Here is a 57,671-nt window from a genome sequence, read left to right on the forward strand (position 1 = left end):
ACGGGCGACCGCGCTGAAAAGAACTCGAAAACTTTCTGACGGCTGTTGAACCATCGGGGCCCGTGATCCGAACTAACCTCCGTGAGGTATTCGGTAACAGCGCTCACCTTCGTGACGGCCGCCGGGGTGCTCGGCGTGACGGCCGGCCCGGCGTATGCCGACGTCACCGTCAGCCCGGCCAGCGTGCCACAGGGCAGTGGGCAGAACCTGACCTACCACTACGTCAACGACGGTACCCAGCCGGTGTCGCAGGTGACGCTGCTGATCCCGGCGGACAGCCCGATCGCCGAGGTCTATCCGCTCTCGGTCGACGACTGGGCGCCGAAGATCGACTACCAGCAGCTCACCGAGCCGCTGAAGACGATCCACGGCGGCACCCCGGTCACCGAGGCGCCGAAGTCCATCACGTGGATCGCGATGGCCGGCAAGGAGATCAAGCCGGGCGGCGCGGCCGACCTCAGCGTCGCGCTGGGCCCCCTGCCCACGCTCAGCTCGATCACGTTCTCACTGACCGGCAGGTACGCCGACGGCAAGGACGCGCCCGCGATGACCACGAGCCTGGCGCTCACCCCGGACCCGGACGGCTCGATCGCCGCGGCCGGTCACGCGGCCCACGGCGACGCCGGCCCAGCCGCCGGCGAGGACGCGGTCTTCCAGCAGGCGGTCGCCGAAGCCGAGGACGACGCCCGCGGCGGTTCGGCCTTCGCCGTGGCCGGCTGGGTGGTCGCGCTCCTGGCGCTGCTCGGCGCCGGCGTGATGATCCTCCGCAACCGCCACCGCGCCGAGGAGCCCGACGAGTCCCCCGCGCCGGAGGACGAGAGCAGCTCGTCGGGCGGCACGCCCGACGCGGAGGCCGACTCCGGCAAGGAGCCGGTGGCGGCCGGTCGCTGGAGCCTCAAGGGCTGAGACAAGACTCCCCCGCAGGGCAGGGTCCTTGCAGCGGGAAACCTCACGCGGGTGGGCGTGAGGCAGTCGGGTGAGGCGCGTGGGGCGCTGATCACGACAGGCGGGTGGGGCCCCGGGCAAGGCCCGTGATCCGCACGACAGGCGGGTGGGGAGTCGACTCCCCACCCGCCTGCTTGCTCTGCGCTGCTGCTGGCCGCCGGACAGTTCCGAGCACATCCCCAGCCGCGACGCACTCTCCCCGGCCCGGGCTGGCGCTCACGGTCCTCATGAGTGACGGATAACGACCGTGAGGGCCAGCCGGGAGGGCGGCGGCGCGGTGGCGGCCCGGTGCCGGAGCGGCGTCGCGGTCCGGACGGACGGGACGCCGCCGCGTCCGTACCTCAAGGGTGGGTCAATCGTCTTTCAGGGCTGTCGCCACGTCGGCGAACATCGGCAAGTAGTCGCTGAGACCGAGCGTGTCGAAGAGGCGCCGGAGAAAACTGGACGGCGCCGCCAGGCGGACCCAACCGCCCCGCTCCATGGCGCGGCCGTGCGCGGTGACCAGCACCCCGACGCCCATGGAGTCGCAGAAGTCGAGGCCGGCCACGTCGACGACGACGCGCGGGGAGGGGCGTTCGACGAGACGGCCGAGGTTGGCCTTGAGCGCGGGCGCGGTGTCGATGTCGAGGGAACCGCGCAGGACGAGGACGGCCGTGTTGGGTGGATGGTGCGCGACCGATACCTGCATTGTGCTGTGAACCTTCGGGTCGGGGGGCGGACTCGTACAGGCAACCCTATGCGAGCCCGCCAACACCCGCAGTTTCTCAGATCGAGTTACGCCACTTACGACCGTTGCGTCCGATCAGCCGGTCCGCGTCGGCCGGGCCCCAGGAGGCGGCCTCGTACGTCGGGATCGGCGAGCGGTCGTTCGCCCAGTGCTCGATGATCGGGTCGACGACCCGCCACGACTGCTCCACCTCGTCGCTGCGGATGAAGAGCGACGCGTCACCGACCAGCGCGTCCAGCAGCAGGCGCTCGTAGGCCTCCGGGGACTCCTCGACGAAGGTCTGGTCGTAGGAGAAGTCCATGCTCGCCGTCCGCACCCGGAACGAGTGGCCGGGCACCTTCGCCCCGAAGCGCAGCGAGATGCCCTCGTTCGGCTGGATGCGCAGGACCAGGGCGTCGGCGTCGAGCTCGGTGAGCTGGCTGGTCGGGATCGGCAGGTGCGGCGGACGCTGGAACTGCAGCGCGACCTCGGTGACCCGGGCCGGGAGCCGCTTGCCGGTGCGCACGTAGAACGGCACGCCGGCCCAGCGCCAGTTGTCGACGTTGAGGCGCAGCGCCGCATACGTCTCCGTGCGGGACAGCGGGTCGACGCCGACCTCCTCGCGGTAGCCGGCCATCAGCTCCTCGCGGGTGCCGCCCCGCGTGTACTGCCCGCGCACCGCGGCGTCGGCGATGTCCCGGTCGGTGGGCAGCCGGATCGCCTGGAGCAGCTTCACCTTCTCGCTGCGCAGGCCCTCGCCGCCGAACGACGCGGGCGGCTCCATCAGCGCGAGCGCGAGCACCTGGAGCACGTGGTTCTGCACGATGTCGCGCATCGCGCCGGCCGACTCGTAGAAGCCGCCGCGGGTGCCGACGCCGAGCGTCTCGGCGACCGTGATCTGCACGTGGTCGACCCAGGAGCGGTCCCAGATCGGCTGGAAGATCGAGTTGGCGAAGCGCAGGGCCAGAACGTTCTGAACCGTGTCCTTGCCGAGGTAGTGGTCGATCCGGAAGACACTGGTCTCGTCGAACGCGGCGTGCACGACGCCGTCGAGCTCGCGCGCGGTGGCCACATCCCGCCCGTACGGCTTCTCGATCACCAGACGCGCGAACGAGCCCTCGGGCGCGTGGTTGAGCCCGGCGCCGTCGAGCCCGCAGATCACCGGCTCGAACGCGTTCGCCGGGGTCGACAGGTAGAACAGCCGGTTACCGGACGTGCCGCGCTGGGCGTCCAGCTCGTCGAGCGTCTCGGCCAGCCGCTTGTAGGTCTCCGGGTCGTCGTAGCCGCCCGAGACGTAGCGGATGCCGCCGGCGAGCTGTCGCTTCTCGCTCAGGCTGCGGCCGCCGAGGGCGCTCTCCGCGAACTGCTCGTCGGACATCGGTGTCCGGGCGACGCCGACCAGGGCGAACTGGTCGGGCAGCCGGTTGTGCCGGGCGAGGCTCTCGACCGCCGGCAGCAGCTTGCGACGGGTGAGGTCACCAGAGGCGCCGAAGATCACCAGAGTGGCCGGCGGCGCGCTGCGCTCCTGGATGAGCTGAGGTTGGTCCATCTTCTCCGTGTCCTCCGACCGGGTCGTTACCGTCCGTTTGAACCTTACGCAGCGGCCCCCCTTGATGGTTCATCGCGACGTGTGCCGCCGAGCACAATGCGACCGCTTCTCTCGATGCGACAAAGACCTAACCGATAAAAGTGGCAAAATGGGCGCAAAGGTCTGGCAACCGAGGGGGACCCCGTGAAGTACCGGCTCGTGACCCGCAGCGACTTCGACGGCCTGGTCTGCGCCGTGCTGCTGCGGCACCTCGACATGATCGACGACATCATGTTCGTGCACCCCAAGGACGTTCAGGACGGCGTCGTCGACATCACCGATCGGGACATCCTGACGAACCTGCCCTACGACGCCCGCGCGTACCAGGTCTACGACCACCACCACTCGGAGACGCTGCGTAACGAGGGCGACCGGAGCAACCACATCATCGACGCCGACGCGCCGTCCGCCGCGCGCGTGATCTATGACCACTTCGGCGGCCGCGAGCGCTTCCCGAAGGTCTCCGACGACCTGATGCGCGCCGTCGACCAGGCCGACTCGGCCGACTACTCGCTGACCGACATCCTCAGCCCGACCGGCTGGACGCTGCTCAACTTCCTGATGGACAGCCGCACCGGCCTGGGCCGCTTCCGCAACTTCCGGATCTCCAACTACCAGCTGATGATGCAGCTCATCGACGCCTGCATCGAGCACCAGGACGTCCACGAGATCCTCGCGCTGCCCGACGTCGCCGAGCGCGCCATGCTCTTCCACGACTGCTCGGCCCGCTTCGTCGAGCAGCTGCACCGCGTCAGCCACCTCGACGGCGACGTCATCGTCGTCGACCTGCGCGACGAGGAGACCATCGAGGCCGGCAATCGCTTCATGGTCTACGCGCTGTTCCCCGAGGCCCGCGTCTCGGTGCACATCATCTGGGGCCGCCAGAAGCTCAACACCGTCTTCGCCTGCGGCAAATCGATCCTCGACCGCACGTCACCGGTCGACATCGGCGAGATCATGCTCCGCTACGGCGGCGGCGGCCACATCGCCGCCGGCACCTGCCAGGTCCCGCACGACGAGTCCGACCGCGTCGAGCGCGAGATCATCGACGCCCTGCGCACCGAACGGGTCGTCCCGGTCTGAAGATCGGTTCAACGAGGCGAAGCTCAACGTCAAGATCACCATGTCCTACGTCCGCCGTGGCCGAGGTCCGCTGCTCCCGCGGGGACCCTTGCGGGCTTCGCAGGGCCGTGGCCGGCCCAGAACGCGAAACCCTCCAGGGCGGCCTCCGTGGCGGGGCACGGTCAGAGCACAACAAACCCGCGCAACGGCCCCGTCCGCGCGACCGCCCGGCGCGTGAACCCCCGCGAGGTTCGCGCCGGGCCGGGCTCGCGGCGCGGCTCACCCTTCCGGCTGGTTCTCATGGGCGTTATTCGTGCCTCATAACGCCCATGAGAACCAGCCGGAACCGCAACCCGCGCAGCGACACCGCCCCGGGACAGGTCGCGAACCCCATCCCCACGCGACCGGTCGCGGACCTGATCGGCCGGGACCGGTCGCGAACTGCGGAAGGGCGAGGCGGGGCGGCTGCTGATGCGGGGACGGCGTCGCGGACGGGTCAGCGGGTGGGAGCGGAGACGGCGTCGAGGGCGGCGACCGCGGCGCCACGGGCGCCGGCCATGTCCAGGTCCGCGACCAGGGCGAACGTGGCCGCCTTGGCCTGCTCGTCGCGCAGCTGCGTGTGCTCCCGGACGGTGTTGAGGAACCACTGGCGGAAGTGCGGGGCCGCCTCGACGACGCCACCACCCAGGAAGTACGCCGCCGGGTCGGTGAAGTTGGCCGCGATCGTGAACAGCTTGCCGATCGCCCGCGCCTGCTGCCCGAAGACCGCCATCGCGAGCGGGTCCTCCTTCTCCCCGTACCCCCGGAGCAGTTTTGCCGCCCTGCCGATCGGCTCGGCGGCGAGCGGGTGATCCGGGAAACGCTTCAGCCAGTACGGCAGGAGGTTGTTCTTGATCCCGGTCAGCGACGCGATCGCCTCGACGTCGCCGTCGAAGCCGCAGTTGCAGGCCGGCACGGGCTGATCGTCCTCCAGGACGCCGTGCAGCGGGATCTGCACGTGACCGAGCTCGCCCGCCATCCCGGCGGTGCCCTTGACGACCCGCCCGTTCTCGACGACGCCCCCGCCGAGGCCGGTGCCGACGATCGCGGCCACCGATGACGTCTCCAGCGCGGCGGCGCCGAAGTGCCGGTGGTGGGCGTAGAGCGCGGCGGCGTTGGCGTCGTTGTTGTAGATCACCGGCAGGCCCAGCCGTGCCTCGAGGGCGCCCCGGATGTCGAAGCCGTGCCAGGAGACCTGGTTGAAGTTGGTCGCGCCCTTGGACGAGATCACGCCGTTGGCGCTGGCCGGGCCGGGGGTGTCCAGGCCGACCGCGCGGACCAGGGACTTCGGCGTGCTGGTCAGCTCGAGGATGCCGGTGAACGCCTCGGCCAGGGACTCGACGGCCGACTCGGGCCCGTCGAGGACCCGGGACGGGTTCTCCACCAGGTTGTTCACCAGGAACTGCCCGGTCGCGTCGAGAACGGTGGCGTTGTTGCATGTCCCCCCGTTGTCGAGACCGACGACAACCCAGGACGACGGGGTCCGTACCGCTTCAGCCTGATCCACGAACGGAAGCCTACGTCCGGCATGTGTGTCCGGTCACGGGTGCGCCCGGATTGCGGACGCGTTAGTCACGGTTGCGGTCCCGACGACGTTTGACAGAGTCGTCGAAGGGAATCGCATGACGCTCACCCGACGTACTCTCCTCGCCGGAACCGCCGCCGTGACCGCCGGGTTGATCATGGAAGCGCCGGCGCAGGCCGCACCGGCCGCCGCGCAGGCCGCACCGGCTGCCGCGGGCGACCCCGCGCACCTGCTGCGCCGCGCCACCTTCGGGGCGACCCCGCGGTCCCTGGCCGAGTTCCGCAAGCTGGGCGCGCAGGCCTGGCTGGACCGCCAGCTCGACCCGGCCCGGATCGACGACGCCGCCTGTGACGAGCTGCTCGAGCGTCTCCCGCTGGCCGGCGCCTCCCCAGCCGCGGTCCGCGCCGCGCTGCCCAAGGACTCCTACGAGGCGTTCCGCCAGCTCGGCCTGGCCGCCGTCGCCCGGGCCGCCTGGAGCGAGCGTCAGCTCTTCGAGACGGTCGCCGCGTTCTGGGCCAACCACCTGCACGTCGCGGCGCCGTCGGGCGGCATCTGGGACACCCGGAGCGACTACGACGCCCAGGTGATCCGCAAGCACACGTTCGGCCGCTTCGCCGACATGCTCCGCGCCGCCGCGCGGCACCCCGCCATGCTCACGTACCTGGACCAGCGCTCGTCGACGAAGGCGCACCCGAACGAGAACTACGCCCGCGAGCTGATGGAGCTGCACACGGTCGGCCTGGTCTACGACGAGTCCGACGTGCAGGACGCGGCGCGGCTGCTGACCGGCATGACGGTGAGCAAGGCCGGCGGGTACGTCTACGACGCGTCGAAGCACGCCACCGGCCGGGTCGACATCCTCGGTTTCCGGCACGCCAACGATCACGCCGACGGTGAGTCCGCCGCCCTCGCGTTCCTGGACCACCTGGCGAAGCACCCGGACACGGCCCGGACGATCGCCCGCAAGCTCTGTGTCCGGTTCGTCGCCGACGAGCCCCCGGCCGCCCTGGTCACCCGTCTCGCGAAGGTCTACCTGGACAGCGGCACCGCGATCACCCCGGTCCTGCGGGCGCTGTTCACCTCGGCCGAGTTCGCCGCCTCCGCCGGGCAGAAGACGCGCACGCCGTTCGAGGATCTGGTCGCCGCCGTACGCGCTCTGGGCCTGGGCCCCGACAAGGACGGCGTGCAGGGCCTGGACGCGCTCTACGACACGCTCGTGCAGGCCGGGAACGCCCCGTTCCGGTGGGCGCCGCCGAACGGCTTCCCGGACGCCGCCGCGATCTGGGCGTCACCGTCGGGGTTCCTGATGCGCTGCAACCTGCACCTGAACCTGGCCGCGGGCTGGTATCCGAAGCAGCTGACCCGCCCCGCCGACCTGCTGCGATCGCTGGTGCCGGTGCTGCCGGCGACGTACGGCGGCCTGGTCGACGCCCTCGCGGTCCGGCTGATCGGGACCAAGCTGCCGGCCGCGCACACCGAGGCCGTGCTCAGCGTCGCGAAGAAGGTGCCGAACTCTCCCCTCGAGACCGGCGACAAGCATCTCGCCGGCCACGCCCCGTACCTGATCGCGCTCGTCCTCGACGCGCCGTCCTTCCAGCTGAGGTGACCATGAGAACTTCCCGTCGCACACTGCTCGGCGGAGCGCTGGCAGGGCTCGCCGGGACCACGCTGAGCACGCGGACGGCCTTCGCCGCGGAGAGCTGGTCCGGCGACACCCTGGTCGTGATCTCGCTGCGCGGCGGCTTCGACGGCCTCTCCGCGATCGTCCCGATCGGCGATCCCGGCTACTACGCGGCACGGCCGGCCATCGCCGTACCGAAGGAGAAAGTCATCGGCGGTGACGGGAGCTTCGGCCTGCACCCGGCGCTGAGCCCGCTCCTTCCGCTCTGGAAGAGCGGGAAGCTGGCCGCCGTGCACGCGGTCGGGCAGCCGAACCCGACCCGGTCGCACTTCGCCGCGATGGAGGCCCTGGAGAACGCTGCGCCCGGCACCTCGCTGCGCAGCGGCTGGCTGGACCGCATGCTCGGCCTGACCGGCGCCACCGCCCCGCTGGCCGGGGTGTCGCTGGGACACGCGATGCCCTCGCGGATCCTGATGGGCCCGGCCGCCGACGTGGCGATGACCGGCATCGACGGCTTCACGCTGGCCGGCGACGGGAAGCGGCCGATGGCGGCCGCGCTGCGTGCCATGTATGGGGACGACCCGGCGGCGAGGTCCGCCGATCGCGCGCTCGCCGCTGTCGCGAAGATCAAGGATGCGCCGTACGACGGGACGGCCGCCTACCCCGCCACCGAGCTCGGCAAGGCCCTGCGTGACGTCGCGCGCTTGATCAAGGCGAAGGCCGGCCTGGTCACGGCCGCCGTCGACTGCGGCGATTGGGACATGCACGAGGGCCTCGGCACCGCGGTCAAGGGCCAGCGGATGTACGACGAGCTGGCCGATCTGGCCGCCGCGCTGGGCGCGTTCATGACGGATCTGGGGGACGCGACCGCGAACGTGACGGTGCTGACGATCAGCGAGTTCGGCCGCCGGGTCCAGGAGAACTCGTCGCGCGGCGCCGACCACGGGCACGGCAACGCGATGCTGCTGCTCGGTGGCGGGATCCGCGGCGGCCGGGTGTACGCGAACTGGCCCGGCCTGTCCCCCGGCGCCCTGGTGGCCGGGGATCTCGCCGCGACCAGCGACTACCGCGCGGTGATCGGCGAGCTGCTGCAGAAGCGCTGCGGCGTCGGCGCGCTCGGCTCGGTCTTCCCGGGCGTCAAGCCGACCTCGTTCGGGCTGGCCACGGCCCGGTGAGGAAGACGCCTGGTAAAGCAATACGGGACCGCCACGTGAGGTGGCGGCCCCGTATTCCGAGGGGTTGATCGCTTACTTCGCGCCGGCGGTGCGGCGCTTGCTCCACACGTCGAAGGCGACGGCGGCGAGCAGCACGATGCCCTTCGCCAGCATGACCTTCTCGGTCTGCCAGCCGAGCAGGCCGGCGCCGTTGTTGATGACACCCATGATGAGGCCACCGGTGATCGCGCCGACCACCTTGCCGACACCGCCCTGGACCGCGGCGCCACCGATGAAGGCGGCCGCGATGGCGTCCAGCTCGAAGCTGTTACCGGCGGTGGGGCCGGCCAGGTTCAGGCGGCCGGCGAAGATGATGCCGGCGACCGCGGACAGCACGCCCATGTTGACGAACAGCCAGAACACGACCGACTTGACCTTGACGCCGGAGAGCGTCGCGGCCTGCAGGTTGCCACCGACCGCGTAGATCTGGCGGCCGAAGACCGCCCGGTTGGTGACGAACGTGTAGCCGACGACCAGGATCGCCAGCAGCACGAGCACCCACGGCAGGTTGCGGAACCGGGCGAGCTGCACGACCAGGAACATGACGAGCACGGCCGGGCCGGCGACCTTCAGGATGAACAGCCACATCGGGTCGACGGCCTGGTGGTAGCGGACGCGACCGGCGCGGGCACGCCACTGCACGAAGACCATGGCGACCACGACGAGGACACCGACGATGATGCTGAACAGGTCGGCGCCGCCGAGCCCGCCGAGCCCGATGTTGCCCAGGAAACCGGGGGTGAAGCCGTTGGCCAGGGTGCGGATCTCGTCCGGGAACGGGCCGATGCCCTTGTTACCGAGGATCATGTAGGTGATCGCCCGGAACAGCAGCATGCCCGCCAGGGTGACGATGAAGGCCGGGATGCCGAAGTAGGCGACCCAGTAACCCTGCCAGGCACCGATGACCGCGCCGAAGATCAGCGTGATGACCACGGCGAGCGGCCAGGCCAGGTGCCAGTCGACCATCATGACGGCGGCGAACGCGCCGGTCGCGGCGACGACCGAGCCGACCGAGAGGTCGATGTGGCCGGCGATGATGATCAGCACCATGCCGATCGCGAGCACCAGGATGTACGAGTACTGCACGATGATGTTGCTGAGGTTCTGCGGCGCCAGCAGGTCGCCACCGGTCGCCACGGTGAAACCCAGCACGAGCAGGGCCAGCGCGATGTAGATGCCACTCGACCTGATGTCGAAGTTGACCTTGCGCGTCGCCTTGTTCTGGGCACCGGCCGGTCCCTTGTCGACTGACAGATCGGCATTGGTGGGTGCGACGGTCACGGCGCCACCTCCTGTTCTTCCTTCGTCATGAGAGTCATGAGGCTCTCCTGAGTAGCCCCGGCGCGCGGCACCTCACCGGTGATCCGGCCCGCCGAGAGGGTGTAGATACGGTCGCAGATCCCGAGCAGCTCGGGGAGCTCGGACGAGATGACCAGGACGGCCTTGCCCTCGTCGGCGAGCCGGTTGATGATCGTGTAGATCTCGTACTTCGCACCGACGTCGATGCCCCGCGTGGGCTCGTCGAGGATGAGAATGTCCGGGTCAGTGAAGATCCACTTCGAGAGCACGACCTTCTGCTGGTTGCCGCCGGAGAGCTTGCCCACGATCGCCCCGACGTCCGGCGCCTTGATGTTCATGCTGTCGCGGAACTCGTTGGCAACCTTGAACTCCTCGTTGCCGTCGACCCAGCCGCCCTTGGCGAGCTTGGTCAGGCCGGCCGCGGACACGTTGCGCTTGATGTCCTCGATGAGGTTCAGGCCGTACCGCTTGCGGTCCTCGGTGGCGTAGGCGATGCCGTGGTCGATCGCCTCCCGCACGGACCGTACGTGGATCTCCTTGCCGTCCTTGATCAGGCGGCCGGAGATGTTCACCCCGTACGAGCGGCCGAAGACGCTCATCGCGAGCTCGGTGCGGCCCGCGCCCATCAGGCCGGCCAGCCCGACGATCTCGCCGCGGCGCAGCGTCAGGTTCGCCTTGCGGACCAGGGCCCGGTCGGGCTGGGTCGGGCTGTAGACCGTCCAGTCCTCGATCCGCAGGACCTCGTCGCCGATGGTCGGCTCGTGCTCCGGGTACCGGTGCTCGAGGTCGCGGCCCACCATGCCCGAGATGATCTTGTCCTCGGTGAGGTTCTCGATGTCGTTGGTCCAGATGGTCCGGCCGTCGCGCAGGATGGTGACGCGATCCGAGATTCCCATCACCTCGTTGAGCTTGTGCGAGATGATGACGCAGGTGATGCCCTCGTCACGCAGGCCTCGGAGCAGGTTGAGCAGGTGCGCCGAGTCGTCGTCGTTGAGCGCGGCCGTCGGCTCGTCGAGGATGAGCAGCTTCACGTCCTTGGAGAGCGCCTTCGCGATCTCCACCAGCTGCTGCTTGCCGACGCCGAGCTCGACCACCGGCGTGACAGCCTTCTCGTCCAAACCGACGCGGCGCAGCAGCTCGTCGGCCGCCGCGTTCGTCTCGTTCCAGTTGATCCAGCCGCGCTTGCTCCGCTCGTTGCCGAGGAAGATGTTCTCCGCGATCGAGAGGTTCGAGGCGAGCGCCAGCTCCTGGTGGATGATGACGATGCCCCGGTGCTCGCTGTCGCGGATGCCGGAGAAGTTGCAGGGCTGACCCTCGAACTCGATGGCGCCCTCGTAGGTGCCGTGCGGGTAGACGCCCGACAGCACCTTCATCAGGGTCGACTTGCCGGCCCCGTTCTCTCCGCAGATGGCGTGGATCTCACCCCTGCGTACCTCGATGTCGACGTCCTGCAACGCCTTGACGCCCGGGAACGTCTTGGTGATGCCGCTCATGCGCAGGATCGTGTCGGTCATGAAGACCCTCCTATGGGCCGATGAGCCCGCGCCCCGCCCGCGGTGGCGGGCGGGGCGCGGAGTCAAATCACTTCAGCTGGTCAGCGGTGTAGTAACCACCGTCGACGATGACCTTCTGGTAGTTGTCCTTGTCGACGATGACCGACTGGAGCAGCTGGGCCGGGACGACCTTCTTGCCGTTGTCGTAGTCGGTGGTGTTGTTCGTCTGCGGAGTCTGGCCCTTCAGGATGGCGTCGGCCATCTCGCCGGTGACCTTGGCCAGCTGACGGGTGTCCTTGTAGATGGTGGAGTACTGCTCACCCTTGATGATCGACTTGACCGACGCGAGCTCGGCGTCCTGGCCGGTGACGGTCGGGTACTTGCCGTCGGTGCCGTAACCGGCCGACTTCAGCGCGGAGAGGATGCCGATCGAGATGCCGTCGTACGGGGAGAGAACGCCGTTGACCTTGGCGCCGGCCTTGTAGGTCGAGGTGAGGATGTTCTCCATGCGCTTCTGGGCCGTCTCCGGGTCCCAGCGCAGCGTCGCGACCGTCTTGAAGTCCTTCTGGCCCGACTTGACGACCAGCGTGCCGTCCTTGATGTACGGGTCGAGGATGCTCATCGCGCCGTTGAAGAAGAACGTCGCGTTGTTGTCGTCCGGCGAGCCGGCGAACAGCTCGACGTTGAACGGGCCCTTCCCGTCGCCCTTGCTGCCGTCGGCCTTGAGCACGCCGAGACCGGTCAGCAGCGAGGTGGCCTGCTGCACACCGACCTTGAAGTTGTCGAAGGTGGTGTAGTAGTCGACGTTCGCGTTGCCACGGATCAGCCGGTCGTACGCGATGACCGGGATGTTCGCGGCCTTGGCGTTGTCCAGCTGGCTGGAGAGCGCGGTGCCGTCGATCGACGCGATGATCAGGAGCTTGGCGCCCTTGGTGATCTGGCTGTCGAGCTGCTGGGTCTGCGTCGGGATGTCGTTCTCCGCGTACTGCAGGTCGACCTTGTAGCCCAGGCCCTCGAGCTGCGACTTGAGGTTGTCGCCGTCGTGGATCCAGCGCTCCGACGACTTGGTCGGCATGGTGATGCCGACCAGCGCGCCGGAGTTGTTCCCGCTGGACGCCTCCTTGTCCGTGGTCTTCTCCGCGGAGCCACAGGCGGCCATGGTCGTGACCAGCGTGGCGGCGCTGACTGCCGCCATGAGCCGGGTGTATTTCACGGTGGTTCTCCTCTTTGAGAGCGGTGTTACAGGGGGCGGGCCAGGCGGTGGTACGCCTGGTTCCACCGCACTCGATCGGCGAAGTCGTCGGTCGTGGTGCGGTCATCGATGAGCAGGAGCTCGGTCTGGGCCATCGTCGCGAAGTCCCGGAGGACCTCCGCGCCGACAGCCTGCGTGAGGACGGTGTGGTGGGGTCCTCCCGCGGTGAGCCAGCACTCGGCCGATGTCGACAGCGACGGCGCAGGCTTCCACACCGCACGGGCAACTGGCAAGTTCGGCAGCGGCTCGTCCGGCGGTACTACTTCGATCACGTTCGCCACCAGGCGGAACCGGTCACCGAGGTCGGCGAGACCGACGACGACACCGGAGCCGGGAGTGGCGTCGAAAACCAGGCGCACGGGGTCTTCGCGCCCGCCGATGCCCAGCGGATGGATCTCCACCCGGGGCCGCGAGGAGGCGATGGTCGGGCAGACCTCGAGCATGTGCGCCCCGAGGATCTTCGGCTCGCCCGGCCCGAAGTGGTAGGTGTAGTCCTCCATGAACGAGGTGCCGCGGCCGGTGCCGGCACCCATCGCCTTCACGGTGGCCAGCAGCGCGGAGGTCTTCCAGTCGCCCTCGCCACCGAAGCCGTACCCGTCGGCCATCAGGCGCTGCACGGCCAGGCCGGGCAGCTGGCGCAGACCGCCGAGGTCCTCGAAGTTCGTGGTGAAGGCCCCGAAGTCGCCCTCGGTGAGGAACTGCCGCAGACCGGCCTCGATCCGCGCGCCGTAGCGCAGCGAGTCGTGCCGCTCGCCGCCCGTCGCCAGCTCGGGGGCCAGCTCGTAGAGCTCGGCGTACTCCCCGACAAGGTCGTCGATCGTCTTCTCGTCGACCGCGTCGACGACGGCGACCAGGTCGTTCACCCCGTACGTGTTGACGGAGACACCGAAGCGCAGCTCCGCCTCGACCTTGTCGCCCTCGGTCACCGCGACGTCGCGCATGTTGTCACCGAAGCGGGCCAGCCGCAGGGTGCGCAGGCGCTGCAGACCGGTCGCGGCCTTCGCCCAGCCGTCGATCCGGGCGACCACCGACGGGTCGGAGACGTGCCCGGCGACCGTCTTGCGCGGCACGCCGAGCCGCGCCTGGATGAACCCGAACTCCCGGTCGCCGTGCGCGGCCTGGTTGAGGTTCATGAAGTCCATGTCGATGGACTCCCACGGCAGCGACGTGTTGTGCTGCGTGTGCAGGTGCAGCAGCGGCTTGCGCAGCGCGTCCAGCCCGGAGATCCACATCTTGGCCGGCGAGAACGTGTGCATCCACGCGATCACACCGATGACGTCGGGGTTCGCGTTCGCGTCCAGCATCACCTGCTTGATCGCGCCCGAGTCGGTCAGCACCGGGCGGGCGACCAGCTCGGCGCCGAGGCCGGCGGCCAGGGTGCGCTGGATCTCAGCGGACTGGTCGGCGACCTGCTGGAGCGTCTCCGGCCCGTACAGGTGCTGGCTGCCGGTCAGAAACCAGATCTGCGGTTTCATGGTGTTTCCTTTGGTGTCGATGGTGGTGCTGTCAGCGGACCCGGTCAGGCGTCACTGGTTGTAATCGTGCAGCACCGAACGCTCGGCGAAGAGCCGGACGTATATCTTGGCCGCCCACGGCTTGCTGTGCGGCCCGGCGAAGTCTCCCCAGAGGCCCCACCCTTGCGTCGCGCCGGACCTCAACAGCAACCGGGCGACGCCTCAGGAGCGTGCGACCGGCGCCGATGGCAGAGGCCATGATCGGCTCGACGGACATGGGTCTTAACCTCCACGGGGGGAGCTGGATCGTGGCAGGCGCCACACCCAGCGGGGAGAAACCCAGTGTTATCGCTAACAATTGGGCTGTCAACGGCTCTTGGCAACAACAAAGTAACGGCCGCTTAACCGGGCCCTGGGAGGGTCTCAGGCGGGCGGTGCCACGCTCTCACGCACCACCAATTGTGCCGGAACGATCACCGTTTCCGCCGCCCCGGTCTCGTCCTTGAGCTGACCCAGCAGGAGCGTCAGCGCGGCCCGGGCCACGTCGCCGAAGGACTGCCGCACCGTGGTCAGCGGCGGGATGAAGTACGACGCCTCGGGAACGTCGTCGAAACCGACCACGCTGACGTCGTGCGGCACCCGGCGGCCGCGCTCGTGCAGCGCCCGCAGCACGCCCAGGGCCAGGTGGTCGTTGGCCGCGAAGATCGCGGTCACCTCGGGCATCCGGGCCAGCATCTGGCCGGCGCGATACCCCTCGGCGGCCGACCAGTCGGCGCTCAGCAGCGGCGGCACCTCCCGCCCGGCCTCCTGCAGGGTCTGCCGCCAGCCCTGGATGCGCCCGGCCGAGTCGAACCACTCGGTCGGCCCGGAGACGTGCCAGACGGTCTCGTGCCCGGCCTCCAGCAGGTGCCGGACCGCGGCCCGGGCACCCGCCACCTGGTCCACCGTGACCAGCGACCGGCCGGCCGCCGGGTCGCCGTCGATGAAGACCACCGGCACGTCGGCCGGGATCTCGGCGAGCGCCTCGGTGGCCGAGGCGACCTGGGCGATCACGACCAGGCCGGCGACCCGCTGGTCCAGGTGGCGCTCGACGACCGCGGAGATCGAGTCGCGGTCCAGCTCGCGGACGCTGCCGACGCTGACCGCGAAACCGGCGTCGGCGGCGGCCTGCTCGAACTCGGTCAGCATCGACGCCGGGCCGTAGAGCATGCTGTTGCGGGCGACCACCCCGATGAGCTGGGAACGGCCGGTGACCAGGGCGCGGGCCGCCCGGTTCGGCCGGTAGTTCAGCTCGGCGATGGCGGCGCGGACGCGGAGGCGGGTCTGCTCCTTGACGTTCGGATGGTCGTTGAGGACGCGGGAGACGGTCTGGTGGGAAACCCCGGCCAGTCGTGCCACGTCCGTCATCGCGGGGGAACGGGATCCCTTGGTCTCCACTTGCGCACCTCGCCAGGTCCGGATCTGATGGAGCGTAGCGGCAGGCCGCGCGTCTCCCGTGTGGGAATGTTATCGATAACAATGCCCGCGCCGCGAGCCCCGCGGCGAGGGCTGCCGCAAGCCCCGTACTCTCGGCAGCGATGGACGCGACACCCACGGTCAGCAGCCACGTCGAGCTCGGCTCCGCGGACGACGAGGGCTTCACCTCCCTGCGCCGGCCCGCACGGCCGCGCGCCGAACGATACGAGATCGGCCGCTCGTTGCGCGAGCGGTCCCCCCGTTCGGAGATGGCGCACTGGCGTCCGGGCCCCGGCCGGATCGATCCGGTGCGGCAGGTCGTGGCGTCGCACGAGGGCCGCCTGCCGTGGCTGATCCCGGTCCGGATCGGCCGGATGATCGCCAGCCCGTACACGTTCCTGCGCGGCACCGCAGGTCTCATGGCCGACGACTTCGCCGCCCTCCCGCACACCGGCATCACCCCGGTCATCTGCGGCGACGCCCATCTCGGCAACTTCGGCTTCTACGCCTCCCCGGAACGGGAGCTGGTCTTCGACCTCAACGACTTCGACGAGGCGCACCCCGGCCCGTGGGAGTGGGACCTGCGCCGCCTGGTGGCCAGTGTCTACGTGGCCGGCCGGGTCAACGGCTTCCGGGAGAGCGCCTGCGCCGACGCGGTCCAGCACTGCGTCGCGGAGTACCGGGAGCAGATCGCGCACCTGTCCGACCGCCCGCTGCTGGCCCGCTCGTTCGAGCAGCTCAACGTCGACGCGATGCGCGGCGCCGCGAGCAAGGCCAGCTTCCGCGACGAGATCGAGCGGGCCGCCCGGCGGGCCCGGCGGCGCACCAGCGACCGGGCGCTGCCCCGGTTCACCGAGCGGCGCGACGGCACCCGCCGGCTCGTCGAGGAGCCACCGGTGATCACCCGTCCCTCGGCGGACGACCGGGAGCTGCTGGACGGGGCGCTCGACGGTTACCTCAACACGCTCAAGCCGCACTGGGCGCGCATCCTCGGCGGGTACCGGATCCTCGACGTCGCGCACAAGGTGGTCGGCGTCGGGTCGGTGGGTCTGCGGGCGTACGTCGCGCTGTGCGAGGGCTCGGATCCCGAGGACGTGGTGTTCCTGCAGCTCAAGCAGGCCCGCCGCTCGGTCATCGCGAAACACCAGCACGGTGCGCTGGCCTGGCACCGGCACCAGGGGCAGCGGGTCGTGGAGTACCAGCAGGCCCTGCAGACGGTCAGCGACCCGCTGCTGGGCTGGGCCACGGCGGGCGAGCACCAGTACTACGTGCGGCAGTTCCGCGACATGAAGGGCGCGATCGTCGTCGAGGACATCAACGCCGGCGCGCTCGCGGACTACGCCGGCATCTGCGGGTACCTGCTCGCCAAGTCGCATGCCCGCACGAGTGGGGCGTCGATCATCGCGGGGTACTGCGGGGGCAGCGACAAGCTGGACGACTCCCTCGCCCGGTTCGCGCGGCTCTACGCCGACCAGGTCGAGAAGGACCACGCGGCCCTGGTCGACGCGGTCCGCCGTGGTGAGCTTGCCGCCGAAGCCGCCTGAAATCATTTTCGCGTACGGATCACGCAACCGGGCGTGTCCGATAGGAACTGGAGATTGCGTGAGCGGCATCATTTCGCTGGAGTCAGCGGCGTTGCGGGAGTTCTGGACGGAGCGGCATCTCTGCACCCTGACCACGCTGCGTGCCGACGGCTCCCCGCACGTGGTGGCGGTCGGCGCCACCCTCGACCCGATCGCCGGGATCGCGCGGGTGATCGCCTCGGGCGGGTCGGCGAAGGTCCGGCACGTCCGCAACGGTCAGCAGCGGGTCGCCGTCTGCCAGGTGGACGGGCCGCGGTGGAGCACCGTCGAGGGCCTCGCCGTGATCCGGGACGACCCGGAGTCGGTCGCCGAGGCGGAGCGCATCTACGCCGGCCGTTACCGGACGCCGCGCCCCAACCCGGCCCGGGTCGTCATCGAGGTGGCCATCTCCCGCGTGCTCGGCTCGGCCTCGCTGGCGTCCTCCCCCGCCGCCGTCTGAGGCTCGCGTTCCCGGAAGCGCCGCCGCACGTACCGCACCGCCAGGTAGATCAGGTAGAGGGTGACCAGCGGCGCGCCCGGGAACTTCAGCGAGCGGACCAGGCCGGAGCCGTCCGGCAGCACCGAGAACGACGCCACGACGGTGAGCACCATGACCACCTTGGTGCGCCGGCCGGTCGCCGCCAGCAGGATCAGCGGCCACAGCATGTACCAGGGCAGGAACACCGGGGCCAGGGCGACGGTGGCGACGACCGCCGCGGCCGCGCCGACCAGCGCCACCCGGGCCGGGTCGGTGCGCTCCCGCAGCGCCCGCACCCAGATGGCCACCAGCGCGACGGCGAGCACCCCGTAGGCGATCGCGCGGACCACCGGCACCGCGTCGAAGTCCGGGTCGAACAGCTGCCCGGCGTACGTGATGGTCATCCCGACCGCTGTCGGCATCGAGCTGAACTGGACCAGCTCGCCACTGTCCCGCACGCCGGCGATCCAGCCGTAGTCCAGCCCGCCGGCCACGGTGATCCCGGCGAGCGTGGCAGCGGCCGTGCCGAGCACCCCGGCCGTGCCGATGACCAGGCCGCGCAGGTCGGCCCGCCCCCTGCGCGAGTACGCCGCGGCGACGATCAGCACGGCGAACGGGATCGTGACCAGCGCGGTCGCCTTCACCGCCACCGCCCCGCCGAGCAGCACGCCACCGACGGCGATCGCGGCCGGGTGCCTCGGGTGGCGGACGATCACGGCCAGACCGGCGACGAGCAGGCCCAGCATCGCGGCGTCGTTGTGCGGGCCGCCGATCAGATGCGCGCCGATCAGCGGGCCGGCCAGCGCCAGCCACAGCGCCCGCGCCGGCGGCACCCCGCAGCGCCGGGCCAGCACCGGCAGGCCGGCCGCCATCCCGAGCACCCCGGCGAGCGCGACCAGGCGGAACAGCACCAGCGGCAGGACCAGCGAGCCGAGCTGCGGGGGCAGCGCGTCGACCAGACCCGGCGCGAGCGGCAGGGCCTGCCCGGCGGCGACGATCGCGGCGGCGAGCAGGATGAACAGCGGCCCGTACGGCGTGATCGTGTCCCGCCAGATCGGCGGCACCGCCCCGATCCACGTGCAGGGCAGCGACTCCGCCGTCGACGAGTAGGGGCTCAGGCCGTTGGCGTACAACTCGCCCTGGCAGCTGTAGGAGTAGAAGTCCCGGCTGCCGACCGGCGGCAGGAACAGGAACGGCGCCGTCCAGAGCGCGATCGTGACGAGCACCCACCGCGGGCTGTGATCGCGGTCGCGGCCGGTCCACCACGCGTACCCCATCAGGGCCGTGCCGGTCAGCCACAGCGAGGTGACCACGAGGTTGTGGTTGCCCTTGGCCGGCAACGCCCCACCGAGCAGGCCCGCGACGAACAGCAGGAGCGCACCACCGAAACCGGCCCAGCGCAGGGCCCGGGAACTCAACACCGGCAGATGGTCCCGGCAGCGGGTGAGCAGAAGGCCGAGGCGGGGGAAACGGGAGGCGTCCACCAGGCGATGGGCCGATCCCGTTCGGTCGATGTTCATCCTGGCCTCATGCCCCCGTCAGCGCGCCGCCGGCCGGGTTCACAGCCGGCGATTGCAGGCTGTCATGACAACGCAAACCGCGGTGTGCCGCAAGTCGCGACGGACACCGCGGACGACCATCTGCCCCGGTTCAGGCAGCTTCGGCCCGCTCTCGCCTGATTTCCGGTACGGCGGTGAGCGGCCCGCCCAGCACCTGCGCATAGTGGTCGAGCAACTCGTCGCCGACCGCCGCCCAGCTGCGCCCGCCGATCGCGGCACGTCCGGCCGCCCCCATCCGGCGGCGCAGCATCGGGTCGGCGGCGAGCCGGGCCACCGCGTCGGTGAACCCGGCCTCCTCGTGCGGCGGCACCAGGAATCCGGTCCGGCCGTCCCGCACCAGGTCCCGCGGGCCGCCCTGGGCCGGCGCGACCACCGGGACGCCGCTGGCCATCGCCTCCTGCAGCGTCTGCCCGAACGTCTCGAACGGGCCGGTGTGCGCGAAGACGTCAAGGCTCGCGTAGATCCGGGCGAGCTGACTGCCGTGCCGCACCCCGAGGAACGTCGCGTGCGGGAGCGCCTTGCGCAGCTGCGCCTCGGCCGGCCCGTTCCCGACGATCACCAGGCGCACGTTCGGCAGCCGCGACACCCCGGCCAGGAGCTCCACCTCCTTCTCCACGGCCAGCCGGCCGACGAACCCGGCCAGCACCTCGCCGTCGCGGCAGAGCGCCCGGCGGACCCCGGCGCTGCGCCGGCCCGGCTGGAAGCGGACGTCGTCGACCCCGCGGCGCCACAGGTGCACCCGCTCGACGCCGTGCCGCCGCAGCGCCTCCATCGACCCCGTGGAGGGCGCCAGGGTGCGGGCAGCTCCGTTGTGCAGGCGCCGGATCCACTGCCAGGACAGTTGCTCGGCAACGCCGAGGTTGCGGACCCTGGCGTAGGCCGCCACGTCCGTCTGGAAGACCGCCACCGCGGGCAGCCCCAGCGACGCCGCCGCGCTCCGGCCCCACGCGCCCAGGAAGAACGGGCTGGCCAGGTGGACGACGTCGGCCCGGTGCGCCCGGATCGCCGCGCGCACCGCGGGAACCGGCAGGCCCAGGCGGATCTGCGGATACCCGGGCATGGGGATCGACGGGATCCGCACGACCGGGTACGGCAGCGTGAGGGGCATCGGCCCCGGTGCGGGCACCGGCGCGATGACGATCGGCTCGTGGCCGGTGCGGACGAGGTGCTCCGCGGTCCGTACCACCGAATGGGCTACGCCGTTGACGTCCGGCATGAACGACTCTGTGACCAGCGCGATGCGCATGCCCCCAGGGGACCGGGCGGGCCTGGACCGGCGGGCAACGCTCCCGTGACGCGCGGTTTAAAGGTGGCTGACATCACTGATGTTCGTCTCTGCGTTGCCTGCCCGTGGCCCTACGCGGTCCGGCCGGCGCTCACGGTCCGGCGTCCGCTCCCGGACTGTTCGGGACCACCGCGGTGTGATGATCTGGGACGGTGACCCCCTGGGAGTACCTGCGTGCCGTCGCGGAGGCGCTGGAGGCCGCCGGCGTGGCCGTGGCGGACTGGCGGGCCGACGACGACGAGGGCTGGATCCCGTTCGACCGCGCCCGCCCGTCCGCCGTGACGTGGGACTACGACCAGGCCGGGCTCGGCTGGTCCGCGCAGACCGGGTGGTACCTGCTGCTGATCACCTCACCGGGACGCCGGGTGTCCCGTCCGCTGCCGGCGACGGCGACGGCGGAACCGTCAGTGGTGGTGGCCGCGGTCCTCGATTGCCGGTAGGCGGAAGTCGCACAGAACGGCGTTGACGGGGTGCCGATCCGGGCGCAAGGTCGGAGAAAGGACACCGCCTCGGAGTCGCCTTGACCCTCTTGGACGCCAGTCGCATCGCACTGATCATCGCGACGCCACCGCTGGTCATCGTCGTTGCCCAGCGCACGCCGCGATGGTGGCGCGCGCTCGCCGCCCGGGTCGAGCAGCGACGGCCGGCGCGACCCCGGCCGTACGGGCTGCCGATCGAGCGGCTCGCCGCCGACCTGCGCCGGCTGCTGCGCCTGCACGGGGAGCTGACCGCGTCCGCGCGGCCGGCGCTCTGCGCCCACCGGGTGTGGGCGGTCGAGGCGGCGATCGGGGCACGGGCGATCGAGGCGGCCGTCGCGCTCGGGGTGCCGCCTCCGCGGCCGGACGGTGCCGGGCTGCTCACCCGGGCCCAGCTGTCGGCGCTGCTCACCGACCTCGCGGCGGCCGGGCTGGTGCTGCCGGCCCGGGCCTGCCCGTTCACCTCGGACGGCCGCATCTGACCCGGCAGGCTCGGCACCGCCCGCCCGCAGGACCACGCCCGCCCGTAGGACCACGCCCGCCGGTAGGACCACTCCCGCCGGTAGGACCACGCACGCTGGTGAAGCCACGCCCGCCTGTAGAACCACGTCCGCCCGTAGGGACCACGAGAACGGCGGCGGGATTGCTCCCGCCGCCGCCTCCTGTCCCGGCCTGGTGGGCCCTGATCCGCCGAGCGCCCGGAGAGTTGGGGGGCAAATCCCGGGCGGGTCGTCCATGGGCACCGGTGCAGCGGCCGCCGGATAACTGGGGGGGCGACGACCGCTCGGCCGGGGGGCTCGTGGGCTGTGCTGCCCGCCGCGGACCCGTGGGCCGTGGCAGGGCGGCCGGTCCGCAGTGGATCTGGCCGCTCACCAACCGTGCCAGGCCGGACCCCCATGATCCGCGGAACGCAAGGGTGTCCTTCGCCACGTTCCGTCACCTGTTCAGGGTCACCCGCAAGTCCTTGGCTTTCCTGAAATGGACCTTAAGTAATGCTTAAATCGAACGTCCCGCCGTAACCGGAAAGCAATCATCCGGGTTGATGGGAACGAGTTCCGGCGCGCCTTCCGGGCCCCCGCCGAAATCCCGGCATAGTGACTGCTCACAACATTGAACCGGGAGCCGTCGGCGGACGTATCTCTCTTCGACCGAGCACACCCGGCGGGCTGCGGCGCCGGGCCGGTCACCGCTCGCGGCACCTGCGCGAGTCCGGTAAGGGGGACCCGCAGGGCGGTGGCGCACCACGCAAATCCGTGATTAACCTTCCACATCCACCACGTGGCGGCGGGTGATCCGGGTGCGCGAGGGGCGGGCACCGGGGGGCGCGGAGGTGGTCCAGGGTGAGGACGGTGGCACAGATGCGGCGATGGGGCGGTGGGAAGTTCCCCAGCCGTAACGGAGCCGCGTCATGAGCTTCGAGGACGACGAGTACTGGGACGAGGAGTACAACGAATACTCCTTCATGCCGAAGTACGCCGTGGCTCAGGAGCGCCATTTCGAGAAACGGACGGCGCCCGATCCGGTCATTCCCACGCGACGCCCTGCGGAGGGTGACAAACCGGCTGCGCGGCGTTCCGGCCGTAACGGGGAGAAACCGGCCGTCGCGTTCGACGACAAGCGTCCGAGCTGGCTCGACGACCCGAACTTCGTCCCGATCGACACGTCGGTCGACAACCTGTCCGGGAACTACTTCGACGACGTCGACTTCAACCGTCCCGAACTCGGGATGGACTTCGACAAACCGGACTTCCCGATCGTCGACCCGGCCGCCCTGCAGAACCCGGAACGCCAGCGGCGCCGGCCACAGCCCGACGGACGCCCGGCCGGCCGGTACGGCGCGCGCCGCCACGACGACCTCACCGACGACCGCGGGCGCGCCCGGGACGATCGCCGCGACGACTCCCGCGGGCGGCACCCCGCGGAGCGGCGCGACGAACGCTGGGCCGACGACCGGCGCGACCCGCGACGCGAGACCGACCGGCGCGACGGCGCCGGCCCGCGCCGGCAGCCCGCCGAGGCCGGCCCGGAGCGGCGACTCCCCGACACCGGGCTCGAGCGACGACTTCCCGACGGCGGGCCCGACCGGCGGCTTCCCGACAGCAGCCCGGACCGGCGGCCTCTCGACGGCGGCCCGGACCGACGGCTTCCCGACAGCGGCCCGGACCGGCGCTGGAGCGAGGACGAGCGTGGCCGGCCCGGCGAGCGGCGTGGCGGTTCGGCGGATCGTCCGGCCGCTCGGCGGGACTACGTCGACGAGCGCGACTCGCAGCCGTGGCAGGAGGACGACTTCGGGCCGATCCGGCCGCCGGGCGGACGCCGGCCGCGACGCGAGGACGAGGAGCCGCGCCGCGGTCCGACTGGGCGCCCGGAACGTCCGGCCGCGGCCGGGCGGGCGACGGTCCCGGGCGACGACCGGTACGACGGTCGCGGACGGCCGCAGGACGTGGAGGCCGCTCACGGCAACGGTCACCTGCGCGACGACGATCTCCTGCGCGGCAGCGATCTCGTGCGCGGCAGCGAGCGGGTCCGTGACGACGAGCTGATCCGGGCCGACGAGTTGGTCCGTGGCACCGGCCGGGCGCGCGACGAGGACCTGGTCCGCGGCACCGGGCGAGCGCTGAACGACGAACTCGTCCGCGGCACCGGCCTCCCTCGCGACGAGGACCTGGTCCGTGGCGGCCGCGGGCACGGCGACGCCGATCGCGAGAGCGTCGACCGGGACGGCTACGGGCGGGACGACCTCGCCGCTGGCCGGGCCCGGGTCCGGGACGACGAGTCCGCCCGCCGGCAGGGTTGGGACGACGAGCCCGTCGACCTGCAGGCCCGCGAATGGGACAAAGCACCCGCAAACGCGGACTGGACCGGCGGCGAACGCACACCCGAGGGCTGGGCGGCCGACGAGCAGTCCGCGCATCGGGACGACCGTTCCAGGAGCCGGGACGATCACGACGAGCACCCGGTCGTGCTGGACGGCGAGTACTACGAGACGCCGGACGAGCCGGCCACGCCCGGATCACCCGGCGACGACAAGCCGCGTGTGCTGCGGCGTGCCGACCCGCCCGTACAGCCGAAGGTCGTGAGCCGGGCCACGCCGCCGCCCACGCCTCGCGTCATCAAGAACGCGCCGCCGGTGACCCCGCGGGTGGTTGCCGCTCCGCCACCGGCCGCTCCGGCCCGGGTGGTCGGCCCGGCCGGGCCTCAGATCCCGGCGGCCGCCGCTGCCACTTCCGCTCCGCCGCCCGGTTCCGCGCCGGGGACGGCTGAGGTCTCCCTCGATCCGCGTACGGCCATGGCGCCGCACGGCGAGTCGGCTCCTCCGCCAGCTCCGAGCGCTCCCTCGACGGCCGCGAACCGTCCGGTGTCGGGCACCCCGCAGTCCCCGGGCGCTCCGCAACTCCCCATCGGCCACCAGGCCACCGGCGTTCCGCAGTCTCCGTCGGGCCAGCACTCTCCGGTCGGCCCGCAGTCCCCGGTGGGCCAGCACTCCCAGGTCGGCCCGCAATCTCCGGTCGGCCAGCACTCCCAGGTCGGCCCGCAGGCCCCGGCCGGCCAGCAGTCCGCTGGTTTTGCGCAGGCAGCCGGCCCTCAGCAGACGCCGAACGCTCCGCAGGCGCACGAACCAGGCCCGTCACAGGCCGCCGGCATTCCGCAGGAGCCGGGCCCGTGGCAGTCCGGTCCGCCGCAGGCCGTCCCGCAGCAGCGCACCGGCCGCAGTCCGCGAACCGCGCACGTCTTCCTCGCCGACGGCGACGGCCCGTGGGCGATCGTCCCGGACGACGTGCCGCCGATGCCTCCGCACCCCACGGGCCGCACGGCGAGCCCGGCCCGCGGCCCCGTTCCGGTCGACGCTCGAGCCCCGATGCCGCTGGACGCCCGCGGCCCGATCCCCGTGGACGCCCGTGGCCCGATGCCGGTCGACGCCCGCGGCCCGATGCCGGTCGACCCGCGTGGTCCGATTCCGGCCGACAGTCGTGGCCCGATCCCCGTCGACGCCCGCGGCCCGGTTCCGGTGGACGGTCGTGGGCCCACAGCGGTCGGCCGACCGACCGTTCCGGCTCCCGGGGCTGGTCAGACGCCGGTGCAGCCGGGTGTTCCCCGCACGGGTCAGCCCGTCATGCCCCCGCCCGGACTGATCGCACCGCAAGCGGTCACGCCGCGGCCGGTCGTGCCCCAGACGGCCACGCCTCCCGGACGAGTGCCGCCCCAGCCGGCCGCGCCCCCGCCGGGGCTGGTCGCGCCTCAGCCGGCCGCGCCGCCGCCAGGGCTGATCGCATCCCAGCCGGCCGTGCAGCCGGGCGCCCCTGTCCCGGGCAATCCGCCGGGGAACACGTGGGATCCGCGCCAGACCCCGCAGGGACGGCCGAACTCCCTCGCCGAGCACCAGGAATCCGCACTACCCCGCCGCCCGCGGGGCGACACCGTGCGGCCCGTCTCCCCTGCCGCGCAGTGGGCTCCAGGGCCCGGCGACGCGCGACCGGTCTCCGCGCCGACCGCACAGTGGGACCAGGGCCGGCCCGCGCCCGCCCCGTTGTGGGACCAGGGCCAGCCGGCAGCGCCGGACGCAACACGGCCCGTCTCCTCCCCCGCCGCCCAATGGGGGCAGGGACAACCGCCGACGCCCGACACCGCACGCCCTGTCTCCGCTCCCGCGGGACCGTGGGGACCGGCCGCGGGCCGGCCGGTGTCGCCCGCCGGCCAGTGGACCCATGCCCAGCCCGGAAACGGGCAGGCTGGACACGCTCAGCCCGCGCACACTCAGCCCGGACAGCACCGCATCGCGCCGCCGCACGCTCCGGCCGAGACGTCTCAGGCAGCGCAGTTGCAGCCCGGACAGGCTGTCGGCCCGGTCGTTCAGCAATCCGGCGCCGGGCATCGCCCTGCAGGCGAGGCGTCGACCGGGCACCCGGGCGCGGCGCACGCGCCGGTGTCGCCGGGCGGGTTCCTCGCCGGTGACGGGCCGACCGGTGAGCTGCCGCAGGTGGCGCAACCTGAAGACGACGGCTGGGGACCCCGGGCCGGTCAACGGCCGGTCTCACCCGCGCCGGGGCAGGCACCGGCGGCGACAGCACCGACCACGCCCGCGCAGCCCGCCCCCGCCCAGACGGCGCCAGCACCGACCATGCCCGGGCAACCCGCGCAGCCGCCGACAGCACCGGCCACGCCGGGGCAACCCGCGCAGGCACAAACGGCGGCGACAGCACCGACCACGCCGGGGCAGCCCGCGCAGACGGCGACAGCACCGGCCTTCCCCGGGCAAACGGCGCAGCCTGTGACAGCACCGGCCTCCCCGGCACAGCCCGCCCCGGGGAAGACCTGGCTGCCCGCCCCACGTCCGGGCGGCACGCCGGTTCCGGAAGCGCAGGCACCGGCGATCAGCGACGGCCCGTCCCCGGGAAGCGCCTCACCGGCCGACGGGGCGGTCAGCGCCGTCCCGGTGCCGGCGCAGCGCCACCCCGTCGACGAGCCGTCGGCGGGCCCTGACGCCGAGCCCGTGCCGTACATGGACCCGGACGGCACGCTGCACAACCTGAAGCCGATCGCCCGCCTCGCGGTGTCCGGTCCGGATCAGGAGCCGCGGCGTTACTCCGACCCCGCGTTCGGCAGCGGCTGGTTCGTCGCCAAGACCCCCGCGCCGGACGAAGCGCCCAAGACGGCGCCCGAAGCGGCACCCGAGGAAGGGCCCGAGGCGGCGGCCACGGAGACGACTGAGGGAACGACTCCGGAAGCGGCCGGCGGGAAGACCGCGGCCACGGACGAGCCGGGCAGTGACCGTACCGCGGAGGGGAAAACCGGGAAGCAGAGCGCGCCGGAGCCCCGGAAGCAGCCGGAAGAGCTCGGGAAGCACCTGCCCCTCTCGGCCGCCGACCTGGACGCGATCCGCTGGCGCCTGGACGGCGGGACGCTGCGGGAGGTCGTCGACGACCGTGACGCCCTGCGTGAGCTGGGCGAGCGCCTCGACGGCCCGCTCGCCGACGAGGCCGACAACATCGTCAAGGCGGGTCTGCTGAGTGTGCGCGCGGAGGTCTACCGCCTGCTCGGGGAGCTGGGGATGGCGGCCGCCGCGAGCCGGCTGGCGCTGGCGCACGCCGAGTCCGCGAAGGACGAGCAGTCGATGGTGATCGCCCAGGCGGAGCTCGCGCACGTGTTGCGCCTGCGCGGCGACTGGAGGGAGGCGGACCGGCTCTTCCAGCGGGCGGTGGACTCGGACGTGTCGACGGCGGTGCGCAGCGTGGTGCACGAGAACGCCGGGCGCAGCGCGTTCGACCAGGGCCGGCACATGGAGGCGCTGGATCACTTCGCGCGGGCGATCCGGCTGGGCGCGTCGGACGACTCGGATCTGGTGGAGCGGGTCGGGGTGTGCCTCGAGGCGGTCTACATCCACGTGTTGCGGGACGGCTGGGGTCCGTACCCGCGGCGGCCGGAGGAGATCCTGGCGCCGCTGAGCGGCCGGAACGCCGACGAGCCGGCCGGGGAGCAGAGCGGCGCGCTGGACGAGACGACCGCCGAGCAAAGGGTCGTCACGAAGCGAGAGTGACCATCGACGTACGGCCTCGTCCGCCGTCCTTCGCCTGGTAGAGCGCCGCGTCCGCGACCCGTTGCAGGTCCTCGGCGGCGCTCGCGTGGTGCGGCGCGACGCCGATGCCGATGCTGACCTGGGGTGGCCCTCCGGGCAGGCCGGCGGTGGCGGCGAGCGTGGCGCGGGCGCGCTCGGCGTACCGGAAGGCGCCTTCCGGGCCGCCGCGGAGCAGCACCGCGAACTCGTCCCCGCCGAGCCGTGCCACCAGGTGCCGCGTCTCGGCTCCGGCGGCGCGCAGCGCGTCGGCGACGGCCCGCAGCGCCCTGTCGCCGGTTCCGTGTCCCCAGGTGTCGTTGATGCTCTTGAAGTGGTCGACGTCGATCAGCACGAGCGCGGCCGGGTCGCCGCCTCGCACGGCCTGCCGCACCGCCTCCCGCAGCTCCTCGTCGAAGGCCCGCCGGTTCGCCGCGCCGGTCAGCGCGTCGGAGCTGGCCTGTTCCTCGAGGACCGCGCGGAGCTGGTCGTTGCGCTGGTTCAGGTTGATCACGACCCAGGCGGTCATCACCATGGCGACGGACATGGCGATCCAGTCGGTGAACGCCTGGACCGGCGGCGCGTAGGTGAAGACGACCGAGGCGTGCCCCGCGGAGATGACGGCCGTGACGAGGTAGGCGACGCGCCGACTCAGGAATCGGGCGGAGTAGAGGAGCGGCCACAGGTAGAACAGCTGGGCGGCGGTGCCGGCATCCTCGGTGGCGAAGTTCAGCCCGGTCACGACCCCGGCCGTCAGGAACGGGACGAGCAGCCAGAAGTAGGCCGGCAGCGCCTCCGGGCGACGCCAGCAGACGATGCCGACGACGAGCAGGGCCGCCGCGGTGATCCCGATCGCGGCCAGTTCCGCGGGAGGGGCGCCGAGCTGCATCAGGACACCGGTGACGAGGTTGTACGGCGCGCCCGCGAGCATCAGATAGGCGACGGCACGGGATGCGCCGTGCTGGTCGCGTAACTGGAACGGCAAGGCGGTCCTCCTCCGGGTCCCGCCTGACCCCTTCGGTTCGGTCCGCCGGGATCTGAGCGATCAGGGCCGGTCCCGAGCCGGGACGGCCGGCTCCTCCCGCACGGCCGGCGTGCGGCGCGCGAGCGTCACGCCGACGCTGGCGAGGGTGACCAGCAGGAGGGCGGCGACCTCGATCGGGCCGAGCCGCTGCCCGAGCACGAGGAGGCCGGCCAGGGCCGCGGCACCCGGTTCGAGGCTCATCAGGATGCCGAAGACCCGCGTGGGGATCCGGCGCAGGGCGTTCAGTTCGAGCCCGTACGAGATGACCGACGAGAGCAGCGCGACCGCGACCGCCCCGAGCAGCAGGTGCGGGTGGCCGAGGACGGCGCTCGCCCCGGTGAGACCGAACGGGGCCACGATCAGCGCCCCGATCGCGAGCGACACGGTGAGGCCGCCGGTGCCCGGGATGAGCGCGCCGACCCGGGCGCTGAACACGATGTACGCCGCCCAGCACAGCCCGGCGAGCAGGGCCAGCAGCAGCCCGCCGATCGGCGCGCCCCCGCCGGAGCGCAGGCCGAGCAGCAGCACCCCGGCACCGGCCAGGGCCGCCCAGAACAGGTCGAGCAGCCGCCGTGTCTGGGCCAGGGCGAGCAGCAGCGGGCCGAGGAACTCGACGGTGACGGCGGTGCCGAGCGGGACGGACCGCAGGGCGTAGTAGAAGACCAGGTTCATGCTGCCCATCGACAGCCCGAGCAGCGCCGCGGCCCGCCAGGCGGCGAACGACCAGGTCCACACCCGGGGCCGGGTGAGCGCGCCGAGGATCAGGGCGGCGATCGCCAGGCGCAGGAACGTGACCCCGGCCGCGCCGAGGTCGTCGAAGAGGGTCCGGGCGATCGCGCTGCCGAACTGGACCGAGGCGATCGCGGTCAGGACGAGGATCGGCGCGGGCACCCGCTTCATCTGTTACTCCGTTCGCAGGGCCACCACCGGGTCGAGGCGGCCGGCCCGCTGTGCTGGGACGACGCCGAAGATAATGCCGACCGCGGCGGACACTCCGAAGGCCAGGGCCATGGACCACCAGGTGAGCGCGGCCGGCACCGGGCTGAGCGCGTCCACCAGCAGGGCCGCGCTCGCGCCGAGCAGCATGCCGAGCACTCCCCCGGTCGTGGTCAGCAGGACCGCTTCGAGCAGGAACTGGACGCTGATGTCGCGCGGGCGGGCGCCGACCGCCTTGCGCAGGCCGATCTCCCTGGTCCGCTCGCGCACCGAGACGAGCATGATGTTGGAGACGCCGACCCCGCCGACCAGCAGGCTGATCCCGGCGATCGCGGCGAGCACCCCGGTCAGCACGCCGAGGATGTCGCCGAGCACGCCGAGGATCTGCTCCTGGGTGACGGCGCTGAAATCGGTGTCCGGGTGCCGGCCGGTGAGCGCCGCGACGACGTCGGTGCCGAGCTGGTCGATGCGGTCGCGGTCGGGCGCGCGGATCGCGAGGCCGTCGATCCGGTCGGTGCCGAGCAGCCGTTGCGCGGCGGTGACCGGCACGTGCACCTCGTTGTCCCGGTCGACGCCGAGGCTCTGCCCGAGCTGCTCGAACGTGCCGATCACCCGGAACCGGACGCCGCCGATGGTGATCTGCCGGCCGATCGGGTCGCGGTCGCCGAACAGTGTCCGGGCCACGCCGGCGCCGAGCACGGCGACGCGGCGGCCGGTGCTGACGTCGGTGCGGGTCAGGTAGGCGCCGCGGCTGAGCTTGCGGACGAAGACGCTGGGCGTGGTCTCCAGGACGCCCTGCATGCTGGCGAAGGCGGAGAGCTTGCCGGCCCGCACGGTCTCCCCCGAGGCGATCGTCACGGCGACCCGCGACCGGTCGCCGACGATCCGGCTGACCGCGTCGGCGTCGTCCAGGGTCATCGGTGAGCTGGTCGGCGCGGCGCCGGCGGTCAGCTTCCCGGGTACGACGATCAGCAGGTTGCTGCCCAGCCCCTCGACCTGTCGCTCGATCTGCTGTTTGGTGCCGGTCCCGATGGCGACCAGGGCGACCACCGCGGCGACGCCGATGACCACGCCGAGCATGGTGAGCAGGCTGCGCAGCCGGTTGGCCCGCAGCGCGTCGAGCGCGACCCGCCACGCCTCGGCCACTCTCATCCGACGATCAGCCCGTCCCGCATGACGATCTGGCGCCGGGCCCGCGCCGCGACCTCCCGGTCGTGGGTGACCAGCACCACCGCGACGCCGTCGGCGTTCAGCGATTCCAGCAGGGCCAGGATCGACTGCCCGGTCGCGGAGTCCAGGTTCCCGGTCGGCTCGTCGGCCAGCAGCAGCGACGGCCCGGTGACGAGGGCCCGGGCGATCGCCACCCGCTGCTGTTCCCCGCCGGAGAGCTGGTTCGGCCGGTGGGTGATCCGGTGCGCGAGCCCGACCCGTTCGAGCATCGCGGCCGCCCGCGCCCGGCGCTCCCGGCGCCCGATCCCGCGGTAGACCAGCGGCAATCCGACGTTGTCCTGGGCGGTGGTCCGGGTGAGCAGGTGGAACGACTGGAAGACGAACCCGATCGTGCTGTTGCGCAGCTCGGCCAGCTCGTTCGGGGTGAGCGCGGCGACGTCGCGCCCACCGAGCAGCAGGGTCCCGCTGGTCGGCCGGTCCAGGCCGCCGAGCAGGTGCATCAGCGTCGACTTGCCGGAGCCGGACGTGCCGACGACGGCCACGTAGTCGCCCGCCTCGACGGTGAGCGAGACCCCGCGCAGCGCCGGGACCGCGAAACCGTCCAGCTGGTAGGTGCGGGTCACGTCGGTGGCGACGATCGCGGCGCTGGTCACGGCACCTCGCCGCCGGGCTGGACCCGGTCGGTGCCGGCGACGACGATCTGCTGACCGGCGGAGACCCCGGAGAGCACCTGAACGGTCTCCTCCCCCTGCACGCCGAGCCGCACGGGCACCGCCTGATAGCGCCCGTCCTGGACCGCCCACACGGTGTCCCGCCCGTCCGCGCTGACCACCGCCGAGGCGGGCACGGTGACCGCGTCGGCGGCTTGCCGTACCTTCAGGCGGATCACGGCGCTCATCCCGGGCCGGGGTGCGGGCGCCGCGCCGCCGCCGTCGGTGAGCTCCCCGGCGCCCAGGTCGAGCCGCACCCGGTAGGACACCCCGCCGCGCGCCGACGTGGTCGGGAGCAGGTCCACCGAGCGTACGGTCGCCGGGTAGGACGCCCCGGTCGCCGCGTCCAGCTCGACGTCGGCCTTCACTCCGGGCTTGACCAGCAGCACGTCGGTCTCGTCCACCTCGGCCGACAGACCGAGCTTGCGGACGTCGACCACGGTCAGCAGCGGGGTCCCGGGCGTTACGTAGGCGCCCTCGAACACCGACGAGTCGACCCCCTCGGAAGGGGTGGTCGCCCCGGTCAGCGCGGACAGGCCGGCGGGCGCGGCGGGCGCCGGGCCACCGAACTGGACCACGCCCGCGACCGGCGCCGTGAGAGTCAGCGCGTCGACGGCCGCGTCGGCGAGGTCGTACGCCTGCTGGGCCTGGAGCCGCTGGGCGGCGGAGAGGGAGCTGATCGCCTGGCCGAGCGAGGAGACACCGCGCTGCACGGCGCGGACTGCGGCGGCGGCCGCGTCGGACGCCGCCTGGTACTGCTCGCGGGCCGCGCTCACCTGCCGCTCGAACGCCTCCCGCAGCACCGGGTCGGTGATCTTGCCGATCGAGGCGAGCGCCTCGTCGAACGCCTTCGCCGCCTTCCGGTCGGTGGTCGTCCGCACCTGGGCGAAGTCTCCGGGGGAGGCGCCACCGCCGGACGGGATCGCGTCGAGGGCCTTCAACGCCGCGTCGCGGCGCTGCCGCAGCTCGGGCGAGTCGATCACGGCGAGCACGTCGCCCTTGGTGACCCGGGCCCCCGGCTCGACGCGCAGCTCGCCGATCGTGCCGGGGGCGGGCGCGGAGACGGTCGCGGCGCTCCGGGCGGTGACCGAGCCGGGCGCCTCGACGATCTCGTCGACGGTGCCGACGGTGGCGGTGCCGAGGCGCACCCCGGGATCGTCGTCGTCGCAGGAGGCAGCGGTCAGCAGGAGCAGCACCAGGGTTCCGCCGGCGACCAGCGCTCCCCGGGAGTGGGTGCGAGACACAGAGGACACTCTATGTCGGCAAGAAGCGGCACGGGATGTCGCGAGAAGCGGCACGGGCCGCCCCGCGGAAGGGACGGCCCGTGCCCGGCATCGATGGATCAGGTGCCGGGACGACGCCCGATGACCTTCACCGTCGAACCGATCTTGCCGATGCTGTAGTACTTGGCGGCGTCCTGCTGGAGCAGGTTGACGCAGCCGTGCGAACCACGCCACTTGTCGTGGATGTACGTGGTGGTCTGGTGGAACCCGCGGCCGCCGATGAAGCGCTGCCAGTACGGGAGCCAGACCTTGTACGGGTCGGACCACTCCTTGCGGGTCCGCTTGTTGATCTTGAAGGTGCCCGCCGGCGTCCGGTAACCCTTCATGCCGGTACGGGTGACGGTCGGCTTGACGTAGACCTTGCCGTCCTTCATCACCCACGTCGTCTGGTTGGTCAGATCGACGCAGAAGGTGACACCCTTCTTGCTGGCCTTGCACGCCGCGGTCTTGGTCGCCGCGAGCCGCTTGGCCACGTCGTACGTGGTCGGGCCGGCCAGGCCCTGGGCCGGCTGGATGCCGAACCGCTTCTGGAACTTCTTGATCGCGGTACAGTCCGCGGCCGACTGCTTGCCGTCGACCGAGACCGTGCCGTAGCCACCGATCTGCTTCAGGTACGTCTCGACCTGCTTCTGGTACTTGCCGGTCGCACAAGACGCGGCGGCCGCCTTGGTGACCACCGTGGTGGCCACCGGCGCGGTACGCACCGCGGCGCCGGCACTCGCCGGCGTCAGGGCGAACGCGCCGAGACCGCCGCCCACCACGGCGGCCATGACCGCTGTCGCGAGACGTGCGGTAACACGTTTCACTGCCAAATCACATCCTCCCCAGGAGTGTCGTCCGCACATCGAAGCACAACGGTCCCGCGAAAACGATCGAGGGAGGGACCGTGACATGAAACCGGGATGCCGATCGGCATCCCGGTTGCGTGCTTGATGTGTTTCCCGCTCCGGGGAGTTGTGGCCGCGCCGCCGCGCGGAGGCGGGCCCTCTACAACGGGCTGGCGAGCTCCTGGACCCAGTACGGAACGCGCTTGGCGTTGATCGCCAGCCCGATGCCCATCTGGTGCAGCCGGCAGTTGAGGATGTTCGCCCGATGCTCCGGGCTGGTCATCCAGCCGGCCACCACCTCCCACGGGCTGTCCTGGCCGAGGGCGAGGTTCTCGCGGTAGAGACTCCAGCGGTACCCGGCCCCGGTGACCCGCTGGCCGGGGTCCTGTCCCTTGCGCGAGGTGTGCTGGAAGTGGTTGTTGCGGGCCATGTAGGAGGCGTGCCGGTTGGCCGCGACGATCAGCCGGCGATCGACGGTGACCCGGGAGCAGCCGGCCCGCACGCGGTTGTGGTTGACCAGGGCGAGGACCTGCTGCTGGACCGGGGAGGCCGGGCTGGGCGAGACGCTGGCGGCGGTGACCGCGGTGCGGGAGGCGGCGATCGGGTCGGCGACCGCCGGCTCCCGGGCCGCCACGTGGGTCGTGACCAGCCCGCCGGCGACGGTCACCACACCGAGCACCACCAGAGACTTGCGCATGACGTCGTCGATCCCGTTCTCCTCGCGCGCGCCCCGCCGGCTCCGGGGCGCCCCCGAGGTTGACCAACGTCACAGGCGGGCCGCGGTCACTTCACCCCAAGATCCGCGGCGGCACCCCACAAGATCGACGAACCTTTGCCCGTACGGCCTGAGCAGCGCAAAGGTGGAGCACGCCCCCAGCACGGCCGTCGCACAATCGCACCGCATTCCGGCAGACTTCCCGCTATCGGGGTAATCCGGTAAGGCGGTCTTGTAAGCCGACCGACCGTGTCAGAAGCGGACATCACGTGGCTACGGTTCCCCGGTGCGCAACCGATACCTGGATCTGCTCCGTGCCGCGGCAATCCTCCGGGTGATCGTCTACCACCTCTTCGGCTGGTCCTGGCTGTCGATCGTGATGCCCGCCATGGGTGTCATGTTCGCGCTGGCCGGGTCCCTGACCGCGGCCTCACTGGAGAAGCGCCCGGCCACCGGGGTCGTGACGTCCCGGCTGCGCCGGCTGCTCCCGCCGCTGTGGCTGCTCGGGCTCCTCGCCGTGCCGGTCATGATGGCCCTGGGCTGGGCGAACGAGGAGGACGGCGAGCACCCGTTCACGTGGTGGAAGCTGGCCTTCTGGATCCTGCCGCTCGGCGACCCGCCCGGCAGCGAGCTCGGCGTCGACGCCTGGGAGCCGCTCTGGTACATCCGGGCGTACGTCTGGTTCATCATCGCCTCGCCGGTGCTCTGGTTCCTCTGGAAGAGGCTGGGCCCGGCCTGCTGGCTGCTGGTGCTCGCGCCGTTCGTGGGCATCGCGGTGCTCGACCGGTCCGGCTTCGAGCTGCCGGAGACGGCCGACGTGGTGATGTGGGACTTCGTCACCTACGCGGCGTGCTGGATCACCGGGTTCGCCCACCGCGACGGCCGGTTGCGCAGGCTGGCCCCGGCCACCGTGGTGTTCCTCGCGGTGGTGCTGGCCGGCGTGGCGCTCTGGTACCAGCGCGGCCACCAGGGCGAGGACGCCTGGGACCTGAACGACGTGTCGGAGTCGCAGTCGCTCTACTCGCTCGCGTTCGTGCTGCTCTTCCTGCGCTGGCAGCCGGGCATGGCCTGGCTCGGCAGGCTGCGGCTGCTCGACCGTGCGGTGACCCTGCTCAACGCCCGCGCCGTCACCGTCTACCTCTGGCACAACCTGGCGATCGCCGCGATCTGGCCGATCCTGACGTTCCTGGCCTTCGACGAGCTGGGCCACCTGGAGAAGCCGGTCACGCTGACGATGACCGTCGTCCTGACCGCGGCCGCCGTGCTGCTCTTCGGCTGGGCCGAGGACCTGGCCGCTCGGCGGCGCCCCCGGCTCTGGCCGGACACCCTCCCCGCACCGGCCGTCTCCAGGCCCGGCGAGCCCGCCGCCGGCGGTGCCGCCGAGCCGGTGCCCTCCGGCAGTCCCGTGCCCTCCGGCGAACCCATGCCCTCGGGCGGCCCGGTTCCGGCCGGCTGGCCGGAGGTCGGCCGGGACGGGTTGCCGCACGCCGGATGGGCCGAGGTCCGCGACGGCGAGCCGGTCGCCGGGCGGCCACCGGCCCCGGCCCGGCACAGCGCCGCGTCGGCCGGCGCGCCGACCGAGAAGCTCGACCTCCCGAAGGGCAAGAAACGTGACGAGAACTCCCTGATCCCCACCTGGTGGGCCACCAAGGAGTAAGGAGACGCCGGCTCCGGCGGGCGGCGGGCGGCCGCTCGCCGGAGCCGGTCCGGGCCTCGCGCCCGCCGGAACGAAAAGGTCTGTCAAAGCGAGCAAAGCTCGCGAAAGCGAAGAGTTCCCTCGCTAGCCTGAATCCGTGGGGCAGCAAGGGGCTGGGGTGGACGCGCTGGTCTTCCGGGCCGGGTCGCTGTTCTGCGCGTTCCCCCTCACCGAGGTCATCGAGACGATGCGCCCGCTGGCGACCCGCCCGCTGGCCGGGACGCCGCACTACGTCCGCGGCCTGACCATCCTGCGCGGCGAGCCGGCGCCGGTGATCGACATGACCCGGCTGCTGACCGGGGTGACCGGCGAGATCGAGCGCTACATCGCGGTGCGGGCCGGGCGCGGGCCGGTGGCCTGCGCGACCGGGCCGGTGCTGGGCGTGCAGGCGGTGCACGCGACGCCGCCGGAGGGTCCGAGCACCATGTTCACCGGGGCGTCCCGGTCACTGGTCGCCGCGGTCGGCCGGTTCGGCACCGAGCCGCTGCTGGTCCTGCGCAGCATCCGCACCGTCCCGGAAGAGGTCTGGCAGGCGGCGGCGGAGGAGACCGGGGCCACCGCGGGAGCGGCGGCGTGAGGGCCGAGCCGCCCCTGGCACGGTTCCGGGGCATCCTCGAGAAGCGGCTCGGCTGGACCACCACGGACATCGAGGCGGTGCCGATCCTCCCGGTGCTCGCCGAGCGGGCCGCCGCACGCCGACTGTCCGAGACCGATTACCTCAACCGGCTGGCCGGGCGGGAGTGGCCGGAGGAGACGACGGTGCTCGCCGAGCGCCTCAGCATCACCGAGACGTACTTCTTCCGGCACGGCGACCAGTTCCGCGCGCTCAGCCGGCAGGTCCTCCCGGAGCGCCTCGCCGCGCGGGCCGGGCAGCGGGTGCTGCGGCTGCTGTCGGTGGGCTGCTCGTCCGGCGAGGAGGCGTACTCGCTGGCCATCACGGCGCACCAGCTGCGGCCGGCTCCGGACTGGATCATCTCGGTGCAGGGCGTCGACGCGAACCGGGAGATGCTGCGGCGTGCCGGCCAGGCGCAGTACTCCGAGTGGTCACTGCGGGAGACCCCCGCCGACGTGCGGGAACGGTGGTTCCGCCGTACCGGCGCCGGGTTCGACGTGGTCGACGAGGTCGTCGCGTCGGTGCGGTTCGCCGAGCACAACGTCGCGGGCCCGGACGAGCCGCGCGTCTGGCAGCCGGGGCGCTACGACGTGATCTTCTGCCGCAACCTGCTGATGTACCTGACCCGGGAGACCGTCGCCACGCTGCTGGGCCGGATCACCGACTCGCTCGCCGAGGGCGGCGCCCTGTTCCTCGGGCACACCGACACGCTGGGCAGCCACCCGGACGGGTTCACCGTGGAGCAATTCGGCGACACCGTCTACTACCGGCGGGTGGCACGCAGGCCGGCCCCCGCCCCGGAGCCGCGCCCGCGGATCCCGGAACGGCCGCGGCGGGCCCGGCGGCCACCGGAGGACCCGCGCACCCGGGCCCTGGAACTGCTGGCCGGCGAGCGGTTCGCGGCGGCGCTCGACATCGTCCCCCCGGACGACCTGCTGCTGCGCGGGGTGCTGCTGGCCCAGCTCGGCCGGCTGGAGGAGGCCCGCGAGGTGGCGCAGCGCCTGATCGACGCCGGCGTGCCGAACCCGGACGCACACCAGCTGCTCGGCGTCTGCCTGGAGCCCGGCGACCCGGAGCCGGCGCAGGGACAGTACCGGCTGGCGGCCTACCTGGACCCGTCGTTCGCGATGCCCCGGCTGCGGCTGGGCCTGCTGGCCCGGCGCCGCGGCGACGCCCGGGAGGCGGCCGACGAGCTGTCCGCGGCGCTGGCCCTGCTGCCGCGCGAGACCGAGGAGCGGATCACCCTGTTCGGCGGCGGGTTCGGGCGGCTGATGCTGAGCTCGCTGTGCCGCACCGAACGGGAGGCCGCGATGTCGCGGGGTACCCGGCGATGACCGACCGCATCAGGTCCCGGGTCGAACGACTGCGGGCCGATTTCGATCACTCCTTCTCGGTGCCGCTGCGCACCCTGGACGACGACTCGGTGGAGTTGCTCGCGGTCGGGGCGGGCGGCCGCCCGTACGCGATGAGACTGTCGCAGACCTCGGGCCTCTACCCCGACCGGCCGGTGACGCCGCTGCCCACCTCGGTGCCGGCACTGCGCGGGCTGGCCGGGTTCGCCAACGTGGTGGTGCCGGTCTACGACCTGGCCGCCCTGCTCGGCCACCCGATCGCCGACGAGCCCCGCTGGCTGGTGCTGGCCGCCGGCACACCGCCGCTGGCGCTCGCCTTCCACCAGCTCGACAACCACGTCCGCGTGCCGGCCGCCGACGTGGTGGCGGGTTCCGGGGCCGCCGAGCCCCGCGGCTGCCTGCGCGGCATGGTGCGCCTGCCGGGCGGCGACCGCCCGCTCGTCGACGTGCCGGCGACCCGCGCCCTGGCCCACCGGATGGCCGGGCACGACCACACGGAGGGGACCACATGATGCAGGGGTACACATTCGGCCGGAAGATGGGCTTCGGGGTCGGCATCACCGGTCTCCTGACGCTGGTCTCGGTCGTCGTCGCCGTGCTCTGCCTGCTGTTCGTGGTGCACGCCAAGGACCGGGTGCTCACCGCGTCGAACCAGCAGCTGACCGGCGCGGTCAACCTCAACGGACTGATGGAGAAGCGGCTCGGTGACTACCGGGCGTACATGCTCTACGGCACCGCCGAGTTCGAGAACGGCACGGCACAGGACCGCATCGACTTCCGCAACGAGCTCGGCGCGATGCGGCCCGGTGCCACCTCGGCGGTCCGGGGCCTGCTCGACCGGGTGTCGGCCGCCGAGGACAAGCACGCCGGGTGGGTCGACACGGTGATGGCCGAGCGCAAGCGCACCGGCGATCCGATGGCCGCCGCGAAGCTCAACAGCGATCAGGCGATCCCGCTGCGCAAGGAGGTCCAGGCGGCGCTGGCCGACCTGATCACCCGGGTGCGCGCCGACGTCGAGGCCGACCGCCGGGATTCGTCGCGGCAGGCGAACCTCGCGATCGCGGTGATCATGGCGCTCGGCGCGGTGACCACCGGCAGCGCGATCCTGGTGGCCTGGCGGCTCAGCCGGGACCTGCGGCGCGAGGTGGGCGCCGCGGTCGGGCACATCCAGAGCTCGTCGGCGGAGCTGGAGGCGGCGGCCGCGCAGCAGGTCAACGGTGGCCGGGACCAGGCCAGCGCGATCAACGAGATCACCACGACGATCAACGAGCTGCTGATCACGTCCCGGCAGATCGCGGACAGCGCCCAGCGGGTCTCCCAGATCGCCGAGGAGACCGAGGCCGCGGCCCGCAACGGCGACCACACCATCGACCAGACCCGCGCGTCGATCACCGCGATCCGCACCCAGGTCGACCAGATCGTCCAGCACATGCTGGCGCTGGGCGAGAAGTCCCAGCAGATCGGCACGGTCGTGGACCTGGTCTCGGAGCTCGCCGAGCAGACCAACATCCTGGCCATCAACGCGACCATCGAGGCCAGCGGGGCCGGCGAGTGGGGCCGGCGGTTCGCGGTGGTGGCCGAGGAGATCCGGAAGCTGGCCGACCGCACGGCGGCGTCGGCCAAGGAGATCCGGGCGCTGATCGAGGACGTCCGCGGCGCGGTGAACACCACGGTGATGGCGACCGAGATCGGCGCCAAGGCGGTCGACGCCGGGTCCCGCCAGTTCGACGACGCGACCAGCAGCTTCCGGGAGATCGCGCAGCTCGTCGCCACCACCAACGACGCGACCCGGGAGATCGAGCTCTCCACCAAGCAGCAGACCACCGCGGTCGAGCAGGTCAACGTGGCGGTCTCGGACACCGCCCGGGTCTCGCGGGAGACCGAGAGCAGCGCGGTGCAGACCAAGCAGACCGCGGCGCACCTGAGCAACCTCTCCGGCGAGCTGTTGGACATGGTCGGGACCCGGAGCCACTGAGATGCCGGAGAACCGGGATCCCCTGCGCTACTTCCGGATCGAGGCGCGGGAGCTGGTGGAGCAGATCAGCTCGGGGGTGCTCGACCTGGACCAGCGGCCCGGCCCGGAACCGGTGGCGAAGCTGCTGCGGATCGCGCACACGCTCAAGGGCGCGGCCCGGGTGGTGCGGCAGAAGGAGATCGCGGACCGGGCGCACGAGTTCGAGGAGATCCTGGTTCCGCACCGGGACGACCCGGCCGGGCTGGCCGCCGACGAGATGCGGGAGTTGCTGCGGCTCAACGACGCGATCAGCGAGCGGGTGGCGGCCCTGTCCCAGCCCCCGCCGAGCCCGGACTTGGGTCCCGCCGCGGCCACGCCCACAGCGGTCTCCCCCGCCGTTCCGGCCTTCCCCGCCACTGCCGCCGTCGCCACGCCGGTCCCCGTCGCCACCGCGTCGCCATTCGCCACGGCCTCCCCGGTCGACGCGGCCTCGCCGGTCGCCGCCTCCCTCGTCGAGGAGGCGTCCGAGCGGATCGCGCCGCGGGCGGCCACCGAGGACCTGGACGACCTGCTGGACTCGATCGGCGAGGCGAACGCGCGGATGGCACCGCTGCGGGCGGGCTGCCACACCCTGGAGCAGTTGCACCGCACCGCCGAGACGCTCGCCGAGCAGATGCGCGGCGGCCGGACCTCGGCCGGCCTGACCCGGGCGGCGGCCCAGCGGCTCGCCGGCGAGCTGGGCACGGCCGGGCGGCGGCTGATCGACGCGGTGGACCGGGTCGAGCGCGAGCTCGACGACGTCCGGGCCAAGGCCGAGGGCCTGCGACTGGTGCCGGCCGGCACCATCTTCACCGCGCTGCGCCGGGCGGTCCGCGACGCGGCCGACAGCGAGGGCAAGCGCGTCCGGTTCAACGCCTCCGGCGCCGACGTGAAGATGGGCGCGCACCTGCTCGGCCCGGTGAGCAGCGCGTTCCTGCACGTCGTCCGCAACGCCGTGGTGCACGGGCTGGAGCCGGAGCCCGAGCGGCTGGCCGCCGGCAAACCCGCCGAGGGCACCATCTCCTTCGGCGTGGAGCGTCGCGGCCGGTTCGCGGCGTTCCACTGCACCGACGACGGGCGCGGCTTCGACGTGGCGGCACTGCGTGCCAAGGCGCAGGCCCGGGGCCTGACCGCGACCGCCGAGGCGGACGTGCTCGACCTGGTGATGCACGGCGGGCTGAGCACCTCGGCGACGGTCACCGAGGTGTCCGGCCGGGCGATCGGGATGGACGTGCTGCGGGACACCGCGGCGCAGCTGCACGGCGAGGTGACGATCCGCAGCACGCCCGGCGCCGGCGCCACCGTCGAGCTGACCGTGCCGCTCGCCCTGCTGAGCATGACCGGGTTGCTGGTCGAGGCCGGTGGCACCATCGCGTCGCTGCCGCTGGACTCGGTGCGCGCCTGCGTGCGCCTGAGCACGCACGAGGCGGCGACCGCGGCGGCCACCGGCAAGCTGGTCTACCAGGAGACCGCCGCGCCGTTCCGGCCACTGGTCGAGACGCTCTTCACCGGGCGGGTGGCGCCGGACTCGGCCGGGCCGGGCGCCGCGGTCATGCTCCAGGCCGCCGGCGGCACCGTGGCGGTCGGCGTGGACCGGCTGCTCGGCACGCACGCCCTGGTCTCCCGGCTGCTGCCGGAGCTGGCGCCGTCCACCCGGGCGGTCGGCAGCGTCTCGGTGGATGCCGACGGCAACCCGCGGCTAGTGCTCGACCCGGAGGGGCTGGCCGCCGAGATGCTGCGCACCGAGGCGGACGGCGGACGGACCGTGCCCGCCACGGTCGCGCCACCGCTGCCGATCCTGGTCGTGGACGACTCGCTGACCACGCGCATGCTGGAACGCAGCATCCTGGAGTCGGCCGGTTACGAGGTGGATCTGGCCGCCTCCGGCGAGGAGGGGCTGGAACGGGCCCGGTCCCGGGGGTACGGCCTGTTCCTCACCGACATCGACATGCCCGGCATCGACGGCTTCACGTTCGTCGAGCGGACTCGGGCCGACCCGGAGCTGGCCGTCGTCCCGGCGATCCTGGTCAGCTCGCGGGCGAGCGCCGAGGACCGGGAGCGCGGGATGCGGGCGGGAGCCAGCGCGTACGTCGTCAAGGGCGAGTTCGACCAGGAGGAACTGCTCGCGCACATCCGGCGGCTGGTGGTGCGGGCATGATCCGGGTACTTGTGGTCGAGGACTCCCCCACCATGCGGTACTACCTGCGCGACGCGCTCACCGAGGACCCCGAGCTGCAGGTCGTGGGTGAGGCGGTGACCGGCGAGCAGGCCGTCGAGCTGGCCGGGCGGCTGCGCCCCGACGTGATCACGATGGACATGATGCTGCCCGGGATCAGCGGGCTGCAGGCCACCGAGCACATCATGGCCGAGCACCCCACCCCGATCCTGGTGGTCTCGTCGGCGGATCGGCAGGAGCTGTTCAGCACGTACAACGCGCTCGCGGCAGGCGCGGTGGACGTGCTGGAGAAGCCGCGCGGGGACGATTCCGACGCGGACTGGTCACCGCGGTTACGGCGTACCCTCCGGATGGTCTCCCGGATCCGGGTGATCACGCATCCGCGGGCGCGACTCGACGGCCGCGCCCGGACCGCCGCGCCGCCGCCCCCGGCACCGGTGGCCGCCGCCCTGCTGCCCTCGAACGCGTTGGCGGTGGTCGCGATCGGCTCGTCGACCGGTGGCCCGGCCGCGCTCACCGAGCTGCTGCGCGAGCTGCCGCCGAACTTCCGGACCCCGGTGCTGTGCGTGCAGCACATCGCGGCCAGCGAGCAGTTCGCGGTGGCGTTCTCCGACTGGCTGGCCGGGCAGACCGGGCGCAACGTGCGCTACGCGACCGAGGGCGTGCCGGTCCGCACGCTCGGCGGGCAGGTGCTGCTCGCCCCGCCGGACCGGCACCTGTTCGTCCGCGACCAGATGCTGCGGCTCTCCGACGGCCCGCCCCGGCACTCCTGCCGTCCCTCGGTCGACGTGCTGTTCGAGTCGATCGCCGCCGAGTACGGCAACCTGGCGGCCGGTTGCCTGCTCACCGGCATGGGCCGGGACGGCGCGACCGGGCTTCTGCAGATGCGCAACCGCGGCGCGACCACGTTCGCGCAGGACGAGCAGAGCTGCACGGTCTACGGCATGCCACGGGAGGCGGCGCTGATGGGCGCGGCCATGCACGTGCTGCCGCCGGGCCGGATCGCGCAGCGGCTGGCCGACCTGCATCCGGCGGTGACCCGGCGATGAGCCCGACCGTGCTGATCGTCGACGACAGCCTGACCGTGCGGATGGATCTCAACGACGCGTTCTCCGACGACGGGTTCGCCACCATCCTGTGCGCGACCGGCGCGGAGGCCCGGACGGCGTTCACCTCGGCCGTGTTCGACGCGGCGATCCTGGACGTGCTGCTGCCCGACGCGGACGGCCTGGAGCTGCTCACCGAGCTGCGCGGCTCGGCCGAGCACGCCGGGGTGGTGACCATGCTGCTGTCGGTGGAGAGCGAGGTAGCCGACCGGCTGGCCGGGCTGCGGATCGGCGCGGACGAGTACGTGGGCAAGCCGTACGACGCCGGTTACGTCGTCGCCCGCACCCGGCAGCTGCTCGGCGACCACCACGTGACCCGGACCGGTGACGGCGGCCCGGTGATCCTGGTGATCGACGACAGCGTGACGTTCCGCGAGCAGTTGCGGGACCTGCTGGAGCCCGAGGGATACGCGGTGCTGACCGCGTCCGGCGGCGAGGAGGGCCTGCGGATGGCCGCCGACCGCAGGCCGAACGCGGTGATCGTCGACGGCGTGATGCCCGGCATCGACGGCGCCACGGTGATCCGCCGGATCCGGCTCGACCCGGCACTGCGCGACACCCCGTGCCTGCTGATGACCGCCGCCGACGACTACGCCACCGAGATGCAGATGCTCGACGCCGGCGCCGACGCGTTCGTCCGCAAGCAGCAGAACCTCGCGGTGGTGCTGGCGAAGCTGGCCGCGGTGCTGCGCCAGTCCGCCGAGCAGTTGCCCATCGAGGCGATCGGCAGCCTGCACGGGCCCGGCAAGGTGCTGATCGTCAGCCCGGGCCGCGACACCCTGGAGGAGTGGGCCGACGCGCTGCGCGCCGACTCGTACGACATCGTCTCCTGCACCACCGTCGACGACGCGCTGGAACTGCTCGGCGAGCAGGCCGCCGACTGTGTCGTGCTCGGGCTGGACCTGCCGGGGGTCCCGGAGGCGTGCCGGCGGATCCGGGAGGTGCCGCAGGTCGGCGAGGTCCCGCTGATCGTGACCGGCAAGGAGGACGCGATGCTGGACTGCCTGGCCGCGGGGGCCGACGACTACGTGAAGACCACCGACGTCCCGGAGGGCCTGCGCGTGCACGTGCGCGCCCAGATCCGCCGCAAGCAGACCCACGACGAGTCCCGCCGGATCCGCGAGGAGCTGATGCGCCGCGAGCTGGACGCGGCCGAGGAGCGGGCGGCCCGGCAGCTCGCCGAGACCCGGGCCGCGATGGTCGAGGAGCTGGAGTGGCGCAACCGGGAGCTGGAGGCGTTCTCCGGCTCGGTCTCCCACGACCTGCGCGGCCCGCTGCAGGTGATCAGCAGTTTCGCCGAGCACATGCTGGACGAGGCCGACGACGAGGAGCTCGGCGAGCAGACCCGGCACCGGATCACCCGGATCCACGCGGCAGCGCTGCGGATGGCCGATCTGGTGGAGTCGCTGCTGATCCTGGCCCGGGCCAGCCGTGGCGAGCTGCGCCGGGCCACGTTCGACCTGACCGAGACGGCCCGGCAGGTGTGCGCCGAGGTGGCCGCCCGCGACCCGGAGCACAAGGTGGAGTTCAAGGTGCAGGAGGGCATGTCCGCGGACGCCGACGAGGGGCTGGTCCGGGTCATCCTGGAGAACCTGGTCAACAACGCGGTGAAGTTCACCCGCAAGGTGGAGCAACCCGTGATCACCATCGGATGCGATCAGCGGACCTACTTCGTCCGCGACAACGGCGCCGGCTTCCCGGCGGGCAAGGCGGGCGAGCTGTTCCGGCCGTTCGCCCGCCTGCACGACGCGCGCGACTTCCCCGGCACCGGCATCGGCCTGACCACCGTGCATCGCGCGGTCGAGCGGCACGGCGGGGAGATCCGCGCCGAGGGTGAGGAGGGTCAGGGCGCCACGTTCTGGTTCACCCTGCCGTCGGCCGAGCCGAGCCCCGGGCCGGAGCGGCGAGGCCAGGCCCGCCGCTCCGGGTGACTGTCAGCTGACGTAGGCCAGGCCGTCCGCGACGACGGTCGGCCGCCCGCTCGTCCCGGCGACCACGACGACGACGGTGTGCTTGCCGGCCTTGAAGGACTTGCTCCACAGCGCCTGCCGGTACTTCGACCCGGTCGACTTCGTGTCGACGGTCGCGACCTTCTTGCCGTCCAGGAAGATGTCGGCCTTACCGGTCGTCCGCGCGCGGGAGAAGATCAGCGACGCCGAGCGGCCGGTGAAGGCGTACGTCAGCTTGGTGTTCTTCTTCGTCGCGGCGAGCGCCCGGCCGCCGAGGTGGCTGCCCGACTTGCGCACGGCCCAGGTCCCGGTCTTCTTGCCCGCGGTCTCGGCCACCAGTGTCGTCTTCGTGGTCACCGCCGAGGTCCGGCCGTTGAGCGACGCGTCCCGCGCGGTCAGCGAGTAGGTGACCTTCGCACCCGGCCGCGCGGTGGTGTTCCACGCCGTCCCGGTGGGCACGAGGTTCACCCGGGCCGGTTTGGTCGCGGTCACCGTGTAGAGCTTGACGGCGTCGCTCGCCTTGTAGACCACCGCCATCGGCACCGCGGTCGTCGTGACCGTGCCGGTGCGCGTCACGATCGACGGCCCGGACAGGGCGGGCGCGGTCACGTCGGCGACCACCCGGTACGCCCCGGTCAGCGCGGTGCCCCCGGCCACGTGCGTAGCCTGCACCCGGACCCAGTGGCTGCCCGGGGTCAGCGCGATGCCGCCGCTGCTGCGGGCGGTGCCGGGCAGCGTGGCGACGGTCCGGCCGTCGACCTGGACGTCGAACCTGGCGATCTGCGCGGACGGCGTCGAGACGACCCAGTCGAAGGTCACCGCGTTGCGCACGTAGAAGACGCCGCCGATCGAGAGGCCACCGGCCAGCGACTTGCCGGCCAGCCCGGTGATCTGCTGCGCCGACCGCGCCCGGATGGTGTTCAGCTGGGAGTAGAGGTTGGTGCCGGGGCACTCGGTCAGATAGTTGCCGCTGGTGCCCTTCTCGCCGTCCTTGTGCCCGGAGATCCGCGGGAACGAGACGCTGGCGCCCTGTTTCCAGTAACGGCCGGTGACGCCCTCGACCATCGTCGCGGTGCTGGTCGGGCTGTAGTTGTACGCCCCGAGGCGGGCCGCGGCGACCTGCGCGATCGTGGTCATCGCCGCGTCCGAGACCTTGAGCTTGGTGTAGTCGCCGAGCAGCGCGATACCGACCGACGCGGTGTTGAAGCCGACCGTGTGCGCGCCGATGACGGCCTTGCTCACCCCGCCCTTACGACCTTCGTAGAGGGTGCCGCACGCGTCGACCAGGAAGTTGTAGCCCATGTCGGACAGGCCCTTGACCTTGACGTCGTTGACCTGGATGCCGCGGACCACGGACGCAGCCTGGGCGCAGGTGTAGTCGTTGCCGAACCCGGTGTGGTGCACCCACACCATCCTGGCCTCGCCGGCGACGTCGATGGCGTACTTGACCAGGCTCTCGTCGGCGTTCCAGCCGGCCCTGGACACGTACGCGGGGAGCTGGGCCTTGACCGGGACCGTCGAGGTCGGCACCGGCACCGTCGCGGTCGCCTCCGGCGCGGGGCTGGTGGTCGTCGTGGTGGTGCTGACCGGCGGAACCGTGGTGGTCGGCTCGGCCGCGGTCTGCGAGGGAACGGGCTCGATGGCCGGCTCCGTGGGCACGTCGGACACCTGCGGGTCGGGCGACTCGGTGATCTCGTCCTCGACCGGCTCCGTGCTCTCGGAGGCGGACGGCTCGGCCGACGGCGAGGGCTCGCCACCGCCCTGGCCGCCCTTGGCGTCGGTGTCGATCAGGTTGATCTTCAGCGCGGCCGGGAGCGTGCCGCCGCCGGCGATCCGGGCGGCCACCCCATTGGACTCCCCGGTCCAGATCGCGTCGGTGGCGCCGTGCGTGCGGGCCACCTCGTCCGGCCGATCCGCGGCGGCCTCGGCCACGCCCAGCGTCCGCCAGGCGGACCACGTGCCGGTCCTCGCGCCGCGGGTGCGCACCTCGATCGTGCCCTGCGGGGCGGCCGCCGGGTCGTTCCAGGAGACGCTGACCATGCTGAACCTGCGGGTGTCGCGCTGCGGCAGCTCGGCGCCACCACCCGCGGCGGCCGTCAGGTCCAGCGAGTCGAGCTCGGCGTGCAGCTCGGGCTGCTGGGCCGCCGGGTCCGGCGGGATGCTGGAGATGCTCACCTCGGCTGCCCGCTGCCCGTCATCCCCGGGCCAGAGCAGGGCGGTCACGCCCCCGGCCGCGGCGAGCACGGCCACCGCCGTGCCCGCCGTCAACGACTGCCGCCGATTCATCCCCGTACCCCCGCACGATCATCCATTGGCGGGCGTGAGGGTACCGGACCGTCGTGGCTATTCGGTACCGAGGGCGGTCACCGGGCTGACCCGCGCCGCGCGCCGGGCCGGCAGCACCCCGGCGAGCGCGGTCAGCGCCACCAGCGCCAGGAACGCCACCACCAGCTGCCACACCGGCACCGCCAGCGGCGCGTTCACGCCGATCGCCTGAACGGCCAGCCAGGCGTACGGCACCCCGAGCGCCAGCCCGAGCACCGCGCCGATCACCCCGTAGAGCGCGGACTCGGCGGTGAGCATGGTCCGCAGGCCGCCCCGGGACATCCCGATCGCCCGGAGCAGCCCGGACTCCCGGGCGCGTTCCACCACCGACAGCGCGGTGGTGGCGCCGACCCCGACCACGGCGATCAGCACGGTCAGCCCGATCAGGCCGAGCGCGATGCCGAGCAGCGTGGCCAGGTCGTTGTTCAGGTCGTCACGCTGATCGGCGAGCACGGTCACGGTGAAGTCGCTGTCCCCGGCGCCGGCCGCGCGCATCGCCCGCAGCGCCTCGGTGCGCGCGTCCTCGCCGGAGCCCGCCGCGTCGGCCAGGATCCCGGAGTACGCGGTGCTCGCGCCCAGCGCGGTGAGGTCGCCCGGCGTCACCAGGAGCCCGGAGTGCAGGGGCGCGTCGTCGCCGAGCACCGCGGCCACCGTGAACGTGACCGTCTTCGTGCCGTTCTGCACGGTCACCGGGTCGCCGGCCTTGATGTCCGCCATCTCGGCCAGGTAGTGGGCGAGCACCGCGGAGCCCGGCTTCAGGTCGTCCAGCGACCCGGTCCGGACGTCCAGCTCCTTCAGCGCCGGCAGCGCGTGCGGGTCCAGGTCGGTGATCGCGGTGTTCTCGAACTGCGCGATCTTCGCCTTGTCCAGCCGCCGGTACGGCGTGACGCGCGTCAGCTCCTTGCTCGCCTTCGCCCTCTCGACGACCCCGGCGGGCAGGGTGGCGCCCTCGCCGCCGGTCAGCTCGAAGTCGGCCGGGGCGGCCGCGGCCAGTTCCCGGTTGCCCAGCGCCTGGATCGACGCGCCGCCGACCAGCACCCCGGCCACCAGGGTCACGCCGAGCGCGACCACCACCGAGACCGCGGCGGCCCGCCGGGCGCTGCCGCCGACTCCGCCGACCGCGAGCCGGCCGACCGGGCCGACGCGCCGCAGCGGCCAGCCGGCGACCGCCAGGACCGGCCGGACCAGCACCGGGCCCAGCGCGATCAGCGCCACGAAGGCCAGCGCGCCGGAGGCGACGACGGCCAGCAGCATCGTCTGGGCGTCGTAGTTCTCCTCGTTCGGGGCGGGCAGGTTGGTGTAGACGTACCCGGCCAGGGCCAGCGCGCCGGCCAGCGGCAGCAGCCCGGTGATCCAGCGCAGCACGCCGATCCCGGTGCGGGCGCCGGTGCCGGCCGCGGTCCGCAGCGCCTCCAGCGGCGCGACCCGGGAGGCGGAGACCGCCGGAGAGAGCACGGCGACCACCGAGATCACCACGGCGAGCAGCACCGTGCCGACCGCCCAGAGCAGCGGGAACCCGGGATTCTTCACGGCGCCGATCCCGAGGCCGCGCAGCGCCGCCGGAACCAGATAGCCGGCGGCCTGCGCCGCGACCACCCCGACGGTGCCGGTGACCACCCCGGTCAGCGCGCCCTCGGCGGCCAGTGCGCGGAACGTGGCGCCGCGGCCGGCGCCGACGGCCCGGAGCAGGGCAAGCTGGCGCATCCGCTGGGCGAAGACGATCCGGAACGTGCTGGCCGCGATCAGCCCGGCCGCGGCCACGGCGATCCCGACGAACATGCCGACCACCGCGAACAGCTGGTCGACCTGGGAGGCGGCGCGGCGGGCCTCCTCCAGCCGGACGTCGGCCCCCGTGGCCACCTCCGGCCGCTCGTCGGCCTTGGCGCCGGCGAACAACGCGTTGATCTTGTCGGCGACCTGACCGGCGTCGGCTCCGGCGTCCACGTCGATGTCGACCTGCTGGAGGTAGTTGTCGTTGGTCAGGGCGAACACGGTGGACGCGGGGGCGAACGCGTCGTAGCCGAAGTCCTCCGGCGCGTCGACCACGCCGACCACCGTGAGCGGCACCTTCTTACCGGTCCCGGGGTCGATCGTGGCGGTCGAGCCGACCGGCAGTGCGAGCAGCTGCACGGTTCGCGGCGTGACCGCGATCTCGTTCGCCGCTGACGGATAGCGGCCCTGGGTCACCGTGACCAGCGCCAGTGGCCCGCTGCCCGGGTCGGCGGTGATGTTCAGGTACTGCCCGCCCATCTGCCCGCCCATCCCCGTCCGGGGCGCGGTCCGGGAGACGCCCGGCATCGCGGTGATCGCGGCGAGCTGCTTGTCGTCGACGAGGCCGTTGCGGACGATCAGGTCGACCGCCTCCGGGGTGCCGCTGAGCCCGTCCAGGATGCTGCGCTGGGTGATCTGGTTGGCCAGCACTGTCGCGTAGACCACGAACGAGGCGACGAGCACCGCCAGGCCGGTGAGGAGCAGGCGCGCGGGGCGACGGGCGACGCCCGCCAGTTGCGTACGCAGAATGGTGTTCATCGGGCCGCCGCCAGGGACTGCAGGGCGTCGGTGACCGAGGCGATGTCCGGCTGGTGGATCTCCCCGGCGAGCCGGCCGTCGGCGAGCAGCACCACCCGGTCGGCGTAGGCCGCCGCGCCCGCGTCGTGGGTGACCATCACGATCGTCTGGCCCAGGTTGCGCGCCGAGTCGCGGAGCAGGCCGAGCACCTCGGCGCCGGAGCGGGAGTCCAGGTTGCCGGTCGGCTCGTCGGCGAAGAGCACCTCGGGCCGGGAGACCAGCGCCCGGGCCAGGGCGACCCGCTGCTGCTGGCCGCCGGAGAGCTCGCTGGGCAGGTGGCCGAGCCGGCCGCCGAGCCCGAGCGTGGTGACCAGCCGGTCCAGCAGTTCGGCGTCCGGCTTCTTGCCGCCCAGGTCGAGCGGCAGGGTGATGTTGCGCGCGGCGGTCAGCTGCGGCAGCAGGTTGAACGACTGGAACACGAAGCCGATCCGCTCCCGGCGCACCTTGGTGAGCACCCTGTCGGACTGCTTGGTCAGGTCGCTGCCGCCGAGCAGGACCTGCCCGGAGGTGGCCGTGTCCAGGCCGGCCAGGCAGTGCATGAGGGTGGACTTGCCGGACCCGGACGGTCCCATGATCGCGGTGAACCGGCCCCGCTCGAAGCCGACCGTGACCCCGTCGAGGGCACGTACCGCGGTGTCGCCGGAGCCGTACACCTTCACCAGGTCGACGGCCGCGACCGCCGCGAGGGCGTCGTGGCCGGCCTGTGGGGACTGCGTCTGCATGGAAAGCTCCAAGAAAGCTGGGAACCGGACGACGAAATCCTGATCGATCGGCCCCGGTCACCACATCGGCTCACAGGCAGGCTTCAGGTTCCCGCGGCTCTTACTTTCGGCCGATGGAGATCCGTCCCGGTCCGCCTACGCTGGGTCACGATGAACCGCATTCTCGTAGGTGTCCTGCAGGTCGCCGGGCTGGGCGTGATGGCCCTGCTCGGCCTGATCGACGTGGGCACCGGGCTGCTCGACAGCCCCGTCTTCCCGGTCCAGGTCGCGCTCGCGGTGGCCGTCGCCGCGGTCTGGCTGCCGCACTACCGGCCGCGCTCGACCCTGCTGCCGCTGGCCACCATCGGCATCTCCGGCGTCTCGCTGCTGGTCAGCGCGGGCCTGGCCGTCACCGACCCGTACGGCGGGCTGTGGGGCATCGCCGAATCGGCCGCACTGCTGGTCCTGCTGGTGCTGGTGGCCCGCAACGCCCGGCCCGACTGGGCGGTGCTGGCCCTGGTCACCGCCGGCGCCGCGGTCAGCGTGATGCCGCTGCGCGCCGGGCACACCGTCATCTACGGCACGTTCTGCCTGATCCAGGCCCTCGCCGCGGCCGGCGCGATCGCGCTCGGCGTGACCCTGCGGATGACCGCCACGAACCGGCAGCGTGCGCTCGACTCGGTCCGCGCCGAGCAGCGCGCCGAGTTCGCCCGCGACCTGCACGACTTCATCGCCCACCACGTGACCGGCATCGTCGTGCAGGCGCAGGGCGCCCGGTTCATCGCCGAGCAGGACCCGAAGCGCGTGCTGCTCGCCCTGGAGCAGATCGAGCAGGCCGGCTCCGAGACGATGGCGTCGATGCGCCGGATGGTCGGCGTGCTGCGCGACCCGCAGTCGAGCCCGGACGCGCCGCTCGCCCCGGTCTCCGGCGTGCCCGAGCTGGTCCCGCTCGCCGAGCAGTTCACCGCCGCCGGGGGGCCACCGGCCCGGCTGCACCTGGAGGGCGACCCGCACGGGCTGCCCGTCGAGATCTCCACCTCGGCGTTCCGGGTGGTGATGGAGGCGCTGACCAACGTCCGCCAGCACGCGCCGCAGGCCACTGCCGTCGACATCTGGGTGCGCCACGCCCGGGATCAGCTGCTCATCCGGGTCGCCAACGACGGCCCGGCGCCGCGTCCGTCGCTGGACCGCCCGGGGTACGGTCTGGTCGGCCTCACCGAACGGGTCCGCGCCGCCGGCGGCCGGATCAGCTCCGGGCCGGGCGTCGACGGCGGCTGGGTCGTCGACGCCGTGTTCCCCCTCTCCTAGGAGTCACCCACCGTGATACGCGTGCTCGTCGCCGACGATCAGGCAATGGTCCGCACCGGCTTCGGCATGATCATCGGCGCGCAGCCGGACATGGAGGTCGTCGGCGAGGCGGCGGACGGCGTCGAAGCCGTCGAAGCCGCCCGGCGCCTGCGCCCCGACGTGGCGCTCTTCGACATCCGCATGCCGAAGATGGACGGCCTCCAGGCGCTGCGCCTGCTCGCCGGCCCCGGCGTCACCGACCCGATCAAGGTCGTCGTGGTCACCACGTTCGACCTGGACGAATACGTGCACCAGGCGCTGCGCAACGGCGCCGCCGGCTTCCTGCTCAAGGACTCCGGCCCGGCGCTGCTGGTCGAGGCGGTCCGCGCGGCGTACTCCGGGGACGCCCTGATCAGCCCGTCGATCACCGTCCGGTTGCTGGAGCATCTGTCCCAGCCCGCGCCGACCGGCGACGACGGCGGGCTCTCCCCGCGCGAGTTGGAGGTCGTGCGGCTGATCGCTCGCGGACGCACGAACGCGGAGATCGCCGCCGAGCTGTTCATCTCGGTCGGCACGGTCAAGACCCATCTCGGCAGCGTCCAATCCAAGATCAGTCTCCGCAACCGCGTCGAGGTCGCCGCCTGGGCCTGGGAACGCCGCCTGGTCAGCTGAATCCGGCCGCAGCGTCCCGCCGCCGGGGCCCGCGGCGAGGCTGTCGGTCCGGGCCCTGCCGCGCTCCCCCGCCCGGCTGGTTCTCATGGGCGTTATTCGTCCCTCATAACGCCCATGAGAACCAGCCGGAGCCTCGCCCGCGCCGCGTGCCTGCCGTGCGCCGGCCTCGCGTGGGCCCGGCCGGACGCCAAGCCGCGGTGGGTCCCCGCAGTGACGCGGTCACGGTTGTCAGCTGGTTCTCATGGGCGTTATTCGTGCCTCATAACGCCCATGAGAACCAGCTGGGGCCTTGCCCGCGCCGCAACCCGGACCACAGCGGACGTCGCGAGCGGGCCACGGCGGGCGTGGCCAGCGGGGCGGCGGACGTCGGAGCGGGCGGGCGCGGCGGGTGGGGTGGTGGTGGGGTGGTTGATCAGGTTACGGGGGCGAGGGCTTCGGACGGGGTACGGGTGGGACGGGTCGACAGCCAGCAACCGGCGACGATCAGGAGGAAGCCGGCAACCGTGCCCACCCCGACCGGCTCCTGGAGCAGCGTCACCCCGAGCAGCGCCGCCACGACCGGGTTCACGTAGGTGACCAGGCCGGCCTTGTTCGACCCGGCCAGCGCGATCAGCCGGTAGAACGCCAGCAACGCCAGCGCCGTGCAGAGCAGGCCGAGCCCGGCGAGGGCCAGCCAGGAGTCCGCGCCGACGGCGCCCGGGGACGGCAGCCGGAACACCGCGAACGGGAGCAGCACCACCGTGCTGATCGTGGTGGTCGCCGCGGTCAGCGCGTCCGGCGGCACGTCCGAGAGCCGCTGCTGCACCAGCTTCGTCGCGTAGGCGTAGGAGAGCGCCGCGAGCAGCACCATCCCCGCGCCGATCAGCCCCCAGCTGTCGCCGGAGACGTCCAGCCCGACGAGCACCACCACTCCGAGGAACCCGGCGACGAGACCGGCGACCCGGATCCCGGTGATCGGCTCGGCGTTCGCCATCAGCAGTGCGATCACCACCGGCTCGATCGCGATCAGGATCCCGGTCAGCGACGAGCTGATGTGCGTCTCACCGTACGTGATCAGCAGGAAGGGCCCGACGATGTGCACGGCCGCGAGCCCGGCGACCGGACCGAGCCGCCCGCGCAGAGCGCCGAGGCTTCCGCGGAGCAGGGCGACCGGCACCAGGGCCGCGGCGCCGATCGCACACCGGCCGGCCACGACGAGCAGCGGCGACAGGTCGTCGATCGCGATCTTGATCAGGAAGTACGGGATGCCCCACAGCACGGACACGAGCACGAAGAGAAGCCAGGCAGGACGATTCACGTGGACCAGCCTTCCCCCGTACGGTAGTTAGCGGTAGTGGTGACTTGGCGAAGACGTACTAAGGAAAACTGATGATCGACTCACGGCGGTTGCAGGTCCTCTCGTACGTCGCCCGGCACGGGAGCTTCAACCGGGCGGCCGCTGAGCTGCGGCTCACGCCGTCCGCGGTCAGTCAGCAGATCAGCGCTCTGGAGCGGAGCCTGGGCACGCCCGTGGTCCGGCGCAGCACCCGCGGCGTGGAGCTGACCGAGGCGGGCCTGGTCCTGATCGACGCCGCCGAGGCGATCAGCGCCGAGCTGCTCACCGCCCAGCGCGAGATCGACCGGCTGGCGACGGCCCGGACCGGGGTGCTGACCGTGGCGACGTTCACCAGTGGCGGCCAGCGGCTGCTGCCGGCCGCGCTGACCAGCTTCACCGCGGCGCACCCGGGTGTCGAGCTGACCGTGATCGAGAGCGAGCCGGAGCAGAGCCTGCCACTGGTCCGGTCGGGCGCCGCCGAGCTGGCCCTGGCGTACCACTTCACCGGCCCGCCCCCGATCACCGAGGGTGACCGTTCGGGTCTGGTGTGGACGCCGATCCTGGACGACCCGATGTTTATCGTGATGCCCGCCGATCACCGGCTCGCCGGCTCCTCGTCGCTGGGCATCGCGGAGCTCGCCGACGAGCGCTGGGTGCACGGCTGCGCCGGCCAGAGCGACATGATCGAGCACTACGCGGCGCTGGCCGGCGTCGAGTTGCGCGTCGCCTGCCGCGGGACGGATTACCAGTTCGCGCAGTCGCTGGTCCGCGCCGGCGTCGGCATCAGCTCGATCCCGGAGGTCGCGGTGACGGCCGACCCGACCGGGCTGGCCGCGGTCCCGATGCGGCCGCCCGGCCCGTGCCGCCACATCGGCGTCGTCACCCCGAAGCGCCGCCCGTCCGCCCTGGCCCTGGCCCTCGTGCGCACGTTGCGCGAAGCCGTGACCCAGCTCCCGCCCAACCCTTTGACCTGCCGCTGACCCACGGGAACCGGCTGACAGCGTACGGACGAATCGGCTCTCAAAGGGTGATCCAGTAACGCTTGATCGTGCCGATCTCGGTGTCCCGGATGTCCTCCAGGACGCCGCCGGCGTTCTCGATCGTGCGCGCCGACCCCACGTTGTCGACGTTGCAGGTGATCAGCACGCGGCCGAGCCCCAGCCGCCGCGCCTCGCCGAGCATCTCGCCGAGCGCGAACGAGGCGAGCCCGCGGCGCCGCGCCGAGGGTCGCACGCCGTAGCCGATGTGCCCGCCGGCCCGCAGCAGGAAGTCGTTGAGCTCGTGCCGCAGCCCGACCGCGCCCAGGTAGCGATCCCCCTCGACGATCCACCGGAACGTGCAGTGCACCCAGCCCTCGGGCACCGGCAGCGCGTGGTTCTCGGCGGCGAGCAGCCCGTCCACCCACGCGGCGAAGCCCTCGGGCGTGTCCAGCTCGAGACCGGGCCGCAGGCCGGCGCCGTCCTGATGGACACCGGTGCCCCATTCGTCGCGCGAGGCGAGCCAGCTCTCCCGGAGCCGCACGGTGGGGCGGATCAACTCAGGCATGCCGCCGACCCTATCCGCCGGCGGCCAGCCGGAGCAGCCGCTGGATCTGAGCCTGGCGCGTTTCGATCATCCTCGTGGCAAGCTTTCTCGCCGGCGGGTACGACCCGGACCCGGACTCCATCCGCAGCGTCTCCATGCCGTTGTGGAGATTCCCGAGCAAAAGGCTGATGAGCGTACGGTCGAAGTCCGCCCCCTGCGCGGCGGCAAGCTCCCGGCGATCCGTGTCGCGCAGCGCGTGCAGGTCCCCGTGGCCCGCGTGCGCCCCCGCCGACGGGTCGGCCGTGACCGGTTTCGCCCAGCCGAGCAGCCAGCGTTCCATGGTGCCGCTCTCGCTCGCCCATTGACCGTGCAACTCGTCGGCGATCGCCCGGATCTGCGGGTCGCCGGCGCGCGCCGAGGCGAGGGTGACCAGTTCCTGCCCCTCGGCGATCTGCGCGAGCCCCATCTGCAGGAACATGATGTCGACCTCGTTCACCGCAGGAACGGAGTTCACCGCCGTGGTCTCCGGCGCTTTCTCCGCCGGGGCGGAACAGCCGGCCGCCGCGAGCAGGATCAGGAGCCCGGCCAGGGCGGCCCGGCGGACCGGACCGCCCCGATTCCCGAGGAAGGTCATGACTACAGCGCGGTCCACAGGGCCGGCACGTTCGGCGGCTCCCACCCGTTCAGTGCGGTGTGCGTCTGCCGGCACCGGTACGACCGGCCGGCGTAGGTGACCACGTCGCCCGGCTGGTAGGTCGTCCCCGCCGCCCACGTCGTGCTTCCCGAGGTCGGCGGCGGCGTCGTCGGCGTGGCGGTCGGCGTGGGCGAGGCCGTCACGGTGGGGGTGGGCGCCGGTGTCGATCCGCCGCCGATGTTCAGGTCCACACAGGAGTAGAACGCGTTGACCGTGTCCGCGATGTTCCACCGGGCAAGCACGGTCTGCCGCCCGCTGAACCCGCGCATGCTGACCGTGTGCGACTTGGTCGCGCCCGGCTGCGCCCCGCCGTCGTTGAACGACGCCAGCAGCGTGTTGCCGATGAAGTACTCCCAGGTCGCGGTCGAGTGCCGCGCGGTCAGCACCCAGTTGAAGGTGACCGTCTGACCGACACTCGCCGCCGGCCAGTTCCTGCTGTTGTCGGTGAGCACAGTGAAACGGCTGCCGCCTCCGTTGCACTGCGTGGACCCCTTCGGGGCTTCGACGCTCTGGGGTTCGTAGACGATGTCGCCGCAGTTCGCGACCGCGCCACTGGCACAGTTCGCCTGACGGCTGGGCGGGGAGGAGATGTAGCCGTGCGCGAACGCCGGGGAAGCGGCCACGAACAGCGATCCGAGGACCGCCGCGACGGTCAGCGCGGGTAGGGAGAAACGACGTCTCATCAGGCGCTCCTTGCTGAGAACGGGGGACGACGTGTTCATCAACGTAAATGAAATCCACTTAACAGTAAAGACTGTTAAGGATTCTTTAGGGCAAGACCCAAACCCGATCAAAAGCCCTTTCCCGTACGTCGTGAAACCGACCGCCCCGACCCGCGTCACCGTCTCAGATGTCCCGCCGCCGGAAGGTCACGAACGCCGCGACCAGCAGAGCCCCGGTGGCCGCCGCCAGGACGGCGAACCCGGGCCAGGGATCTAGCATCGCCGGGTCCCGCGTCGTCGCCAGGATCCGCAGCCCCGCCGCCGTGGGCCAGTACCCGATGACGAACCGCGCCAGCACCTCCGGCATGGCGTTCGCGAACACCGGAACCAGCAGGCCGCCGACGATCACGCTGGTCACGGCCGCCGCCGTGGACCGCGTCAGCACCCCGGCAGCCAGCCCGAGCAGCCCCGCCGCGCTCAGGTACAGCCCGGCGCCCGCCACCGCCCGCAAGGCCCCGGGATCGCCCAGCGAGGCGTGCGGGACACCCTGACCCGCGATGGCCGCCTGCCCGGCCAGGAAGGCGAACAGCGCTGCCACCACCCCGGTGACCAGCACGAACCCGGCGACCAGCAGCGCTTTCGCGGCCAGCATCCGGGCGCGGCGCGGTGCGGCGGCCACGGTGACCCGCAGCGACTCGGTCGTGAACGCCAGCACCCCGAACACCGCCGCCGCGATCTGGGCGACGATCACCCCGGTGAGACCGGCCCGGACCGGGTCCCACGGTTGCGCGCCGTCCCACTGCCGAGCTT

The 57,671-nt window shown here is 72.4% G+C and carries 45 protein-coding genes (1 of these 45 cut by a window edge); 20 read left to right on the forward strand and 25 right to left on the reverse strand.

Features of this window, described 5'->3' with window-relative positions:
- Nucleotides 1–81: 81 nt before the first annotated feature.
- Complete coding sequence (locus Acy02nite_RS02235; RefSeq protein WP_203738048.1) at nt 82–906, forward strand: DUF1775 domain-containing protein; 825 nt, start codon at nt 82–84, stop codon at nt 904–906.
- Nucleotides 907–1,297: 391 nt separating this feature from the next.
- Here the strand turns inward: Acy02nite_RS02235 and Acy02nite_RS02240 are convergent, their stop codons facing one another.
- Both Acy02nite_RS02240 and zwf read right to left on the reverse strand, forming a co-directional pair.
- Nucleotides 1,298–1,633 carry an STAS domain-containing protein gene (locus Acy02nite_RS02240; RefSeq protein ID WP_203738049.1) on the reverse strand — a complete coding sequence of 112 codons (336 nt, stop codon included), beginning with the start codon at nt 1,631–1,633 and terminating at the stop codon, nt 1,298–1,300.
- Between the two features lie 76 nt (nt 1,634–1,709).
- Nucleotides 1,710–3,200 carry a glucose-6-phosphate dehydrogenase gene (gene zwf / locus Acy02nite_RS02245; protein ID WP_203738050.1) on the reverse strand — a complete coding sequence of 497 codons (1,491 nt, stop codon included), beginning with the start codon at nt 3,198–3,200 and terminating at the stop codon, nt 1,710–1,712.
- Nucleotides 3,201–3,383: 183 nt separating this feature from the next.
- Between zwf and Acy02nite_RS02250 the strand changes: the two genes are divergently transcribed.
- Nucleotides 3,384–4,322: a DHH family phosphoesterase gene (locus Acy02nite_RS02250; protein WP_203738051.1), complete on the forward strand. Its 939-nt coding sequence runs from the start codon at nt 3,384–3,386 to the stop codon at nt 4,320–4,322.
- Between the two features lie 475 nt (nt 4,323–4,797).
- Here Acy02nite_RS02250 and Acy02nite_RS02255 read toward each other — a convergent pair whose 3' ends face one another.
- Nucleotides 4,798–5,847: an ROK family protein gene (locus Acy02nite_RS02255; RefSeq protein WP_203738052.1), complete on the reverse strand. Its 1,050-nt coding sequence runs from the start codon at nt 5,845–5,847 to the stop codon at nt 4,798–4,800.
- Nucleotides 5,848–5,962: 115 nt separating this feature from the next.
- On the opposite strand from Acy02nite_RS02255, the gene Acy02nite_RS02260 reads away from it, so the two are divergent.
- Together Acy02nite_RS02260 and Acy02nite_RS02265 are read left to right on the forward strand one after the other, a co-directional pair.
- Complete coding sequence (locus tag Acy02nite_RS02260) at nt 5,963–7,471, forward strand: DUF1800 domain-containing protein (RefSeq protein WP_203738053.1); 1,509 nt, start codon at nt 5,963–5,965, stop codon at nt 7,469–7,471.
- A 2-nt stretch (nt 7,472–7,473) separates the two neighbouring features.
- Nucleotides 7,474–8,661, forward strand: coding sequence for a DUF1501 domain-containing protein (locus tag Acy02nite_RS02265; protein WP_203738054.1), 1,188 nt, complete (start codon nt 7,474–7,476; stop codon nt 8,659–8,661).
- A 72-nt stretch (nt 8,662–8,733) separates the two neighbouring features.
- Here the strand turns inward: Acy02nite_RS02265 and mmsB are convergent, their stop codons facing one another.
- The 5 genes from mmsB to Acy02nite_RS02290 all read right to left on the reverse strand — a co-directional run bounded on the left by mmsB (nt 8,734) and on the right by Acy02nite_RS02290 (nt 15,605).
- A complete protein-coding gene (gene mmsB / locus Acy02nite_RS02270) occupies nt 8,734–9,981 on the reverse strand; it encodes a multiple monosaccharide ABC transporter permease (protein WP_203738055.1) in 1,248 nt (415 codons plus the stop codon).
- The gene (gene mmsA / locus Acy02nite_RS02275; RefSeq protein ID WP_203738056.1) at nt 9,978–11,513 is read right to left on the reverse strand and encodes a multiple monosaccharide ABC transporter ATP-binding protein; all 1,536 of its coding nucleotides are present in this window, start codon (nt 11,511–11,513) and stop codon (nt 9,978–9,980) included. The genes mmsB and mmsA overlap by 4 nt, the downstream gene beginning before the upstream one ends.
- 67 nt (nt 11,514–11,580) lie before the next feature.
- The gene (gene chvE / locus Acy02nite_RS02280) at nt 11,581–12,705 is read right to left on the reverse strand and encodes a multiple monosaccharide ABC transporter substrate-binding protein (RefSeq protein ID WP_203738057.1); all 1,125 of its coding nucleotides are present in this window, start codon (nt 12,703–12,705) and stop codon (nt 11,581–11,583) included.
- A 26-nt stretch (nt 12,706–12,731) separates the two neighbouring features.
- Entirely contained in the window at nt 12,732–14,219 is a 1,488-nt protein-coding gene (gene araA / locus Acy02nite_RS02285) for an L-arabinose isomerase (RefSeq protein ID WP_203738058.1), read from the reverse strand.
- A 402-nt stretch (nt 14,220–14,621) separates the two neighbouring features.
- On the reverse strand, nt 14,622–15,605 hold the full coding sequence (locus Acy02nite_RS02290) for a LacI family DNA-binding transcriptional regulator (protein WP_203738119.1): 984 nt from the start codon (nt 15,603–15,605) through the stop codon (nt 14,622–14,624).
- 170 nt (nt 15,606–15,775) lie between these two features.
- Here Acy02nite_RS02290 and Acy02nite_RS02295 point away from each other — a divergent pair, with 170 nt between their 5' ends.
- Nucleotides 15,776–17,197 (forward strand): DUF2252 domain-containing protein, encoded by a 1,422-nt coding sequence (locus Acy02nite_RS02295; RefSeq protein ID WP_203738059.1) that lies wholly within the window; start codon nt 15,776–15,778, stop codon nt 17,195–17,197.
- A gap of 58 nt (nt 17,198–17,255) precedes the next feature.
- A complete protein-coding gene (locus tag Acy02nite_RS02300) occupies nt 17,256–17,675 on the forward strand; it encodes a TIGR03618 family F420-dependent PPOX class oxidoreductase (protein WP_203738060.1) in 420 nt (139 codons plus the stop codon).
- Here the strand turns inward: Acy02nite_RS02300 and mptB are convergent.
- Both mptB and Acy02nite_RS02310 read right to left on the reverse strand, forming a co-directional pair.
- Nucleotides 17,573–19,213 (reverse strand): polyprenol phosphomannose-dependent alpha 1,6 mannosyltransferase MptB, encoded by a 1,641-nt coding sequence (gene mptB / locus Acy02nite_RS02305; RefSeq protein WP_203738061.1) that lies wholly within the window; start codon nt 19,211–19,213, stop codon nt 17,573–17,575. The genes Acy02nite_RS02300 and mptB overlap by 103 nt on opposite strands.
- A 130-nt stretch (nt 19,214–19,343) precedes the next feature.
- Nucleotides 19,344–20,498, reverse strand: a complete 1,155-nt coding sequence (locus tag Acy02nite_RS02310; protein ID WP_203738062.1) for a glycosyltransferase family 4 protein — start codon at nt 20,496–20,498, stop codon at nt 19,344–19,346.
- Nucleotides 20,499–20,689: 191 nt separating this feature from the next.
- Between Acy02nite_RS02310 and Acy02nite_RS02315 the strand changes: the two genes are divergently transcribed.
- The 3 genes from Acy02nite_RS02315 to Acy02nite_RS02325 all read left to right on the forward strand — a co-directional run bounded on the left by Acy02nite_RS02315 (nt 20,690) and on the right by Acy02nite_RS02325 (nt 27,548).
- The gene (locus Acy02nite_RS02315) at nt 20,690–20,977 is read left to right on the forward strand and encodes a DUF6292 family protein (protein ID WP_203738063.1); all 288 of its coding nucleotides are present in this window, start codon (nt 20,690–20,692) and stop codon (nt 20,975–20,977) included.
- 80 nt (nt 20,978–21,057) lie between these two features.
- A complete protein-coding gene (locus tag Acy02nite_RS02320; RefSeq protein WP_239174092.1) occupies nt 21,058–21,495 on the forward strand; it encodes a hypothetical protein in 438 nt (145 codons plus the stop codon).
- Between the two features lie 926 nt (nt 21,496–22,421).
- Nucleotides 22,422–27,548: a hypothetical protein gene (locus Acy02nite_RS02325; protein ID WP_203738064.1), complete on the forward strand. Its 5,127-nt coding sequence runs from the start codon at nt 22,422–22,424 to the stop codon at nt 27,546–27,548.
- On the opposite strand, the gene Acy02nite_RS02330 is transcribed toward Acy02nite_RS02325, so the two are convergent.
- From Acy02nite_RS02330 to Acy02nite_RS02360, 7 genes are all read right to left on the reverse strand, one after another.
- The gene (locus Acy02nite_RS02330) at nt 27,532–28,548 is read right to left on the reverse strand and encodes a GGDEF domain-containing protein (RefSeq protein WP_203738065.1); all 1,017 of its coding nucleotides are present in this window, start codon (nt 28,546–28,548) and stop codon (nt 27,532–27,534) included. The genes Acy02nite_RS02325 and Acy02nite_RS02330 overlap by 17 nt on opposite strands.
- A gap of 60 nt (nt 28,549–28,608) precedes the next feature.
- Nucleotides 28,609–29,487 carry an EamA family transporter gene (locus tag Acy02nite_RS02335; protein WP_203738066.1) on the reverse strand — a complete coding sequence of 293 codons (879 nt, stop codon included), beginning with the start codon at nt 29,485–29,487 and terminating at the stop codon, nt 28,609–28,611.
- A 3-nt stretch (nt 29,488–29,490) separates the two neighbouring features.
- Entirely contained in the window at nt 29,491–30,675 is a 1,185-nt protein-coding gene (locus tag Acy02nite_RS02340; RefSeq protein WP_203738067.1) for an ABC transporter permease, read from the reverse strand.
- Entirely contained in the window at nt 30,672–31,346 is a 675-nt protein-coding gene (locus Acy02nite_RS02345) for an ABC transporter ATP-binding protein (RefSeq protein ID WP_203738068.1), read from the reverse strand. Before Acy02nite_RS02345 ends, Acy02nite_RS02340 begins: the two co-directional genes overlap by 4 nt.
- On the reverse strand, nt 31,343–32,647 hold the full coding sequence (locus Acy02nite_RS02350) for an efflux RND transporter periplasmic adaptor subunit (protein ID WP_203738069.1): 1,305 nt from the start codon (nt 32,645–32,647) through the stop codon (nt 31,343–31,345). Before Acy02nite_RS02350 ends, Acy02nite_RS02345 begins: the two co-directional genes overlap by 4 nt.
- Nucleotides 32,648–32,745: 98 nt before the next feature.
- Entirely contained in the window at nt 32,746–33,456 is a 711-nt protein-coding gene (locus tag Acy02nite_RS02355; RefSeq protein WP_203738121.1) for a L,D-transpeptidase family protein, read from the reverse strand.
- 217 nt (nt 33,457–33,673) lie between these two features.
- Nucleotides 33,674–34,210 (reverse strand): CAP domain-containing protein, encoded by a 537-nt coding sequence (locus Acy02nite_RS02360; RefSeq protein WP_203738070.1) that lies wholly within the window; start codon nt 34,208–34,210, stop codon nt 33,674–33,676.
- 304 nt (nt 34,211–34,514) lie between these two features.
- Here Acy02nite_RS02360 and Acy02nite_RS02365 point away from each other — a divergent pair, with 304 nt between their 5' ends.
- The 8 genes from Acy02nite_RS02365 (at nt 34,515) to Acy02nite_RS02400 (ending at nt 45,095) form a co-directional block, all read left to right on the forward strand.
- Nucleotides 34,515–35,885, forward strand: a complete 1,371-nt coding sequence (locus Acy02nite_RS02365; protein WP_203738071.1) for an acyltransferase family protein — start codon at nt 34,515–34,517, stop codon at nt 35,883–35,885.
- Nucleotides 35,886–36,021: 136 nt separating this feature from the next.
- Complete coding sequence (locus Acy02nite_RS02370; RefSeq protein ID WP_203738072.1) at nt 36,022–36,501, forward strand: chemotaxis protein CheW; 480 nt, start codon at nt 36,022–36,024, stop codon at nt 36,499–36,501.
- Entirely contained in the window at nt 36,498–37,871 is a 1,374-nt protein-coding gene (locus tag Acy02nite_RS02375; RefSeq protein ID WP_203738073.1) for a CheR family methyltransferase, read from the forward strand. The genes Acy02nite_RS02370 and Acy02nite_RS02375 overlap by 4 nt, the downstream gene beginning before the upstream one ends.
- Entirely contained in the window at nt 37,868–38,401 is a 534-nt protein-coding gene (locus tag Acy02nite_RS02380; protein WP_203738074.1) for a chemotaxis protein CheW, read from the forward strand. The genes Acy02nite_RS02375 and Acy02nite_RS02380 overlap by 4 nt, the downstream gene beginning before the upstream one ends.
- Nucleotides 38,398–39,864 carry a methyl-accepting chemotaxis protein gene (locus Acy02nite_RS02385; protein WP_203738075.1) on the forward strand — a complete coding sequence of 489 codons (1,467 nt, stop codon included), beginning with the start codon at nt 38,398–38,400 and terminating at the stop codon, nt 39,862–39,864. Before Acy02nite_RS02380 ends, Acy02nite_RS02385 begins: the two co-directional genes overlap by 4 nt.
- A gap of 1 nt (nt 39,865) precedes the next feature.
- A complete protein-coding gene (locus tag Acy02nite_RS02390; protein ID WP_203738076.1) occupies nt 39,866–42,040 on the forward strand; it encodes a hybrid sensor histidine kinase/response regulator in 2,175 nt (724 codons plus the stop codon).
- Nucleotides 42,037–43,107 (forward strand): chemotaxis-specific protein-glutamate methyltransferase CheB, encoded by a 1,071-nt coding sequence (cheB, locus tag Acy02nite_RS02395; RefSeq protein WP_203738077.1) that lies wholly within the window; start codon nt 42,037–42,039, stop codon nt 43,105–43,107. The genes Acy02nite_RS02390 and cheB overlap by 4 nt, the downstream gene beginning before the upstream one ends.
- A complete protein-coding gene (locus Acy02nite_RS02400) occupies nt 43,104–45,095 on the forward strand; it encodes a response regulator (protein ID WP_203738078.1) in 1,992 nt (663 codons plus the stop codon). The genes cheB and Acy02nite_RS02400 overlap by 4 nt, the downstream gene beginning before the upstream one ends.
- Before the next feature lie 3 nt (nt 45,096–45,098).
- Here Acy02nite_RS02400 and Acy02nite_RS02405 read toward each other — a convergent pair whose 3' ends face one another.
- Genes Acy02nite_RS02405 through Acy02nite_RS02415 form a run of 3 tightly spaced genes read right to left on the reverse strand, consistent with a single transcriptional unit; the run spans nt 45,099 to nt 50,728 of the window.
- Nucleotides 45,099–47,399, reverse strand: a complete 2,301-nt coding sequence (locus Acy02nite_RS02405) for an N-acetylmuramoyl-L-alanine amidase (RefSeq protein WP_203738079.1) — start codon at nt 47,397–47,399, stop codon at nt 45,099–45,101.
- Between the two features lie 57 nt (nt 47,400–47,456).
- On the reverse strand, nt 47,457–49,967 hold the full coding sequence (locus Acy02nite_RS02410; protein WP_203738080.1) for an FtsX-like permease family protein: 2,511 nt from the start codon (nt 49,965–49,967) through the stop codon (nt 47,457–47,459).
- Complete coding sequence (locus Acy02nite_RS02415; protein ID WP_203738081.1) at nt 49,964–50,728, reverse strand: ABC transporter ATP-binding protein; 765 nt, start codon at nt 50,726–50,728, stop codon at nt 49,964–49,966. Before Acy02nite_RS02415 ends, Acy02nite_RS02410 begins: the two co-directional genes overlap by 4 nt.
- A 150-nt stretch (nt 50,729–50,878) precedes the next feature.
- Between Acy02nite_RS02415 and Acy02nite_RS02420 the strand changes: the two genes are divergently transcribed.
- Both Acy02nite_RS02420 and Acy02nite_RS02425 read left to right on the forward strand, forming a co-directional pair.
- Entirely contained in the window at nt 50,879–52,015 is a 1,137-nt protein-coding gene (locus tag Acy02nite_RS02420) for a sensor histidine kinase (protein WP_203738082.1), read from the forward strand.
- Nucleotides 52,016–52,027: 12 nt separating this feature from the next.
- Nucleotides 52,028–52,666: a response regulator gene (locus Acy02nite_RS02425; protein ID WP_203738083.1), complete on the forward strand. Its 639-nt coding sequence runs from the start codon at nt 52,028–52,030 to the stop codon at nt 52,664–52,666.
- A 412-nt stretch (nt 52,667–53,078) separates the two neighbouring features.
- Here the strand turns inward: Acy02nite_RS02425 and Acy02nite_RS02430 are convergent, their stop codons facing one another.
- Nucleotides 53,079–53,963: a DMT family transporter gene (locus Acy02nite_RS02430; protein ID WP_203738084.1), complete on the reverse strand. Its 885-nt coding sequence runs from the start codon at nt 53,961–53,963 to the stop codon at nt 53,079–53,081.
- A gap of 71 nt (nt 53,964–54,034) precedes the next feature.
- Between Acy02nite_RS02430 and Acy02nite_RS02435 the strand changes: the two genes are divergently transcribed.
- Nucleotides 54,035–54,961, forward strand: coding sequence for a LysR family transcriptional regulator (locus Acy02nite_RS02435; protein ID WP_203738085.1), 927 nt, complete (start codon nt 54,035–54,037; stop codon nt 54,959–54,961).
- Nucleotides 54,962–55,001: 40 nt separating this feature from the next.
- Here the strand turns inward: Acy02nite_RS02435 and Acy02nite_RS02440 are convergent, their stop codons facing one another.
- From Acy02nite_RS02440 to Acy02nite_RS02455, 4 genes are all read right to left on the reverse strand, one after another.
- Entirely contained in the window at nt 55,002–55,526 is a 525-nt protein-coding gene (locus Acy02nite_RS02440) for a GNAT family N-acetyltransferase (RefSeq protein ID WP_203738086.1), read from the reverse strand.
- Between the two features lie 10 nt (nt 55,527–55,536).
- Nucleotides 55,537–56,139 carry a DUF305 domain-containing protein gene (locus Acy02nite_RS02445; RefSeq protein ID WP_203738087.1) on the reverse strand — a complete coding sequence of 201 codons (603 nt, stop codon included), beginning with the start codon at nt 56,137–56,139 and terminating at the stop codon, nt 55,537–55,539.
- 2 nt (nt 56,140–56,141) lie between these two features.
- Nucleotides 56,142–56,882, reverse strand: a complete 741-nt coding sequence (locus Acy02nite_RS02450) for a lytic polysaccharide monooxygenase (protein ID WP_203738088.1) — start codon at nt 56,880–56,882, stop codon at nt 56,142–56,144.
- A gap of 163 nt (nt 56,883–57,045) precedes the next feature.
- A protein-coding gene (locus Acy02nite_RS02455) for an ABC-2 transporter permease family protein (protein WP_203738089.1) crosses the window boundary here: on the reverse strand, nt 57,046–57,671 show its 3' portion. Its footprint extends 109 nt past the window's final position; only the last 626 of its 735 coding nucleotides appear in the window; the start codon falls outside the window, past its right edge; its stop codon occupies nt 57,046–57,048.

Source organism: Actinoplanes cyaneus (genome assembly GCF_016862095.1).
GTDB lineage: Bacteria > Actinomycetota > Actinomycetes > Mycobacteriales > Micromonosporaceae > Actinoplanes > Actinoplanes cyaneus.

What these genes read in the sequence shown, in the direction of transcription:
- Acy02nite_RS02385 (WP_203738075.1), top strand. Translation starts at nt 38,398, where the DNA reads ATGATGCAGGGGTACACATTCGGCCGGAAGATGGGCTTCGGGGTCGGC.
- mmsA (WP_203738056.1), bottom strand. Translation starts at nt 11,513, where the DNA reads ATGACCGACACGATCCTGCGCATGAGCGGCATCACCAAGACGTTCCCG.
- Acy02nite_RS02295 (WP_203738059.1), top strand. Translation starts at nt 15,776, where the DNA reads ATGGACGCGACACCCACGGTCAGCAGCCACGTCGAGCTCGGCTCCGCG.
- Acy02nite_RS02240 (WP_203738049.1), bottom strand. Translation starts at nt 1,633, where the DNA reads ATGCAGGTATCGGTCGCGCACCATCCACCCAACACGGCCGTCCTCGTC.
- Acy02nite_RS02310 (WP_203738062.1), bottom strand. Translation starts at nt 20,498, where the DNA reads ATGCGCATCGCGCTGGTCACAGAGTCGTTCATGCCGGACGTCAACGGC.
- cheB (WP_203738077.1), top strand. Translation starts at nt 42,037, where the DNA reads ATGATCCGGGTACTTGTGGTCGAGGACTCCCCCACCATGCGGTACTAC.
- Acy02nite_RS02355 (WP_203738121.1), bottom strand. Translation starts at nt 33,456, where the DNA reads ATGGCCGCCGTGGTGGGCGGCGGTCTCGGCGCGTTCGCCCTGACGCCG.
- Acy02nite_RS02260 (WP_203738053.1), top strand. Translation starts at nt 5,963, where the DNA reads ATGACGCTCACCCGACGTACTCTCCTCGCCGGAACCGCCGCCGTGACC.
- araA (WP_203738058.1), bottom strand. Translation starts at nt 14,219, where the DNA reads ATGAAACCGCAGATCTGGTTTCTGACCGGCAGCCAGCACCTGTACGGG.
- Acy02nite_RS02390 (WP_203738076.1), top strand. Translation starts at nt 39,866, where the DNA reads ATGCCGGAGAACCGGGATCCCCTGCGCTACTTCCGGATCGAGGCGCGG.
- Acy02nite_RS02420 (WP_203738082.1), top strand. Translation starts at nt 50,879, where the DNA reads ATGAACCGCATTCTCGTAGGTGTCCTGCAGGTCGCCGGGCTGGGCGTG.
- zwf (WP_203738050.1), bottom strand. Translation starts at nt 3,200, where the DNA reads ATGGACCAACCTCAGCTCATCCAGGAGCGCAGCGCGCCGCCGGCCACT.
- Acy02nite_RS02415 (WP_203738081.1), bottom strand. Translation starts at nt 50,728, where the DNA reads ATGCAGACGCAGTCCCCACAGGCCGGCCACGACGCCCTCGCGGCGGTC.
- Acy02nite_RS02340 (WP_203738067.1), bottom strand. Translation starts at nt 30,675, where the DNA reads ATGAGAGTGGCCGAGGCGTGGCGGGTCGCGCTCGACGCGCTGCGGGCC.
- Acy02nite_RS02405 (WP_203738079.1), bottom strand. Translation starts at nt 47,399, where the DNA reads ATGAATCGGCGGCAGTCGTTGACGGCGGGCACGGCGGTGGCCGTGCTC.
- Acy02nite_RS02445 (WP_203738087.1), bottom strand. Translation starts at nt 56,139, where the DNA reads ATGACCTTCCTCGGGAATCGGGGCGGTCCGGTCCGCCGGGCCGCCCTG.
- Acy02nite_RS02325 (WP_203738064.1), top strand. Translation starts at nt 22,422, where the DNA reads ATGAGCTTCGAGGACGACGAGTACTGGGACGAGGAGTACAACGAATAC.
- mptB (WP_203738061.1), bottom strand. Translation starts at nt 19,213, where the DNA reads ATGAACATCGACCGAACGGGATCGGCCCATCGCCTGGTGGACGCCTCC.
- Acy02nite_RS02290 (WP_203738119.1), bottom strand. Translation starts at nt 15,605, where the DNA reads ATGACGGACGTGGCACGACTGGCCGGGGTTTCCCACCAGACCGTCTCC.
- Acy02nite_RS02410 (WP_203738080.1), bottom strand. Translation starts at nt 49,967, where the DNA reads ATGAACACCATTCTGCGTACGCAACTGGCGGGCGTCGCCCGTCGCCCC.
- Acy02nite_RS02400 (WP_203738078.1), top strand. Translation starts at nt 43,104, where the DNA reads ATGAGCCCGACCGTGCTGATCGTCGACGACAGCCTGACCGTGCGGATG.
- Acy02nite_RS02265 (WP_203738054.1), top strand. Translation starts at nt 7,474, where the DNA reads ATGAGAACTTCCCGTCGCACACTGCTCGGCGGAGCGCTGGCAGGGCTC.
- Acy02nite_RS02450 (WP_203738088.1), bottom strand. Translation starts at nt 56,882, where the DNA reads ATGAGACGTCGTTTCTCCCTACCCGCGCTGACCGTCGCGGCGGTCCTC.
- Acy02nite_RS02435 (WP_203738085.1), top strand. Translation starts at nt 54,035, where the DNA reads ATGATCGACTCACGGCGGTTGCAGGTCCTCTCGTACGTCGCCCGGCAC.
- Acy02nite_RS02380 (WP_203738074.1), top strand. Translation starts at nt 37,868, where the DNA reads ATGACCGACCGCATCAGGTCCCGGGTCGAACGACTGCGGGCCGATTTC.
- Acy02nite_RS02335 (WP_203738066.1), bottom strand. Translation starts at nt 29,487, where the DNA reads ATGAAGCGGGTGCCCGCGCCGATCCTCGTCCTGACCGCGATCGCCTCG.
- Acy02nite_RS02360 (WP_203738070.1), bottom strand. Translation starts at nt 34,210, where the DNA reads ATGCGCAAGTCTCTGGTGGTGCTCGGTGTGGTGACCGTCGCCGGCGGG.
- Acy02nite_RS02440 (WP_203738086.1), bottom strand. Translation starts at nt 55,526, where the DNA reads ATGCCTGAGTTGATCCGCCCCACCGTGCGGCTCCGGGAGAGCTGGCTC.